The sequence below is a fragment of the Corynebacterium mucifaciens genome (assembly GCF_012396315.1).
Classification (GTDB): Bacteria; Actinomycetota; Actinomycetes; order Mycobacteriales; family Mycobacteriaceae; genus Corynebacterium; species Corynebacterium mucifaciens.
Window position 1 is genome coordinate 1 of sequence record NZ_JAAXPF010000010.1, and the last position, 57,671, is coordinate 57,671.

50 protein-coding genes and 1 tRNA gene (1 of these 51 running past the window's edge) are annotated in these 57,671 nt (G+C 63.0%); 27 read left to right on the forward strand and 24 right to left on the reverse strand.

The window, feature by feature from the left end; all coding sequences use genetic code 11:
• Positions 1-194: 194 nt before the first annotated feature.
• Positions 195-1,124 (reverse strand): DUF3515 domain-containing protein, encoded by a 930-nt coding sequence (locus HF989_RS08665; RefSeq protein ID WP_168685706.1) that lies wholly within the window; start codon positions 1,122-1,124, stop codon positions 195-197.
• Between the two features lie 33 nt (positions 1,125-1,157).
• Between HF989_RS08665 and HF989_RS08670 the strand changes: the two genes are divergently transcribed.
• From HF989_RS08670 to HF989_RS08700, 7 genes are read left to right on the forward strand one after another with little or no spacing between them, the layout of a single operon-like run.
• Positions 1,158-2,120, forward strand: a complete 963-nt coding sequence (locus HF989_RS08670) for a thiamine-phosphate kinase (protein WP_168685708.1) — start codon at positions 1,158-1,160, stop codon at positions 2,118-2,120.
• A complete protein-coding gene (locus tag HF989_RS08675) occupies positions 2,120-2,761 on the forward strand; it encodes a uracil-DNA glycosylase (protein WP_210729135.1) in 642 nt (213 codons plus the stop codon). The genes HF989_RS08670 and HF989_RS08675 overlap by 1 nt, the downstream gene beginning before the upstream one ends.
• Before the next feature lie 24 nt (positions 2,762-2,785).
• Positions 2,786-4,315, forward strand: coding sequence for a DAK2 domain-containing protein (locus HF989_RS08680; protein WP_168685710.1), 1,530 nt, complete (start codon positions 2,786-2,788; stop codon positions 4,313-4,315).
• Position 4,316: 1 nt separating this feature from the next.
• Positions 4,317-6,419: an ATP-dependent DNA helicase RecG gene (locus HF989_RS08685; RefSeq protein WP_168685711.1), complete on the forward strand. Its 2,103-nt coding sequence runs from the start codon at positions 4,317-4,319 to the stop codon at positions 6,417-6,419.
• Between the two features lie 18 nt (positions 6,420-6,437).
• Entirely contained in the window at positions 6,438-7,034 is a 597-nt protein-coding gene (gene rsmD / locus HF989_RS08690) for a 16S rRNA (guanine(966)-N(2))-methyltransferase RsmD (RefSeq protein ID WP_168685713.1), read from the forward strand.
• Positions 7,035-7,511 (forward strand): pantetheine-phosphate adenylyltransferase, encoded by a 477-nt coding sequence (gene coaD / locus HF989_RS08695; protein ID WP_168685715.1) that lies wholly within the window; start codon positions 7,035-7,037, stop codon positions 7,509-7,511.
• Complete coding sequence (locus HF989_RS08700) at positions 7,511-8,248, forward strand: sulfite exporter TauE/SafE family protein (RefSeq protein ID WP_210729136.1); 738 nt, start codon at positions 7,511-7,513, stop codon at positions 8,246-8,248. The genes coaD and HF989_RS08700 overlap by 1 nt, the downstream gene beginning before the upstream one ends.
• A gap of 13 nt (positions 8,249-8,261) precedes the next feature.
• On the opposite strand, the gene HF989_RS08705 is transcribed toward HF989_RS08700, so the two are convergent.
• The 12 genes from HF989_RS08705 to HF989_RS08760 all read right to left on the reverse strand — a co-directional run bounded on the left by HF989_RS08705 (position 8,262) and on the right by HF989_RS08760 (position 19,928).
• A complete protein-coding gene (locus HF989_RS08705) occupies positions 8,262-9,035 on the reverse strand; it encodes an amino acid ABC transporter ATP-binding protein (protein WP_281351357.1) in 774 nt (257 codons plus the stop codon).
• Complete coding sequence (locus HF989_RS08710; RefSeq protein WP_168685717.1) at positions 9,032-10,006, reverse strand: amino acid ABC transporter permease; 975 nt, start codon at positions 10,004-10,006, stop codon at positions 9,032-9,034. Before HF989_RS08710 ends, HF989_RS08705 begins: the two co-directional genes overlap by 4 nt.
• Before the next feature lie 2 nt (positions 10,007-10,008).
• On the reverse strand, positions 10,009-10,908 hold the full coding sequence (locus HF989_RS08715) for an ABC transporter substrate-binding protein (protein WP_168685719.1): 900 nt from the start codon (positions 10,906-10,908) through the stop codon (positions 10,009-10,011).
• 91 nt (positions 10,909-10,999) lie between these two features.
• A complete protein-coding gene (locus HF989_RS08720; protein WP_168685721.1) occupies positions 11,000-11,329 on the reverse strand; it encodes a hypothetical protein in 330 nt (109 codons plus the stop codon).
• 275 nt (positions 11,330-11,604) lie between these two features.
• Positions 11,605-12,774: an MFS transporter gene (locus HF989_RS08725; protein ID WP_210729137.1), complete on the reverse strand. Its 1,170-nt coding sequence runs from the start codon at positions 12,772-12,774 to the stop codon at positions 11,605-11,607.
• Positions 12,775-12,812: 38 nt separating this feature from the next.
• Positions 12,813-13,268: a MarR family winged helix-turn-helix transcriptional regulator gene (locus HF989_RS08730; protein WP_168685723.1), complete on the reverse strand. Its 456-nt coding sequence runs from the start codon at positions 13,266-13,268 to the stop codon at positions 12,813-12,815.
• An 85-nt stretch (positions 13,269-13,353) separates the two neighbouring features.
• Complete coding sequence (locus HF989_RS08735) at positions 13,354-13,596, reverse strand: hypothetical protein (RefSeq protein ID WP_168685725.1); 243 nt, start codon at positions 13,594-13,596, stop codon at positions 13,354-13,356.
• Between the two features lie 54 nt (positions 13,597-13,650).
• Positions 13,651-13,827, reverse strand: a complete 177-nt coding sequence (locus tag HF989_RS08740; RefSeq protein ID WP_168685727.1) for a hypothetical protein — start codon at positions 13,825-13,827, stop codon at positions 13,651-13,653.
• Positions 13,827-14,036, reverse strand: coding sequence for a helix-turn-helix transcriptional regulator (locus HF989_RS08745; RefSeq protein WP_168685728.1), 210 nt, complete (start codon positions 14,034-14,036; stop codon positions 13,827-13,829). The genes HF989_RS08740 and HF989_RS08745 overlap by 1 nt, the downstream gene beginning before the upstream one ends.
• Before the next feature lie 3,105 nt (positions 14,037-17,141).
• Positions 17,142-18,155 carry a hypothetical protein gene (locus HF989_RS08750; protein WP_168685730.1) on the reverse strand — a complete coding sequence of 338 codons (1,014 nt, stop codon included), beginning with the start codon at positions 18,153-18,155 and terminating at the stop codon, positions 17,142-17,144.
• Positions 18,156-18,243: 88 nt separating this feature from the next.
• Entirely contained in the window at positions 18,244-18,819 is a 576-nt protein-coding gene (locus tag HF989_RS08755; RefSeq protein WP_168685732.1) for a hypothetical protein, read from the reverse strand.
• A gap of 392 nt (positions 18,820-19,211) precedes the next feature.
• Positions 19,212-19,928 (reverse strand): DUF4145 domain-containing protein, encoded by a 717-nt coding sequence (locus HF989_RS08760; RefSeq protein ID WP_168685734.1) that lies wholly within the window; start codon positions 19,926-19,928, stop codon positions 19,212-19,214.
• A 190-nt stretch (positions 19,929-20,118) separates the two neighbouring features.
• Between HF989_RS08760 and HF989_RS08765 the strand changes: the two genes are divergently transcribed.
• Positions 20,119-22,305 carry a site-specific DNA-methyltransferase gene (locus HF989_RS08765; RefSeq protein WP_168685736.1) on the forward strand — a complete coding sequence of 729 codons (2,187 nt, stop codon included), beginning with the start codon at positions 20,119-20,121 and terminating at the stop codon, positions 22,303-22,305.
• A gap of 2 nt (positions 22,306-22,307) precedes the next feature.
• Positions 22,308-24,896, forward strand: a complete 2,589-nt coding sequence (locus HF989_RS08770; protein WP_168685738.1) for a DEAD/DEAH box helicase — start codon at positions 22,308-22,310, stop codon at positions 24,894-24,896.
• A gap of 43 nt (positions 24,897-24,939) precedes the next feature.
• Here the strand turns inward: HF989_RS08770 and HF989_RS08775 are convergent, their stop codons facing one another.
• The 3 genes from HF989_RS08775 to HF989_RS08785 all read right to left on the reverse strand — a co-directional run bounded on the left by HF989_RS08775 (position 24,940) and on the right by HF989_RS08785 (position 26,259).
• Complete coding sequence (locus HF989_RS08775; protein ID WP_168685740.1) at positions 24,940-25,299, reverse strand: VOC family protein; 360 nt, start codon at positions 25,297-25,299, stop codon at positions 24,940-24,942.
• 288 nt (positions 25,300-25,587) lie between these two features.
• On the reverse strand, positions 25,588-25,884 hold the full coding sequence (locus HF989_RS08780) for a helix-turn-helix domain-containing protein (RefSeq protein WP_168685742.1): 297 nt from the start codon (positions 25,882-25,884) through the stop codon (positions 25,588-25,590).
• Positions 25,885-25,920: 36 nt separating this feature from the next.
• Positions 25,921-26,259, reverse strand: a complete 339-nt coding sequence (locus HF989_RS08785; RefSeq protein ID WP_168685744.1) for a helix-turn-helix domain-containing protein — start codon at positions 26,257-26,259, stop codon at positions 25,921-25,923.
• 188 nt (positions 26,260-26,447) lie between these two features.
• Here HF989_RS08785 and HF989_RS08790 point away from each other — a divergent pair, with 188 nt between their 5' ends.
• The 3 genes from HF989_RS08790 (at position 26,448) to HF989_RS08800 (ending at position 30,710) form a co-directional block, all read left to right on the forward strand.
• The gene (locus tag HF989_RS08790; protein ID WP_168685746.1) at positions 26,448-27,470 is read left to right on the forward strand and encodes a hypothetical protein; all 1,023 of its coding nucleotides are present in this window, start codon (positions 26,448-26,450) and stop codon (positions 27,468-27,470) included.
• 194 nt (positions 27,471-27,664) lie between these two features.
• Entirely contained in the window at positions 27,665-28,639 is a 975-nt protein-coding gene (locus HF989_RS08795; protein ID WP_168685748.1) for a site-specific integrase, read from the forward strand.
• A 100-nt stretch (positions 28,640-28,739) separates the two neighbouring features.
• On the forward strand, positions 28,740-30,710 hold the full coding sequence (locus HF989_RS08800) for a hypothetical protein (RefSeq protein ID WP_168685750.1): 1,971 nt from the start codon (positions 28,740-28,742) through the stop codon (positions 30,708-30,710).
• 243 nt (positions 30,711-30,953) lie between these two features.
• Here the strand turns inward: HF989_RS08800 and HF989_RS08805 are convergent.
• A tRNA-Leu gene (locus HF989_RS08805) sits at positions 30,954-31,027 on the reverse strand.
• Positions 31,028-31,179: 152 nt separating this feature from the next.
• On the opposite strand from HF989_RS08805, the gene polA reads away from it, so the two are divergent.
• Positions 31,180-33,783, forward strand: coding sequence for a DNA polymerase I (gene polA, locus HF989_RS08810; RefSeq protein ID WP_246233912.1), 2,604 nt, complete (start codon positions 31,180-31,182; stop codon positions 33,781-33,783).
• A gap of 429 nt (positions 33,784-34,212) precedes the next feature.
• On the opposite strand, the gene HF989_RS08815 is transcribed toward polA, so the two are convergent.
• Entirely contained in the window at positions 34,213-35,445 is a 1,233-nt protein-coding gene (locus HF989_RS08815; protein ID WP_168685753.1) for a YkvI family membrane protein, read from the reverse strand.
• Positions 35,446-35,749: 304 nt separating this feature from the next.
• Here HF989_RS08815 and rpsA point away from each other — a divergent pair, with 304 nt between their 5' ends.
• The 6 genes from rpsA (at position 35,750) to HF989_RS08845 (ending at position 41,443) form a co-directional block, all read left to right on the forward strand.
• Positions 35,750-37,210 (forward strand): 30S ribosomal protein S1, encoded by a 1,461-nt coding sequence (gene rpsA, locus HF989_RS08820; protein ID WP_038611352.1) that lies wholly within the window; start codon positions 35,750-35,752, stop codon positions 37,208-37,210.
• A 109-nt stretch (positions 37,211-37,319) separates the two neighbouring features.
• On the forward strand, positions 37,320-37,916 hold the full coding sequence (coaE, locus tag HF989_RS08825) for a dephospho-CoA kinase (protein ID WP_168685755.1): 597 nt from the start codon (positions 37,320-37,322) through the stop codon (positions 37,914-37,916).
• A gap of 66 nt (positions 37,917-37,982) precedes the next feature.
• Complete coding sequence (locus HF989_RS08830; RefSeq protein WP_168685757.1) at positions 37,983-38,336, forward strand: DUF4259 domain-containing protein; 354 nt, start codon at positions 37,983-37,985, stop codon at positions 38,334-38,336.
• Positions 38,337-38,368: 32 nt separating this feature from the next.
• A complete protein-coding gene (gene uvrB, locus HF989_RS08835; RefSeq protein ID WP_168685759.1) occupies positions 38,369-40,468 on the forward strand; it encodes an excinuclease ABC subunit UvrB in 2,100 nt (699 codons plus the stop codon).
• A gap of 16 nt (positions 40,469-40,484) precedes the next feature.
• Positions 40,485-40,943: a universal stress protein gene (locus HF989_RS08840; protein ID WP_168685761.1), complete on the forward strand. Its 459-nt coding sequence runs from the start codon at positions 40,485-40,487 to the stop codon at positions 40,941-40,943.
• A gap of 53 nt (positions 40,944-40,996) precedes the next feature.
• Complete coding sequence (locus tag HF989_RS08845; RefSeq protein ID WP_168685763.1) at positions 40,997-41,443, forward strand: universal stress protein; 447 nt, start codon at positions 40,997-40,999, stop codon at positions 41,441-41,443.
• Here HF989_RS08845 and HF989_RS08850 read toward each other — a convergent pair whose 3' ends face one another.
• The 3 genes from HF989_RS08850 to HF989_RS08860 form a co-directional block, all read right to left on the reverse strand.
• Positions 41,444-43,606, reverse strand: coding sequence for a HelD family protein (locus HF989_RS08850; protein WP_168685765.1), 2,163 nt, complete (start codon positions 43,604-43,606; stop codon positions 41,444-41,446).
• Positions 43,607-43,670: 64 nt separating this feature from the next.
• Entirely contained in the window at positions 43,671-44,699 is a 1,029-nt protein-coding gene (locus HF989_RS08855; protein WP_168685767.1) for a DoxX family protein, read from the reverse strand.
• A 103-nt stretch (positions 44,700-44,802) separates the two neighbouring features.
• Positions 44,803-45,396, reverse strand: a complete 594-nt coding sequence (locus tag HF989_RS08860; protein WP_425482999.1) for an MBL fold metallo-hydrolase — start codon at positions 45,394-45,396, stop codon at positions 44,803-44,805.
• Between the two features lie 85 nt (positions 45,397-45,481).
• Between HF989_RS08860 and uvrA the strand changes: the two genes are divergently transcribed.
• The 4 genes from uvrA to rplT all read left to right on the forward strand — a co-directional run bounded on the left by uvrA (position 45,482) and on the right by rplT (position 49,824).
• Positions 45,482-48,340 (forward strand): excinuclease ABC subunit UvrA, encoded by a 2,859-nt coding sequence (gene uvrA, locus HF989_RS08865; protein WP_168685769.1) that lies wholly within the window; start codon positions 45,482-45,484, stop codon positions 48,338-48,340.
• A gap of 271 nt (positions 48,341-48,611) precedes the next feature.
• A complete protein-coding gene (gene infC, locus HF989_RS08870) occupies positions 48,612-49,160 on the forward strand; it encodes a translation initiation factor IF-3 (protein ID WP_084768197.1) in 549 nt (182 codons plus the stop codon).
• A gap of 33 nt (positions 49,161-49,193) precedes the next feature.
• Positions 49,194-49,388, forward strand: coding sequence for a 50S ribosomal protein L35 (gene rpmI, locus HF989_RS08875; protein WP_038611384.1), 195 nt, complete (start codon positions 49,194-49,196; stop codon positions 49,386-49,388).
• A gap of 52 nt (positions 49,389-49,440) precedes the next feature.
• The gene (rplT, locus tag HF989_RS08880) at positions 49,441-49,824 is read left to right on the forward strand and encodes a 50S ribosomal protein L20 (protein ID WP_038611386.1); all 384 of its coding nucleotides are present in this window, start codon (positions 49,441-49,443) and stop codon (positions 49,822-49,824) included.
• An 84-nt stretch (positions 49,825-49,908) separates the two neighbouring features.
• On the opposite strand, the gene HF989_RS08885 is transcribed toward rplT, so the two are convergent.
• The 3 genes from HF989_RS08885 to HF989_RS08895 all read right to left on the reverse strand — a co-directional run bounded on the left by HF989_RS08885 (position 49,909) and on the right by HF989_RS08895 (position 51,842).
• Positions 49,909-50,565 (reverse strand): response regulator, encoded by a 657-nt coding sequence (locus tag HF989_RS08885; protein WP_168685773.1) that lies wholly within the window; start codon positions 50,563-50,565, stop codon positions 49,909-49,911.
• A 16-nt stretch (positions 50,566-50,581) separates the two neighbouring features.
• The gene (locus HF989_RS08890) at positions 50,582-50,764 is read right to left on the reverse strand and encodes a hypothetical protein (RefSeq protein ID WP_168685775.1); all 183 of its coding nucleotides are present in this window, start codon (positions 50,762-50,764) and stop codon (positions 50,582-50,584) included.
• Positions 50,765-50,879: 115 nt separating this feature from the next.
• The gene (locus HF989_RS08895; RefSeq protein WP_168685776.1) at positions 50,880-51,842 is read right to left on the reverse strand and encodes a sensor histidine kinase; all 963 of its coding nucleotides are present in this window, start codon (positions 51,840-51,842) and stop codon (positions 50,880-50,882) included.
• A gap of 206 nt (positions 51,843-52,048) precedes the next feature.
• Between HF989_RS08895 and HF989_RS08900 the strand changes: the two genes are divergently transcribed.
• From HF989_RS08900 to argC, 4 genes are all read left to right on the forward strand, one after another.
• Positions 52,049-52,861, forward strand: a complete 813-nt coding sequence (locus HF989_RS08900) for a TrmH family RNA methyltransferase (protein ID WP_168685777.1) — start codon at positions 52,049-52,051, stop codon at positions 52,859-52,861.
• A gap of 287 nt (positions 52,862-53,148) precedes the next feature.
• Positions 53,149-54,219 carry a phenylalanine--tRNA ligase subunit alpha gene (gene pheS, locus HF989_RS08905; RefSeq protein ID WP_343033586.1) on the forward strand — a complete coding sequence of 357 codons (1,071 nt, stop codon included), beginning with the start codon at positions 53,149-53,151 and terminating at the stop codon, positions 54,217-54,219.
• Between the two features lie 12 nt (positions 54,220-54,231).
• Complete coding sequence (pheT, locus tag HF989_RS08910; RefSeq protein ID WP_168685778.1) at positions 54,232-56,739, forward strand: phenylalanine--tRNA ligase subunit beta; 2,508 nt, start codon at positions 54,232-54,234, stop codon at positions 56,737-56,739.
• 65 nt (positions 56,740-56,804) lie between these two features.
• On the forward strand, positions 56,805-57,671 hold the 5' portion of the coding sequence (argC, locus tag HF989_RS08915) for an N-acetyl-gamma-glutamyl-phosphate reductase (protein ID WP_168685779.1). Its footprint extends 189 nt past the window's final position; the window shows 867 of its 1,056 coding nt (coding positions 1-867); the start codon lies at positions 56,805-56,807; its stop codon lies beyond the right edge, outside the window.

Below are 57,671 nucleotides of genomic sequence, written 5' to 3' on the forward strand. Positions count from 1 at the left end.
CACCGTCGGTTGAAGTCGACACTCGGCAAAGGGTGCACCACCATCGCCGAGCACCGGCAAGCATTAAGTGCGTAACAACGAGACAACGTCCCCCAAAACGCACTCCAACTTTTTGTCCGCACCCCCCTCCTGGGCGCGAATAGCTGGATCCTTGTAGCTGGATCCGCGCCAACAGAGGGGCTGGGGCCGGGCGGTCACCGCTCCGTGGTGTGCTCAGCAATGAGGTTGGTCAGGTTTGTGATCGCCTCGTTGCTCTCCGCTTGAGGCAAGGAAGCGGCGACTTGGACGTCGCGGCCCATGGCATACCAGGTGGAGGCGGTTGTGCCGTTGGCAAGTTTCACGTCCTCGAACCAGGGGATCCCGTTGACCTGATCAAGGCGCGCGCCCGGCCCATAATTCTCCGGTTCCGTGACGCCGCAGCGGAGCACAATCGCATCGCGTCCCGGCGCCGACCACGCCACGGTGTGCGAGCTAGCGGCGTCGACGCGGGTGTAGCCGTCGGCAATTGTCTCCGGCGCGGCGGCGAGCAGGTCGTCGCACCTACCGGTGTCGCCGGCCCCGGCGAGGTTCGACAGCGGGGCGGTGCGCTGCTCCGGGGCGGGCCCGGTCAGCGCGCCGGTGGGCAGGGACATCACTGGGGGCTGGCCGTCGCGCAGCTGCTGCAGATCGGCGGTGACGGCCAAGATTGGTGAACGGTCCACGGTGTACCAGGTGGCGAGCGTGGAGCCGGGGGTGAGATCGTCCACGCGCAGCCAGCGGGCGCCCCCCAGGTCCTCCGTGGCGGCATAGGGGGTGTACTGCGCCGGCGCGTCCACACCGCAACGCAGCGTGATGCGTTCGGTGGAGGAGGCTTGCCACGCGGCGGCCCCGTCGGGCGCGGGCTGAGCCAACTCGGCGCGCTTGAGGCCGGCGAGGGTGTCTGGGAGGTCGTCGACAAGGGCGGCGCACTCGGGAGAATCTGCTTCAGGCGCGGGCAGTTCCGTCATCGCCACAGGCTGAAGTGCGACACGCTGGAAGTACACCCGCGCACCAACTAGGACGCCGAGCACCAGCAGTACCGCTAGCCCAAGGCTGATGTAGATGGTCGTGCGGTTAATCTGTGGGTCGTGCGCCGTCGAGCTCATGGCGGCAACTGTAGTGAAAGGGCTGGCGAGGACGTGATTGAGACAGGCTTTCCCACCGGCGGGCCGACCTTGCGCGAGCTTGGAGAGCGCGAGGTGATCAACCGCATCCGCGCGCAGGCCCCGTCCACGGTCAACGGCGACGACGCCGCGGTGCTGGCCCCCGCTGCCCCGAATTCGCGGGTTGTCGCCGCTACCGACATGTCCGTGGAGGGCATCCACTTCAGTGCTGACACCACGACTCCCTACTGTGTGGGCCGCAAAGTGGCGCTGCAAAACTTCGCCGACATCGAGGCCATGGGCGCGCGCCCTATCGCGGCCCTCATGGCCGTTTCAGCCCACCCCGACACACCAGTGCGGGTAATGGAGGACATCGCCCGCGGGGCAGGGGACATGGCCGCGCAGTACGCCTGCGAGCTCGTCGGCGGGGACGTGACGAGCGGCGAGCGCCTGGTGGTGTCGGTGTCAGCCATCGGCGCGCTCGGCGGCAGCCGCCCGCCGCTGACGCTGAGCGCCGCGCGCCCCGGCCACCGCGTGATCGCCCACGGGCAGTTCGGCTACTCCGCTGCCGGGCTCGCGCTGCTGCAAGCCGGGGTGGGGATTCCGGAGGAGCTCGAGCCGCTGGTAGCCGCGCACCAGGTGCCGCAGTTGACGCCGGGCCGCGGGGTGGTTGCGCGCGCCGCAGGTGCGTGCGCGATGACGGACAATTCGGACGGCCTCATTCGCGACATTTCGCAGATAGCGGACGCCTCGGACGTGGGTATCGAGCTGGCGTCCAACGCGCTGGCCCCCGATGCGCTCCTCGTGCAGGCCGGCACCCTGCTCGGGGTGGACCCGTGGGAATGGGTGCTCGGCGGCGGGGAGGACCACACGCTCATCGGCACCATCGAGGGTTCCGCGCCCGTTGGTTTCCGCTCCATTGGTACCGTTTCTAAAAAGCCGGGCGTGCGTATCGACGGCTCCGCGCCCTCCACCGACGCAGGGTGGGAGAGCTTCTGATGCTTCCGGTTCATGAATCCTGGCAGGCGCCGCTGGCCCCAGTAGAAGACCAGATCCACGCGATGGGGGACTTCTTACGCGCTGAAGGCAAGTACCTCCCGAAAGGCCACGACATCTTGCGCGCCTTTGCCGACCCGTTCGACGACGTGCGGGTGCTCATCCTCGGCCAAGACCCGTACCCCACGCCGGGCCACCCGATGGGGCTCGCCTTTTCCACGCAGCCTGGGGTGGCCGCGCCGCGTTCTCTGGTGAACATCTACAAGGAGCTCCAGGATGACCTGGGTATTCCGCCCCGCGCGGACGGGGACCTCAGCTCCTGGTCCAAACAGGGCATCCTGTTGCTTAACCGGGTGCTCACCGTGCGCCCCGGTAAACCCGCATCCCACCGCGGGAAAGGGTGGGAGGCCGTCACCCAGGCCGCCATCGAGGCGTTGGTGCAACGCGATGCGCCGTTGGTGGCGGTGCTGTGGGGGCGCGACGCGCAATCCGCCGCTAGGTTTCTCGGCGACACCCCGCGCATTGAATCGCCGCACCCCTCGCCCCTGTCCGCGTCCCGGGGATTTTTCGGCTCCCGTCCGTTTTCGCGCGCCAACGAAGCGCTCGAGGCGATGGGTGCCCAACCGGTGGACTGGGCGCTCTAACCGGACACTGTAAACTCTCCCAGCATGTCCGCATCTCCACTTACCGACGGCACGCGTCTGCTCGCATGGGCCCGCCGAGCCGCCGGCGAGCTGGAGCGCAAACGCGCCGAAATCAACGAGCTCAACGTCTTCCCGGTGCCCGACGCGGATACCGGCTCGAACATGGCGCACACCATGGCCGCCGCGGTGCAGGAGGCGTCGCAGTTGCCTGAGGGTGCATCCCTCACCGAGGTGGCAGAGGCCCTCTCCGTGGGTGCGGTGCGAGGGGCGCGCGGCAACTCTGGCGTTGTCCTTTCCCAGGTCATGCGGGGGCTGGCGCAGGCGTCGCGGCGCGACATCGAAGAAGGGGAGATGCTGGCGGATGCGTTGAACAGCGCTGTTGGGTTTGTCGACCGTGCGATTGCCGAGCCGGTTGAGGGCACCATCATCACCGTGCTGCGCTCCGCCGCCGAGGCGGCCCAGACAAGCGAGGGGCGTTCGCTCGGCGACGTGGCAACCGCGGCGACCGCAGGCGCCCGCAACGCGTTGGCGTTGACCCAGACCCAGCTGCCCCAACTGCGCGAGGCGGGCGTGGTCGACGCCGGCGGGGCGGGTCTCGTGGCGGTGCTGGAGACGCTCGCTCAGCCGCTGGGCGAGCCGGAGGACGTCGTGAAGCAGCAGCCTGCGGACGCTGGCCACGGTATGGCAGCCGAGCTGGAAGTGATGTTCAACTTCCGGGGTGACCTCGACGCGCTCCAGGAGCAGCTTGCCGGGATGGGCGAAAGCCTGGTCATCGCACGGCTTGACGAGCAGGACGGCAGGGTGCACATCCACTCCCGCGAGGCGGGCGCGGTCATCGAGACGGCGTTCGCGGCCGGCGAGGTCAGCGAGCTGCGGCTGGAAGTGCTCCCAGGCGAAGCGCCCCGCGGGGCACCCGCGCGTCTCGTCATCGCAGTGACGCCGCCGGGTTCCGTCGCGTCACTGTACGGGGCATCCGGTGCGGTGACAGTCGCGCCGGGCCCTGACGTGGCTAAGGCCATGTTGAACGCGATCACGCGCTCGGGCAGCGAGGAGGTCATCGTGCTGCCCAACGGCCAGCTCAGCAACAGTGAGCTCGCGGAGGTCGAGCACGCGGCGCGCGCCGTGGAGCAAACCATCACCATCCTGCCCACCGTGCGTCTCATCTCCGGCATCGCGGCATTGTCCGTGCACGACCCCGCGCAACCGCTTGCCACTGCCGCGTTCACCATGTCAGAGGCGGCCGGGGAGATGCGCACAGCCTTGGCCGTTCGTGCCGAGAGGGGGGCGCTCACCGTGTCGGGGGCGGTGGCCAAAGGCGACGTGGTTGTCACCACACGCGGCGAGCACATGCTCATCGCGGACGAGCCGTTGGAGGCGGTTGAGCGCGCGTGCCGGCGGTTGCTGGAACACGGCGGCGAGCAGGTGAGCATCCTTTTCGACCCGGATGAATTGCACGCGGAGGCGCTGGAGCGGCTGGGGCAGAGCCTTGGCGTCGACGTGATGGTTTATCCTGCAGACGGTCTGCAAGCCTGCGCGGAGATCGGGGTGGAGTGACATGCTGGGGTTCGAGGACACACGCCCGTTGAACCTGGTCATTCCGTTGAAACAGGCCAAGGCGATGGGCAAGCACCTCGACATCCACACATGCGGGGAGCTGCTGCGCCACTATCCGCGCCGCTACCTGCATTACGGCACTGGGGCCGACCTTGCCGGGGTAGAGCCGGGCGATACGCTCACCGTGATAGGCAAAGTTACCGCCACCGAGCAGTTCACCACCAACAAGCAGCCGAAACGGCCGATTTACAAGGTGCACGTCAACGACGGCCGCCAGGTATTTTTGGCCACGTTTTTCGGGTCCCACTACGCGCAGCGCGTGCTCAAAGAGGGCCGGCGTGTCATGCTCACCGGCAAGTACAACGTCTTCCGCAACCAGCCGCAGCTGTCGCATCCGGATTTCGTGCTTCTGGACGGCCCGACGGAGGCCACCGGATCGCTCAAGCAGCTGGGGCATTTCGGCAACATCGAGGACATGCTGCGCGGGCGCGAGTGGCTGCCCATCTACCCGGCGGTGAAAAACGTCAGCACCTGGACCATCATGGGTGCCATACACGCGGTGCTGCAGTCGCTGCCGCCTATCGACGAGCCCCTCGGTTTCACCCCCATCGGCTTTGTGCCCCTGAACTCGGCGGTGCGCCAGATCCACGAACCGGGGCCCGACGGCCCGTCGCGGGCGCTGCAGCGGCTGAAGTACGACGAGGCGCTCTCGGTCGCGCTCGCCATGGGTGTGCGGCGGGCGGATGCGCAGGCCCGCACCGCGCTTGCACTGCCGCGCGTCACTGGCCGGGACCAAGACCTCCTGGTAGAACGGCTGCCCTTCCCACTCACGGCCGGCCAGGACGAGGTTGTTGCGGAGATCTCCCGCGACATGGCGGACACCGTGCCGATGAGCAGGTTGCTGCAGGGCGAGGTGGGCTCCGGTAAGACCATCGTGGCGTTGATCGCGATGCTCCAAGCCGTGGACAACGGCGCGCAGTGCGCATTCCTGGCGCCCACCGAGGTGTTGGTGATGCAGCACGCCCGCTCGATGACCCAGGTGCTCATGAACGCGGGCGTGCCCACCAGGGTGGTGGCGCTGACCGGATCGATGTCCGCGGCCCAGAAGCAGGACGCGCTGCTGAAGATCGTCTCCGGCGAGGCGGACATCGTGGTCGGGACCCATGCGCTCATCCAGGACGGTGTGGATTTCTTCCAGTTAGGCTTGGTGGTGGTGGATGAGCAACACCGCTTCGGGGTGGAGCAACGGGACGCTCTTCGTGCCAAGGCGGGGGAGACAACACCTCACCTGCTGGTGATGACGGCAACGCCGATCCCGCGCACGATCGCTATGACCGTCTTCGGGGACCTGGCAGTCTCCACCCTGCGCGAGCTGCCCGGGGGGCGAAAGCCCATCCAGTCCGCGGTGGTGCCGGAGTTCAAGCCGCGCTGGGTCGCGCGGGCGTGGGAAAAGATCCGGGAGGAAGTCGCCGGCGGGCACCAGGCCTATGTCGTGTGCCCGCGCATTGAGGGCGAGGGCGGGGTGCTCGAAATGTTCGCCGAGCTTGCTTCTACCGAGTTCGCGGGGCTGAGCGTCGCCTTCCTCCACGGCCGAATGAGCGGCGAGGAAAAAGATGCCGTGATGGCGGATTTCGCTGCCGGTGGAGTGGATGTCTTGGTCGCCACCACCGTCATCGAGGTCGGCGTGGATGTGCCCAACGCGACGGTGATGATGGTGCGCGAATCGGAACACTTTGGCGTGTCCCAACTGCACCAGCTGCGTGGGCGTGTGGGGCGTGGCGGTAACCAGTCCCTATGCCTGTTCCACACGCTCGCGGAAGAGCACACGCCGTCCTTTGAGCGGGTTGCCCAGGTCGCCAGCACGTCCGACGGGTTCGCCCTGGCGGAACTCGACCTTCTGAACCGCCGCGAGGGCGACGTGCTGGGCAAGCAGCAATCTGGCAAACACCGCACGCTGCGGCTTCTCCACTTGGCGGAGGACTTTGAGGTGGTCCGCCGCGCCTACGACGACGCCGCGCGCCTGGTGGCCGACAACCTCGAATTCACCCGAGCCGCCACGGCGGACTTCGCGGCAGAAGACTTTGAGTATTTGGACAAAAGCTAGCGCGTTAGAGTTGTGGCCATGAACCGCATCATTTCCGGCGAGGCCCGCGGCCGAAAAATCAAGGTGCCGCCAGAGGGCACGCGCCCCACTTCTGACCGCGCGCGGGAGGGACTGTTCTCCTCCCTGCAGGTCCGTTTCGGCTTCGTGGACATGCACGTGCTCGACCTTTTTGCCGGCTCCGGTGCACTTGGGCTCGAGGCCGCCTCCCGGGGCGCTGCAGAGGTGGTGCTGGTGGAAAACAACCCCGAGGCCGTGCGCGTCATCGAATTCAATGCCGGTGTGGTGGGCCACCCGAACACCGTTGTCGAGCCAGTCAAAGCGTCCACGTACTTGGCCCGCGCTCCGCGCAACCACTTCGACATGGTGCTCGCGGATCCGCCGTACGAGCTGGCGGATGAAGCGGTCGCCGAGATGGTGGAGGCGCTCAAGCCAGTGCTTCGAGACGGCGCCGTGGTGGTAGTTGAGCGCCACCGGGAAAGCCCGGAAACAGCGTGGCCGGAGGAGTTCACACCCACCGGCCAGAAGCTGAAAAAACGGCTCTACGGTATTGCGCGGATGGACATGGCTGTTTACGCGGACCCGGACGCTGAGACGGTCGCGGAAGGGGAGGGATAGATGACTACCGCGGCGTGCCCTGGCTCGTTCGATCCGATCACCAACGGGCACTTAGATATCGTCACCCGCGCCTCCCGTCATTTCGACGAGGTGGTGGTGCTGGTGACAGGAAACCCGACAAAGACCTCGGGCCTGTTCACTATCGACGAGCGCGTGGAGCTCATCCGCGAGGCCACGGCGCACCTCAATGGAGTGCGCGTGGACAGCTGGGGAGGGCTGCTGGTGGACTACACCTCCGCCCACCACATTACGGCGTTGGTGAAAGGGCTTCGCTCCTCCCTTGACTACGAGTACGAGCTACCCATGGCCCAGATGAACCGCCGCCTCACCGGTGTGGACACGTACTTCCTGCTCACGGACGAGAAATACGGCTACATCTCGTCCTCGTTGACCAAAGAAGTGGCCAAGTACGGCGGCGATGTCACGGGACTTGTGCCTGATACCGTCCGCGAGGCAATGTCGAAGAAGTTCCGTTAATGTTGCAGGTTCTCGGGGTCGGGATTGCCGTCGCCGTCGGCGCTGCCATGCAGCGTATTTCCGGCATGGGCGTGGGGTTGATTGCGGCCCCGGTGCTCTCGTTGCTGCTCGGGCCTGTCGACGGCGTGCTCCTGGTCAACCTGCTCGCAGTCATCAACGCCGCCACCAATACCTGGGGTATGCGCGCAGACGTGGACTGGCAGAAATTCGCCCCCATCGCGCTGGCAATGGTCCTCGGCGTGGTGCCAGGAGCCTGGGTAGTGGCGAGCGCGCCGACGGACGTGCTGCTTATCCTCGTCGGCGCGTTGTTGCTCCTCGCACTGTCCATTGTCACGCTGGGCAAGCGCTATGTGCCGCAGGTGGAAGGCGCCCTGCCCGCCGCCGTGTCCGGAGCCATTGGCGGGTTCATGAACACGCTCGCTGGCGTGGCGGGCCCCGCGATCACCGTGTACGCGGAGGCCGCGCGCTGGCCGCAGAAGGTGTACGCCGCGACGCTGCAGCCGATCTTTCTGGTCGGCGGCTCGCTGTCGTTCACGGTGAAAGTGCTCTCGGGTGCAGCGGATATCACCGCCATCGAGCCCGCGCTGTGGGCCGCTACGCTGACAGCCCTCGTGGCGGGTATTGCAGCGGGCACCAAGTTGGCGCCGCGCGTGCCGTCCACAATCGCGCACCGCATCGCGCTCGGACTCGCCTTCCTGGGCGGGGCGACGGCGCTGGTGCGCGGCCTGTTCCTCTAACGCGCTGGTCGTACTAGAACAGGGTGGAGACGAACGCCTTGGTGCGTTCGTGCTGCGGGTTGTCCAGCACCTCCTCCGGGGTGCCGTATTCGATGATCTGGCCGCCGTCCATGAACGCGACCTTGTCCGCCACTTCGCGCGCGAATGCCAGCTCATGGGTGACTACCAGCATCGTCATGCCCTGCTCAGCCAGGTCGCGCATCACGCGCAGAACCTCGCCGACGAGTTCGGGGTCCAGGGCGGACGTGGGCTCGTCGAAAAGCATGAGCTTCGGATCCATCGCCACCGCTCGCGCGATGGCGACGCGCTGCTGCTGGCCGCCTGAGAGCTGGATCGGGTAGGCGTCCGCCTTGCTGCCCAGACCGACCATCTCCAGCAGCTCCATCGCGCGAGTTTTCGCCTGCTCCACCGGCTGGCCCTTGACGTGCACCGGCGCCTCAATGATGTTGTCGAGCACGGTGCGGTGCCCGAAAAGGTTGAAGTTTTGGAACACCATGCCGATGTCCCGGCGTTGCCTCGCGGCGTCCTTCTCGCTCATCTCGTGGAGCACACCGTTTCGGTCGTGGTAGCCAATGAGTTCGCCGTCCACGTACAACCGGCCGGCGCTAATCTTTTCCAAGTGGTTCACGCAGCGGAGCAAGGTGGACTTGCCGGAACCCGAGGGCCCGATCAAGCACGCCACTTCACCGGCAGCCACCTCGAGATCGATGCCCTTGAGCACGTCTAGGTTGCCGAAGGATTTCCACACGTCCACGGCCTGAATCATCGGCGTCTGCTTGATGGTCATGAGCGGGGGCCCTTCTTCTGCGGTTGGTCAACAATCTGGACGTTGTTCGGGATCGTGCCCTCGGCATCGGCGAGGCTGGCGAGCTGTCGCGCGGTGAGCTGCCGTGTGGCGCCACGGTCGAAGTAGCGCTCGAGGTAGTGCTGCGCCACCATGAGCACAGACGTGATCACTAGGTACCAGGTGGCGGCCACCAGCAGCAGCGGCACCGGCTCAAAGAGCGCGGCCGCGATGTCCATGGAGCGGCCGTAGAGCTCGAGGGAATACGGCACCGCCACAACGAGCGACGACGTCTTGAGCAAAGAAATGAACTCGTTGCCCGTGGGCGGGATGATGATGCGCATGGCCTGGGGCAACACCGTGCGGCGCATGGTCTGGCCCCAGCTCATGCCGAGCGCCTTGGACGCCTCCACCTGGCCCTCCGGGACCGCGGACACGCCCGAGCGAACGATCTCGGCCATGTAGGCGGCCTCGTTCAAGCCCAGGCCGACAACAGCGAGCGCGAACGCCGAGGAGGTGAAGGGCTCAAGCGGGATCTCCGCGAAACCGACGTTGATGGAGTCATAGATGGCACCCACCAACCCCCAGAACATCAACTGCACGTACACCGGGGTGCCGCGGAAGATCCACAGAAATACCCACGCCACGGTTTTGAACACCGGGTTCGGGCTCATGCGCATGACGGCGAGTAGCACACCGCCAACAACACCGATGAGCATGGACAGCACCGTGATCGCGATGGTGTGCAGCGCCGCGGTGGCAATGCGGGTGTCCAGGAGGTACGTGAAGTAGGTGTCCCACCCGTAGGCGTCGTTACGCGCGGCGCCGATGACAAACCACACGACCAAGAGGACGAGCAGCGCCGCCAGCACCCACCGGCCGGGGTGGCGCAGTGGTTTCGCTTCAATGCGCTCGGGACGGGTGCGCGATCCCCGCGTCCTCTGGGCGGCGTATTTCGAATAGGGGGTGCTCATGCTCACTGTCCTCCCGCGGGTTGTTCGTTGATCAGGGCCTGATCCAGAAGGCCGGTGTCGATGTTCCATTGATTGAGAATCCGGGCGTAGTCGCCGGTGTCAATGAGATGCTGCATGGCTGCGGCCATTGCGTCGGCAAGTGGCGAGCCCTTCGGCACAGCGAAACCGTAGGGGGCTGCGTCGAACATCTCGCCGACTATCTCCAATTCGCCGTCTGAGCGCTCGACGGCCCAGGCAGTGACAGGGGAGTCAGCGCTGTACGCGTCAGCTCGTCCGACCAGCGCCGCCAGCGCGGCATTGTCGGCGGTATCGAAGGCCAACACGGTGAGGGGTTCTTTGCCCGCCGCCTCGCAGGCCTCGGACTTGGGACGTACGTCGTCAGTCTCGGATACGGTGGTGCGCTGCACCGATACGGTCAGGCCGCAGGGGTCAGAGGGATCTACGTCCGAGCCGGGCTGCGCAGCCCACTGCACGCCGGCGTAAAGAAAGTCCACAAAATCAAAGGACTCTCGACGTTCTGCGTTGTCGGTGAAGCCGGAGGTGCCTGCGTCAAGGCTGCCAGCGGTCACCGCCGGGAGAATGAGTGCGAAGTCCATCTCGTCGACGCGAAAATCCATGCCCATAACGCCGGCGACCGCGCGAGCGAGGTCCATTTCGACACCGACGATGTCGCCACGCGAATTCTTGAACTCGAATGGGGCGAACGGCGGGTTCGCGGCGACGTTGAGCACACCGTCGGCTGCGACCTCGGGCGGCACCATCGCGGCGATTTCCGGGACCTCACCGGGCACGATGGGTTCCCAGCCGTCAGGTGTGCCGTCTTCCTCGTTGGTCACGCAACCGGCGAGCAGCGAGGTAGCGACGAGGCAGGCCGCTATTCGCGCGGAGGTGGGGTAGTGCATTCCGGCTCCAAGTACACGATGAATAATTACAAAGCATCGTATATTACACCGGTTTGCAAGCGGGTATCGGCTGGCTGACGACTACTCGCCTCTACCGCTGGTTGGCCATGCGCAAACCGCGCATGACTAGTTCGACAACCGATCCGATCGCGATGGTGCCGAGGAACACTGGGACGAGTACGCTAGCGGCCTGCCTGAATCCCGCGGCGAATTCTCCGGCGTCTGCGTTCACTAGACCCGAGGACATCTGGACGTAGCCGCCGACTTCCTTTTTGAGCAACTCGACCGGTTTCACCGAATCGGACGCTGAAGACTGGGTCACATACTGCCGTTCAGACGATTGTGCCGTGGCAACCGGGGCCTGGAGGCTTGCGAGGACGAGTATTCCGGCGGTTGCGCCGGCGACGAGGGAATTGCGCATGGGGCGTATCTTAACCCTTTCGTTAACATCCGCGACCCCTGCACGCAGTTGTTCCCGCTGCGCCGGTTGTGGTGGGGGTTCAGACCGGGGCGGCAGTAACGTCGCCGTGAGCAGTACGGCTGCACTCGGTGTGTAGCTGTTGACGGACTGTTGTGTTTAGGCAAAAGACCGCTAACTGCCAGATGATCTTGGTGCCCTATATCGTAGCGCGCTCGCTTGCCGGCGAAATTAAACGCGACGAGTTGAATACTCAGGAGTAACCGCTCAGCCAGGTGTTAGAGAATGCGGTGCAGTGTCTTTCGGCCTACAAAGAGAATCGCCAGCGACACTACAAGCGAGCCGGCGCCGAACCAATACGGCACGCCAGCGCCCAGCGCGGCTGCCAGAGGCCCTGAGGCGGCCGGCGCCACCGCACCGCCCAAAAAGCGCATGCCCGAATAGCTCGACGACGCCACGTTTCGTGGCATCTCCGTTGCCTCCATGACGGCTTCAGTGAGCGCGGTGTTGAATACCCCGATGAACACACCCGCCAGAATGACCAGTGCCACCACCACCTTCAGGTTGTGGACCCCAAAACCAAGTGCTGCAAGGTTGATGCCAAACCCGGTGAGGATAGTCACCAGCACGGGCATCAGGCCGAAGGTGCGGACGAGCCTGGGGGCGAGGAACACCGATGAGACAGCGAGGGCGAGGCCCCATCCGAAGAACACGTAGCCCAGTTCGGTCCCGCCGAAGGCGCGTCCGCTTTGCTCTGCGGCTTGGTCGATCGGGTAAGGGGAGTAGGCGAGAAGGGTGAAAAAGCCGTAGTTGTAGAACACCGCAACGAGACCGAGCGTGAGCAGCGCCGGGTCCTTCACAGCTGCTAGGCCCGCAGTGAACGCCACGGGTTCGGGCTTAGTCTTGGCCTTCTGTAACAGTGACGCGATGGCGATGAAGCCGGCGGCCATTAATGCGGCCGTGCCAAAGAACGGTGCGCGCCAGCTGATCTCGCCTAGGACGCCGCCGGCAAGCGGGCCGACGGCCATCCCGATGCCCATCGCAGCCTCGTAGAGAATGACCGCGTCACCGGAATTTCCGGCTGCGGCACCCACGATAGCGGCAAGTGCGGTCGAGATGAACAGCGCGTTTCCTAAACCCCAGCCGGCGCGGAACCCGATAATCGCGTCGACGGAACCCGCAGCGCCAGACAATGCAGCGAACACGACGATCAAGGCCAGACCGATCAAGAGTGTGGTCTTGACGCCGATGCGCGAAGAAATGAACGCGCTGAAGAACATCCCCAGTGCGGTGATGAGGAGGTAGCTGGTAAACAGCAGCATCGTTTGCGTCGGGGAGGCGTCAAGCTCCCGGCTAATCGCGGGCAGGATCGGATCAACCAACCCGATGCCCATGAACGACACCGCGCAGGCAAAGGCGAGCGCCCACACCGCTACCGGTTGTTTCAAAATGGAATGGTTTTCCGTGTGTACGTGCGGCGTGTCTGTCACGCGCGTCCTCCTGTTCGTTGTTTCAAATCGGCTGTCAGCTCTGGAAAAAGCTCCGCCGCGCGCTTGAGCGTTGCGACGTCCTCCGGCTTCAACGCGTCAAACACCGGGGCCACCGCCTCGGCTGCTGCTGCCCTGTAGCTGCGTAGAACCTTGCGGCCGGCGTCGGTGATGGTCAGCGCTGTTGCGCGGGCATCGTCGTCGGCGGTGTGTCTGGCGGCGTAGCCGTCGTCCACAAGCCGCTTCATGGCTTGGCTCATGGAGGGCTGGCGGATGCCTTCCCGTGCTGCAAGCTCTCCAATCCGGAGCCCCGGCTCGCGCTCGAGGGCGGCAAGCGCGCGCATGGAAACGTTTGAAAGCTCCATGCCCGACGCCTGGTACGCGGCGCGTGTGAAATGACTTCCGGCCGCGATGAGCTCCACTGCGAGCGCGGCGAGGTCCTCGTTGGAGTGCATAGGACGACTATATAGGTTGCCTATGTATGGCAAAACCCCGCAGACCAGCAAGGCGTGCGGGGTGTGCTCGTAGTGGGGAGAGGTGCTAGTCCTCGGCCTCTGCGTCGAGGCGAGTCTGGTCGCGCTGGCGGCGCTTCTTGCTGATGGTTCCGGCCATCACTACGCCCGCAATGGCGCCGACGATTGCGCCGGTGGCGCCAGCGCTGTCGAAGCCGCCGGTGACGATGACACCTGCCAGCCAGACTGCGCACAATGCCCAGTAGGTGACAATGATGCTGCGTGGGGTGTTGCGAAGCCGGAAGATCGGCGACGCGACGTAGTTGCGCATCCACTGCGAGCTCGCCTCACTGCTGATCAGTGGGATTAGCAGGACGATTGCCGATCACAGGGACTGGCGGCCTGGCAGCACCCACGCGAGGATCGCGCCGACGAGCGCCATGCCGATCAGTGAGGTGTAGAAGCCCACCGAGTTTGCTTTGTGATACGTCGCGGCCTCGAACTCGTCGGTGGCGGTGCCGTCGACGTAATTGACGATGGAGTCTCCGAGATTCTTGAACATCATTCCTCCTTGGTTTGGCCAAAGATTTCTTCAACTGACTTTTCAAACTGACGGCAGATGTCGAGCGCCAAGTAGACGGAAGGCGAGTAGTTGCCCCGCTCGATGTTGGCGATGGTCTGCCGGGAAACACCAACGCGGTCGGCGAGCTCCTGTTGCGACAACTCGTGCCAGCGCCGCCATTTGCGAACTGTGTTGGTGTGGTCGCACATATGACCTCCTTCCATTTACAAAATGTAAAAAGAACGACACGCAGTGTCAAGAGTGCTGTACATTTTGGCGACGGGCTGGGGTTATGAAGGGATAAGTAAAAGAGGCACCGCGCCCGACGGTGCCTCGAGAAAAAGTGTGCCCCAGGTGATGTCTGGTTCGGTGACGTCGTTCCGCTCCTCGTCCGCAACGGCCTCGAGCGGCAACGGAGCGCTCGTCGATAAGCTAAGGCTTCTGCCTGCGCTTTCCTGGGGCCGCAACGCGGCTCCAAAACTGACCCATACCGCGTCAACCCACCCCTGAAGCAACCCCGAAGCGTCCGGGGCAATCTGTTGCCCGCTGAAACCGACCGGGATGTAGCGCTGAAAAACTCTCAGAACCCTACAAGTCACCCCATCTCGGGGCACACGAAAAAGAAAAAACTCGGGACTCCGTAGGAACGATGTCTCGAGACAACAACACAGCGTGCCCCAGGTGAGACTCGAACTCACACTGGACGGGTGCGAGAAATCGACCGATTTTTGACTCACCGCGTCATGCGCGGTGGCCAGCGCAGGCAACGAACAATCGAACGCCTGTGTGCATGGCCAACGCCCGTAATGAGGGTCATAGAAGTGGGCCGGCATGCAACGACGCGCCCCTTAAAGGGTGGATACGGAGGTGCCGGAAATTGATATTGGTCTGAGAGAGTGTTGCGTCGAAACTAGTGCCCATCAAGTACTTTGTTACATCCTCTCATCACCGGAAAGGCTCTAAATCATGCGAAAACCTACTCGCAAACTTGCAAAAACGGCACGCGCCGCGGCTTCGGCGATGATGGCCACTGGTCTCATGTTCTCAATGACGCTTGGCACCGCCCATGCGGCCGACTCACAGGTATCGGAGCAGACAGTCCTGCTCGACGTACAACCGAATGCTTTGGACCAGCTCACAATGGACATCTCAGCATCTAACGGGACCTTTGAAATCGATGGGTCGCAACCACGGCTTATAGATGCCAACGGACAAGTAAGTCGCGTGTTCAAGACTGGAATAGTAACACTCCCCGATGGCCAAGAAGCTGAGGTAGCCTACACCTTGGCCTCAGACATGAAATTGGAGGCGCACGTTCGCCCAACCCGCGGATTGGATAGGGATTGTTTCGGGGATGCCCTAATCCTTGGGGGTACGGTCGCAGGTAGCCTGATCGCAGCACCGGAAACTTTGGGTGCGTCTCTCGCGGCGGGTGCGGTTGTTGCAGGGTAAGAGTGGAATGCCCTTAACTCATGCTTCGGAAAGTAGGATGAAAGATGAACGTAAAGGCGCTGCGTAAATCCGCGCTAGTTGTAATCATGTTCTTGATCCTCGGCGTTTTGGCGTACGAAGTATTCACTGGGTCACTGACTGTTAGTACGACCGTCGTTGCAGTGGGTGCTTTGGCATTTATGGCCTGGGGGTATTGGAAGGTTTCCCACGAGCGGCCGAGCACGGTCACAAACGGCTAGTAAGAAGCTAAGGCGGGTGCTTTCGGTATCAGATTTTTTCCAAAGCACCAGCAAACGGCGCACGTCCCCATACCGGTTTCTAGGAACACTTCGGTAGCCCCTAAGTGAGCGTAAAACGGCATCAACAAGCTCGATGAATGGGTGCGCAGGTTGCCCATTAAACGTCCCAATCGCAACAGGGGCGTGATAAAGTGGCCGTCGACTCGGCGCCCCACCTCGCCGCCCTACTTTCTCCTGGGAGGGCGGTTCTTCTATGCGGGGCCGTCGCGGTCATCGGCGTGCGGCGCGGTGTACGGCGAATCCCATCACCGCGGTGTGACATCCGCAGGGCGACGGCGGTGGAGCCAGGCATGCGGTGAGTGATCCTCTGGCTCGACCCAGCCCTCGCTGTGGAGGCGGTCGAGCGCGGTGACCGGCGGCGTGGTGCAGCCGCGGGTCGACGGCGCAGCACAACTGGCTCGGGGTCAGCGCCGCGTTGTGGGTCTCGACCGCGCGGTAGGCCCCTGCGTGTGCTGCGGCGAGGATCATGGTCTTGGGCGGGGTGAGGTCGAATTCGCAGCGGTAGCGCCACGCCCGCAGCTCGCGGAGCTCTCGGCCAGCGTCGGGATCGCGCGCGGTTTCCCACGCCGCGTGGCGGATGGCCTGGGCGTCGCCCGCGTTGACCTCATGAAGGCGGAGTCGAGGTCGAGGCCGTAGTCCTCGGCGACCGTGGAGAGCAGCTCGGCCAGCTCCTCACGTGTTGTCGACGAACCGCTGGGCCTCATCGTCTCCCACATGTACGCGCCTTCGGGTCGCGCAACCGTGTTTCGCTGCTCCAAAGCAGGGACGTGACAATGCCTCCCCGCCGACTTCAGACTGCGGAGCCGACGCTCACGCCGACCCCCGCGGAGGCGTCAACCACCTTTACACCGCCACCGCGCACACCTCGATCACTGCGTGGAACTCACCTCGCCCTGACCAGGGCTTTTATGTTTCAGCGAAATCAAACGGGGAATAGCGGTGTAGCGGCAGTTACGAAAACTTCCTGACCTGCCGCTTCGGTGCCTCAGGTGAAGTCTGGTTCGACAACATCGTTCCGCATGTCTCATGAAACCGTTCCGGTTCAGCCTGCGGGGATATCTCACCACATCGTTCAGGTGGACACACCCCTTGCGGGAAGTGCCCCGCCAGCGTGAAAAACCATCTCTCGGGACATCGTTCCGCCATGCGTCTGGTAGTGGACTTGAGCGGCAACGGAACACTCGTCGATAGGCAGTAGCCCCTGCCTCTGCATCTCGAGCCGCCGAACGCGGCGATCCCTACGCTGCTTCCGTATCAGCCCACCTGGAGCTACCCCCACCGCGCCTCGGGGCAATCCTCCCTCCGCTTCAGCTGACCCAGCTCCGGCGCTACAACGCCCTCAATACCCCACTAATCACCCAACCCCAGCCCACACCGAAAAAGAAAAATCTCGAGACACCGTAGGAACGATGTTTCGAGACAACAACGGGGGTTTCGGAAAACTCCCTGACCACCACCAACGCGGCGCAATCCCAGCCTTAGTTCCACGGCCTTCGGCATTTGGTTCCAACGCGTGTCCGCTACCAGGAGATTCGCTCCTCCCCAGATGCCAGTTGTGCGGCCTTACTGCTCCTGCTCGTGGAAGATCAATTCGTCCTCCAGCGCGTCGCCGAACTCGGTGAAAATCTCGGCGTAGGCCGTGACGATGCCGAGGGAAATGATCTGCTCTTCGAAAAGGTCGTCGAGAGCGTTTTCGTCGCCGTCTTTCCAACCAGAGGCAAGAGTTTCAATCTGATCCCTGTCCAAGAGCTTGCGCTTTCTCACGCGACTGTCGCCTAGCGCACGACCAACGAGAGCCTGCCGTGCCTTTTCTTCCTCGCTGGCAATGTCAGCGCCGGCCTCCCAGCTCCCATGCACGAAGGTGTTCCTCATGTCGATTGGTTCTTCGAGGTCTTCCGCTATGCCGCGGCAGGTTGCGCAAGGCGCTTCGTTTGCGAGAGCTTTACGTAGCCCTTTGGCCATCTTCTGTGCTCGGTGCGTGGCTCCCCGCAGCTCTCCTTCACCGAAGTGGTGCTGGCATAGGTCGGCCATCAGGTTTTCAACTCGGGCCGCGGCGAGTACGAGACAGGCGTAGACGGCGAGGAACTCGTCGTTGAAGCTCTGGAGATACGGCAGGGGTTCCCGCCGGGCGAAGGGAAGCAATCCTGCGTACTGCTCCGAAAGCTCTCTCGCGCTTTGAAGTACGGCTTCCACGCCTGGCAAGACGGCGACGCTTTCAGAGATGCCCTTGTACGCCTGGTCGAGGGTCTTTTGCAGTTCGTCCGAAATGGGCGGCAGCTCGATCTTCGGAGCGTAAGCCGAGAGGTCAATCTTAGGCACCATGTCCCTGAACGCGCTGGTGTAGTCGATCCTCGGAATGTTGGCTCGGCTTATGGATTTGAGGAACTCAGCGTCTATTGGGGCGTATGCCTTCCGAGCTGTTTCGGCGATTTCTGCCATCAGGTTTGGGTAGTGCTTGTGAAGAAGACTGTTGAGCTCGTCATCAGTGAAGTCTGAAATTGGCCGGTCGAGGGGGTCGGTGTTGTCCTGGTCATCGCTCTCGTGAGCGTCGAAGTCAGGCTGAGAGTCATTGGTCATGGTCTCAGTGTGCCTTGGGTTGCGGGCGAGCAATCGTGTTTGGGGGTGAAGGGTTCGCTTGGCTGGGACAGAATCACCGCGCTGACTTCTACTCACCAGTCGGCACAAACCACCGTCGCGTCTGGCACACCACGGCCGGCAGGCCTTCTTTTCGGCAGTTCTCCGCGATCTTCCGGGCAAGCGGGAGTTTGTTCGTGCGGCCGAGAAACTCGGTGCCGCACTCTGTCCAGACCTCGTAGGTCTGCTTGCCGAAGCGAGGGTCGATCAACTCGCGTGGTGCGTCCTCGTAGACACCAGTGTCGGCAACAAGGGTGTCTTTCTCCATGTGCGTTTCGGCGAGAAGCCGCGAGCGCTCCCACATCGACAAGTTCCGTGGGTCCGCGTCGGCCTCAAGAGTTAAGAGTCCGGTGGTGCGGTCGCAGTTCTTCACGAGCAGAGTGAGGAACTTCTTCGCTTCGGCTACGTCGAACTCGACGTGCTCACCGTCAGGATCGAGCAGGCGAACGGTTTCGGCGTTGCGGCCGAGGAACACGTTCATGTGGGACATTTCGTCGCGGTCGAGGAACAGGTCGAGATGGAGAAGCACTGACTCGGGACGCCGCCGTTTCGGAATCGGTACGGAAAGGAACTCGATGTCTGATTCTTCAAAGTGGTGGTGGCTCATACGCCAGCAGCCTGCCTAGAGCCCTGGGTGGCGAACAACCGCAGGGGTGCAAGGTTCAGTCAAGGCTAGGACGTCTCTTTGAGCAAAGGGTCCGTTTCGGCTTCGATCCGGTCCCACCGCGCGAGGTACACAGCAGCCTTCTCGCCACGGGCTAACCTCTCTCCGGTCTCTCCGAGTGCTGCGGCCGCAGACCAGTGAACGGAGAGCAGGTTGAAGTTCTCGTCTCGGACTTCGATCCGAGACCCCGTTGCGGGGTACGGGGCGTTTCCACCTGGTGTCAATGCGTAGAAGCTGTCTGGTGCTGCCTCGGTGGCCCAAGAGTCGCTGTGGTGTGAGGTCATACTTTGAGCATGTCGTCGTAGCCACGTTGTCGCTAGATCGGGGGTACTTGGCTAGTAGGAAACGTTGCCTGACGTTCGCGGGACATTGAATTGCCGCTGAGGTTGCTCATCTTCACTGCCGGCTTGAGCGTCGTGCGTGAACTGGAAGGACATGGCGAGGAGCTGTTGGGTGAAATCCAGCGCGTTTGTCGCAGTTCTATCGGTTATCGCTTCGATTTCGTGGGTGGCATCGTTGCCCCACTCCCGGATACTGTCTGCCCAATCGTTTTTCATGCGACGCGTGAGGTAATCGTTCTCAACCAGGTAATCCACGCAGGCGAGGAAACTCGGAGCCCGGTTGTTGTCCGCCTTGGGTGCCAATCCGAACTCTACAGCGGTAGCAAACACGATCTTCCTACACATCAGAACAGAGCTGGTGTAGGCGCCCACGGAGTGCGTGAGCACGGCCTCGCGCCACATCTCGTCTATGTGGTTCGGCAAATTTCGTATCGGCCGGTCGCCAGCAGCAGGAGGGAAAACAGTCCATTCAGACCGGCCGTCGGACATCGCGATAGACGCTCCGAGGCACTCGGTGCAAACCATCCACCGGAAATGCTTCCTCTCGGTGCTGCCCGTCGGGTAGGACTTAGCGATATTCACCGTTCGGCCGCGGCCGCAGTTCGGGCATTCAATCGAACCCTTGTTGGCTGTCGAGTCTTCGAAACGAAACACGGTATGCCCGTCATTGGGGTGCAGAAAAAGTAGGCTGAACTCTTTTCTCCCGAGCATGAAACTCCTTTTATCGAGGGGGCGGTCAGGTCAATCGTAACTACCGACAACGACACTCCTCGTTTTCTTTCGAACACGCCGACGACTAGGGCAGGCTGGTCATCAAACGCTGTTCGCCGCTCGCTTCGAGTCACGGACCGAAATCTCGTTCCGGTTCGTTAACCTTGAAACAGCATTAGAGAGGACACCCATGTCACGACTGACTGACCTGCTTGCCCAGGCCCGGGCCTATGACCCCCGCATGGCTCAGGAGCTAGAACGCGAGATTCGCCACGCCACCAACCAGCGATCCTTCGGCCTTGTCTTTGAGCGCCACCTGCCCGACGGTGTCGAGCTGCCAACCCGGCCTGTTCGCCGCGGCGACATGGTCCATATTCTTCCTCCCCGTGGCACAGTGGCACCCACAGACCCAACACTGTGGAAGGTCGTGACGATTGACCGCAAGACCGATGGCGGAGCTACCGCAACGGTCATCGAAGCGGAACCCGGACAGGGCAACGAGCCGGAGGTTCGAGACGGGGTTGCAGTAGACGACCTTGTCGTAGTGGCTCAGCACGACGACACGATCTACCCCGGGCTCGTCCAGACCGGTGAGGTCGTGAACTCGTCTGACCCCCAGGCGCCGTTCCACACGGTCATTAACGCCGAGAACCTCCACGCTTTGAACCTTCTGACGTACACCCACCGCCACAAGGTGGACTGCATTTACATCGACCCGCCGTACAACACCCGCGACAAGGACTGGAAATACAACAACGACTACGTTGACGGCGACGACCAGTACAAACACTCCAAGTGGTTGTCGATGATGGAGAAGCGTCTTGAGCTCGCCAAGGAGCTGCTCAACCCCGAGGATTCGGTGCTCATTGTCACCATTGACGAAAAAGAGTACCTGCGGTTGGGAATGTTGCTAGAGCAGACGTTCCCGGAGGCCACGATTCAGATGGTGAGCAGCGTAATTAACCCGGGCGGAGCCTCAAGAGTCGAGCAATTCACTCGTGTGGACGAGTATTTGTTTTTTGTTCAAATAGGTAGTGCGAGGCCCAGAAAGTCTCGAATTGAGACGCTTCCAATCCCGGACCCAAACTCCGCTAAAGGTAAGCCGGTCTCCAATCGCTCCCCTATTTGGCGAGGGCTACTGCGGGGAGGGTCAGGGCCACTGCGAACTGATTCGCCCAGCAAGTTCTACCCGGTCCTCGTTGACTCATCAGATGGACGGATCGTCGGCCCAGGGCCCGTTATCCCACTCGGGCAGTCACGCCATGACTATGAAGCTCCTCCGGGCCAAGAAGCGGTTTGGCCACTGAAGAAGAATGATGTTGAGGGCAGGTGGGAAGTTAATCGCGACACGTTCAAGTTCAGACAAGAACTCGGATACATTCGCGCAGGAGAACCGAATAAAACCACTTCACGAAGGACAATCTATTACCTGCGCAACGCCGAAATGGAAAGAATCGAAAACGGCGAACTCATCTCCGATGGCATGAACGAGCTCGGCTATCTCGAACTGCGCTATAACGAAGACCTAGAGCGGTCTGCGCCTGGTAAAACGGTGTGGAACATCCGGGCACACAACGCCACGGAGTATGGAAGCAACCTGGTTAAGAAGTTCCTTCCAAAGCGGAAATTTCCTTTTCCTAAATCTCTTTATGCAGTCGAAGACACAATCCGCTTTTACCTGTCCGACAAGCCCAACGCCACGGTCCTCGACTTCTTCTCCGGTTCGGGAACGACCGCTCACGCTGCCATCCGACTGAACAAGCAGGACGGCGGCCGGCGGCATTCAATCTCGGTGACTAACAACGAGGTGAGTTTCGAAGAGGCTAAGAAACTTACCAAGGACGGCTTCCGTCCCGGCGACCCGGAATGGGAACGTCTTGGAATCTGCGACTACGTGACGAAGCCGCGAATCGAGGCTGCGATCACAGGCAAGACCCCGGCCGGCGAGCCGATCAAGGGTGACTACAAGTTCACCGACGAGTTCCCAATGGCCGACGGCTTCGAGGCGAACGCAAGGTTTTTTACACTCACCTACGAGCCGCCGACAATGGTGCGCCACGGCCTGGCCTACAAGCAGATCGCACCGCTGCTGTGGATGCGTGCAGGCCAGTTCGGTCGGGTCATTGAGTCCATTTCTGACCGAGGCTGGGACGTGGCCGAGTCGCACGCAGTCATCACAAACTTGGCGGCGGTCGAGTCGTTCGCCGACTCGATCCGCGAGACGGGAAGCGTTACGACTGCGTACATCGTCACCGACGATGACCTGGCGTTCCAGTCAACAGTGAGCCGCCTTGACGACCTCGAAGTTGAGTGCGTGCAGCTTTACAGCACTTACCTCACCAATTTTGCCTTCACCCAGTCCGGAGGTGCGATCTAGCCATGAAGTACACGCTCAAGCCCTACCAAGAAACCGCTTCGCGCGAGATTCTTGAACGCCTAGATGAAGCCAACCAGGTTCGTGCGATTGGCAAGCAGGCCGCGTTCGCGCTTTCTGCACCCACCGGTGCCGGTAAGACCGTGATCGCCACTGACGTGTTTGAGAAGCTCCTTCTGCCATCAGATGACCGTGTTCCGGACGAAAAGGCTGTCATTATCTGGTTCTCCGACAACCCGGACTTGAACCGCCAGTCCCGCCACCGTATCGAGGGTGCGTCAAGTAGTTTGCACGGTCGTACTGTCGAAATCGACAACTCGTTCATTAGGAACGAGTTTGAGCCGGGCAAAATCTACTTCCTCAATACCCAGAAGCTGTCCAAGGGCACAGTGTTGACGGGTGGACGAAAGAAAAGCGACTCGAACTTTGAGCTGTTCGACAATGCACCCGATTTGACGCAGGTGACAATTTGGGACACGCTTCGAAACACCCTTGAATCGCCCGACCACAACGTGTACTTCGTTGTGGACGAGGCACACCGCGGCTCCGGGAAGCAAACCGACCGTGAGACGATCCTCCACCGGCTCATTGCCGGCCACACCCCGGACGGCGCTACTGCGCCGGTTCCGCCGATGCCAGTGGTCTTGGGAATCTCCGCCACACCGGGCAAGTTCAAGAAAATGCTCAATGACATGCCTGGTGCCCGCATGGTGTTAGAGGACGTGGACGTCCCGACCGACGAGGTGCAAGAGTCAGGCCTGCTCAAAGACATTGTCGAGCTCCAGATTCCCGGTGAAGAAGGTGCAGCGTTCGAGAATGTATTCGTCCGCCAGTCGGCCCGTCTGCTCGCTGAGTCCACGCAGCGCTGGAGCGAGTACCACATTGAGCAAGGAGGAGATGACAAGCGAGTCGTACCTCTCATGGTTGTGCAGATGCAGGACTTAGCGACCCCGGAGGACATGTACCGAGTCATCACGGCTTTGCGCGAGGGTTGGCCAGAGCTGCCACACGATTGCTTTGCCCATGTTTTCGGCGAACATGCTGCGATACAAGCAGGCGACACGGTGATCCCGTACATCGAGCCGCAGCACATCGAAGACCGCGAGTGGATTCGCGTTCTGTTCGCCAAGACGGCTATCTCCACCGGCTGGGACTGTCCGCGTGCCGAGGTGATGGTGTCCTACCGCCCAGCCAATGACGAGGACTTCATTACCCAGGTCATTGGACGCATGGTGCGCTCTCCGCTGGCGCGTCGAATCCCAGGCGACGACCTTCTCAACTCCGTGCTGTGCCTGCTGCCGAGGTTCAACCGCGCGGCCGCTGAACGGGTCGTAATGAGCATCAACAAGCCAGGCGAGATTGACCCGCCGCCGATCATCAACCCCGTGGTGAAACCGGAAACGCTCAAGCCTATCGAGAACGAGGAGCTGTGGGCAGCGTTCACTGCTCTTCCGACAGAGGTTGCCCCGAAACGGTCCGGCAAACCCATTTCACGCCTCATCAACACCGGCATTGAGCTGGAAGTAGACGGGCTCATGCCGGACGGCGAATCGAGGGCCAAGAAGGAACTCGTTTCGATAGTCAACGCACTGCTCGTTCGCTACGCCGACGAAGTTGAGACCAAGAAGAAAGACATTCTGAAAGTTGAGACGCAGCGACTGACGTACCGGTACTCGGACCGGGGGCTGAAAGGCGAAGACTCCATCGAACTTGTCGCCGACGACCGGGTCATCACCGAATCGTTTGAGTTGGCGACTCCCGTGTTCAGTCGGGCACTCGCCAACCTGTGGGTCAACGACTACCTCGTCGCAGGGTTGGACAACGGTGAAGCCGACGAAGACCTCATTATCGAAGCCCACCTAACGCTGGGCGCTCTGGCGAAAGTCGAAGGAGCCAAAGACTCTCTGTGGCGTGAAGCCGATCAGACGGCGAAGTCCTGGCTTGACCAGCACCGGGCTGACATCTCCGCGCTGCCGGACAGCCGGCAGGCGAAGTACACGGTGCTGCGTGAGATGGCCGAGGCACCGAGCACCGTGTTTTTGGAAAAGCCCAGAAACCGCATGGAGTCCCCGGGTGTGTGGAACTCGGAGAAGAAGGAGCTCGACCCGTACCCCCGCTACGGCAATCGGGCACTCGTCGCGGAAGACGGTTCAGCGCCAGCGAACCTGAATGACTGGGAGGCAAAGGTCGTCGCGACCGAAATGGCGCGACTTGGTGCGGTTTCCTGGTACCGCAACCCGTCGCGTCCAGGCCGAGACGCGCTTTCTGCGGTCTACTACGACGAGGCCACCGGTCGCTGGAGGAGTGTACAGCCGGACTTCATCTTCTTCCTCCGCGACCGCGAGGGCACGATGCGAGCGTCCATCGTTGACCCGCACGGTGCCTACCTCGGCGACGCGCTCGGGAAGCTGCGCGGCCTTGCTCGCTACGCGGAGCAGTACGGAGAGCTCTTTGTCCGCATCGAGTCGGTCTCCGGAGCGGACGCCGAGTCGCTTCGAGTTCTCGACTTGAAGTCCGAAGCGGTTCGCGCCGCGGTGGCCGAAGCTGCGAGTGCCGAAGCTGTGTACGAGAAATACGGGTACGACTACAAATAGTGGTCCATCCTTGAACCGTTAAGGTCGCGCAGCCTTCGGATTTCTAGTCGATTGGCGCGACCCGAATCCGATTCCCGTCCGGGTCAGCGACTACGAAAGTTGTGCCAAAAACGTCCTCGTGCGGCTCCTCGACAATACGAACGCCTTTGTCCACCCAGGCGTCGTAAGTCTCCTGCACCTGTTCTGCCCTGACGTTCAGGCAAACTTCTGATGTCCGAACCGGTTCGTTTTCCAGAGCCGATGACTCCCCAGTCCACAGGGCTAGAGCAACGCCTTCCGCTAACCCGAAAGTGACGTAACGCGGTGTTTCAAACGTCGTTTCAATGTCAAGTAAGTCCCTGTAGAAGTCAACCGACTTCTGTATGTCGCTGACGTAGACGATGAAAACCAATTCACGGTTCATTTTCTTCCTCCAGATTCAAGATTGCTCTGGCCACGTTACCTGGGTCGTCGGTGGACCCAAAGGAATCCAAGTATCGGAACCAATACAGGTCGTGAACGGTCAATCAGTTTCATTGACGCCGGGCTGAGCACACTAGCGCCCAATGAAGGCTCAGCAACGGCAGACCGAATTATTCCGGCAAAGTACTCTATGACGACTTGTCGTCTATGTACGGTCTACCAAAATGCCCTACAGGTTTCTGAATGGTTTTGTCTCCGCCCGCGACACCGTAGGGGTATGCAAGTTGAATTAGGTATTCGACGGGGCGGGATTCGCCCCCGGCCACAGACGCACTTCGAGTCCGACTTCGAGCCGGGCCATGGTCTCCAGGGACGGCCAAGTGTTGCCGTTGAGGATGTCCGAGATAGTCGAGGCGGCGACGCCAGACTTCTCCGCGACCCCCTTGACGCTTCGGTAGCGGTTCCGCTCGCGCCGGAGGTTAATCACCATGGCCTGGATCATCTGGTGCTCGGGCGCGCTCACGTCGAGACTGTCAGGCCAGCCCGGGTAGAGGCTCGCGGGGCTACCTGGCTTGGGTCGTACCATGCCCCCACCGTAGCGGCAGGGACAAGAAGTTTGCTGCTAGGGGTAGTCGTAGCCGCCCTTGGAACGCAGGTGGGGCTTTCGCGAGACCTGGTGCGGCCAGAGCGACGTTTCGAGCACCGCTTCGGCCGCCGCGACGGTGTGGACGGCGGGCCACCTTTCACCGGAGAGCCAACGACGGAGCACGGTCTCTCCAATGCCAGCCCTCTTTGCGAAGTCCTGCTGGGAACTAGCCCAGCCGCGCTCGATGTACCGCTCGATCTCGCGCACGAGTGCCTGTCGCATGCCGAGCGCCTTTGCGTAGACGGGTGGCAGCGTCTTGGCGGCAACGTTTGGCCACTCCGGGTAGGCCTCGCGCGGCGGCGGGAAAGTGGACATGGTCTTCACCGTACCGGGGTTCGAAGCGGGTTCCGCAGCGGTGGCCGTTCCGGGGGTACGACACTTGCTCGTGAAGGGGGCTTGTCGTGGGGCTAACTGTGCAAGAGCGTGAGTACGTCGAACGGCGCGTCGCTGGTTACACACCCCAGTTTGTCAGTGGCACCACTTGGTCAACAGTCGCACCAGTAGTGCAACAGATTGCTCTGGAAGCATTCGAAAAGGGCGGTGCCGAGCACTTCCACCTTCGGCAAAACCGCCACAGCGAGGTCTCAAAATATATGCGCGCGCTTACTCACGTCGCCGCGTATTGTCACCGCGTCGGCCGGCCAGTGACCCGCGAGACGGTGCTCGACGTGGACGTTTGCCATGCGGCACTGAACGGCCTCGCACAAACACGCCGGAACACGGCCACGGTCCGCACGTATCTCAACAAAATCACCACGACGCTCACCGGCACGTCGATAAGCCTTCTACCGCGCGAGCCGAAAGAGCAGGCGAAGCCGTACACAAGGAGCGACTTCGACGCGCTCCGCCATTGGGTGCAGTCGCAGTCCACGCAACTCACACGAGAGCAGGCGTACACCGTGCTGGCGCTTGGACTCGGAGCGGGTATCTGCGACGGAATGGAGACCGTCCTCGCCGACGACGTGAGCGTTCGCGACGGGGTGACGTGGGTGCGTGTGGAGAGACTGCGTGGTGCGGGGCACGCCACCGCGGTGCCAGTCGCTGCGGTCTTCGGACCGGGTCTCGCTGCGGTAGCCGAGGCGAAAGACCCAGGCGTACCGCTTTTGCCGTACGGGGACATCAATGACCTGGTCAAGAAGGAGCTAAACCGAGGAAGGAAGTTCAAAATCTCGCTGCGCCGCCTCCGTGCGACGTGGGCGGTGCAGGTAATCCGCGCGGTCCCGCGAGAAGTTGCGGTTGCCGCTATTGGAACGACGCACTTGTACGAGTTTGAACGTCTCGCGAGGGTGAACCCCGAGCGCCCAGACACTGTGGAAGACCACGTCGAGGTGCTTACTGATCCGTACACGGACTGGCCTGGTCTGACAGCGAGCGCTGGCGGTGTCGGACATTGGGCAGGTATCGGCTCAAGAGCCGGCACCGAGGTGACGGAGCAAGGCGTAGGCCAGGGAGCCTACCCCCAGACGGGTGAACCAAATAGTATGCATAGTGCATCTCTGCGCGTTGTTGAAGGAGGCTTAAAATGAGTGAAACGTGCAGTACAAAGCGTGATCCGATGCCAGCTTGCTGCGATTGCCGTAAACACTTTGACCGGCGCATGAGCCGTTTCTGGACCTTGACGACCTCTCGGTGTCGACCCAGGCTGGTGCTATCTCACTCCACCACAGAGATAGCCCACGCACCCACCACCTACGGCGTGGGCGGACAAGGACAATTCGACATGCCCACCACACCACATGAGGTCATCGCCGGATACACCCCGACGGTCCTGCCGAGGGCTCGCTGGGACGCGGTTCGCACCTTCGTCACGGACGCCGTTTCGACTGCCGTGACGGATGACTGGAGCGCGGACAAGACCCGCGCCACGCTTCGTACCGTTGCTCGACTCGCGGACTACGTTTCGATGTCCGGACGGGAAGTCTCGGTCGAGTCCGTGTTTACCGAAGCCACAGTCAATGCTTTTGTAGACCAGTCTGGGTACAGCACCCACGTCCAAGGCACGACCAGGTCATTGCTTCGCGTTGTCGGCCAGGCCGCTCACCGGCACTACGACACGCCGAGGCAGCGCCCTCAGTACGGAACCGACAAGAAGAGCGCCCCGTACACACAGGACGAGATGACTCGCCTACGCCATTGGGCGGACGGTGAGGCCACTGTCCAGCGCCGTCAGCAGGCCACCCTGCTCCTGGCGTTGACCCTCGGCGCGGGCCTTCGCTCCGGAGAGGTCGCGACGCTTACCGCTGCGGATGTCGAAACGGACGAGACCGGGACGGTGGTGTACCCGTCGGGCTACCGCGGGGCGGGACGTCGTTTTGTACCCGTAGACCACGAATGGGTGCAGCCGATTCGAGAAGCCGTCGAGCGAGCCAAAGACCTGGACTCGTGGCTGTTCCGCCCGGAACGGACAACCTCGTCGGCCGGTACGGTGGCGCTTTTCACGAAGCGCTCGCACCGTCCGTCGCTGGCCGTGGACATGAGTCGCGCCCGTACGACCTGGATTGTCACCCAAGTCCGCCGGGGCGTTCCAGAGTCCGCAGTGATTGAGGCCGCGGGCTTGAGCGACTTGCAGCACTACCGGAAATTCCTGGTCAACGCGGAACAAATCACGGCGCGAGAAGCGAGGTCGCTGTTGCACGGAGGTCCGAGCCGGGAAGCGGGACGGGCTTCCCTCACCGTGATTCGAGGCGGGGCGTAAGCGCCCCAGAACTAACCAAGCCATAGCCGCAAAACCCCTGGTGAGCACCCGGGGCGAGTCCTTTATTGCCGAAAACACCCGCGAGAGGAGGTGAACCACGATGTCCCAACACATTGACAGCGACTGGTACGAGCAGGTGCGTCAGCTCTTAGCGAAAGACGGGGCAGTCAAGCCGTCGAAGAAGCGGAAGAAGGCTTGGGACGAGGCGCTAGTTGCCTCGTCCGAGACGGAGCTCGAAGTACGCGAAGAGAAGACCGCAGACCGCGACTGGCTGTATATCGAGCAGCGGCGCGAAGTTTACTCCACAGTGAAGTTGGCCTGGGACATTGTGGAACGCTCCGGGGTCGTCGGCCTTGTGGAGCAATGGCGCGTCGAGGACGGCCTCATTACGAACAAGGGTGGGCGGCCCAGGAAAGTGAGTATCCACGCTGCGCTTACGCTCTGGATTCTGCTCGCCATCCAACGACAAGCGCAGCACTTCCAGGACATGGGCCGCACTATCGCATTCGGTCTTACGCCTGCAATCTGGTCCTTACTCGGCCTGGAAGAAGAGGGGTTCGACGTCAAAGACAAGCGTCAGCGTCGCAAGATTCGCAAGCGCTGGGCTGACCGTGTCTGGTACACGATCTGGGTGACCCGCGAGACCATGGAGCCCTACCCGGAGATTCGACTGCGAGAGCGGTACACCGTCGGCGAGTGGCTCGACTTGGTCCCCGGCGGCCAACTCGATGTCAACGACGACGAGGAGACTGCGGCTTTCCGCGAGAAGCGACGCAATCGCGGAACGGAGTTCTCGAACCGGCTTATATGGGCCTCAGTCGAACTGATGAATCCCGAGGCTTTCGCTTCGTGGGACGGCACGGTCGCCGTTGACGGTACCTCGCTCCAGGTGTCTAAGCGCGGCACGCCGGCACGCAAGCGGATGCGCCAGGGGTCTGTGCCAGACGACGCTTTAGTGGCGTCGACCCCTGTGGCTGGTTGGCACCACAAGGAGACCACCAACCATGACGGGGAGAATCCGGAGGTTAAGGGTGGAACCTACGTATGGGGTTTCGAGGCGACCATCGCCGCGATGACCGGCGACGGGTTTGCGAAACGGGGTGGTAACCCGGGGCTCATTTTGGGCATGGGCTTCCACCGTCCGGGTGTGAACCCCACCGAGCGTCTCTGGGAGGCACTCCAAAACGTCACCGAGCGTCCCGAACTTCCTCGCGGCTACATGCTGTTCGACCGCCTCTACCCAGCGCAGAAGCCGGAGAGAATGCACATTCCGCTGCGAGAAGAGGGGTATGACCTCGTCTTCGACTACAAGGACAAAAACCGGGGTTACCAGACAACCCTGCCGTCCGGCGCGGTGGTCATTGACGGCGGACTCTACTCGCCGGGAATCCAGTCTTTCCCTGGTCTCATAGACCCGCACTCCGAGTACGAGGCTGGCGACATTGACCACGAGACGTACATGAGCCGACTGGAGGGGCGGAAGCGGTTCGCGCTTGCCACAAAAGGCACCAAAAGCAGTGCCGGTGACCGCCGCTTCCGGTGCCCAGTCAAGGCTCCGGGTTCGGCACTAGCTTGTGCTTTAGTGCCACGAGGGGACGAGAAGCCTACGGCTAAACAGCGCTTGGAGTTGACCGTAAAGGACGTGTCCAGCTTCTCTGCTGCGCCACCCGCGATTTGCCGTCAGGCCTCGGTGACCATCAAGAACAACGTCGAGGACGGTGCCCGGTGGCTCCAGCAGGGTCCCGCGTACGGGACGCCGGAATGGCAGGAGGTGTACGGTCAGCGCAACATGATTGAAAGTCGCAACGACAAGCTCAAGAACGCTCGCGGCGTCGGTATTGGCGACTCAACTATGCGCCTCATGCGGGGGTGGGCCGGCCAGCTGATTGCGACCGCGATTTCCTGCGTCGCCGTTAACGTGCTGTTGCTGACCTCTGATTCGGCCTGGTTTGACGAGAGCGGTGATGACAATGATCCGTCCCCGCGTGGCTATCGCGACGACCTTGACCGTAAACGCAGCGAGCGAGCGCTAGCCGGCACGTTCCCGAACGCTCCGCCAGTTGCCGCGTAAACGCAGGCCGCACGCCTCCAGAAAAGTGTTCTGGTGGGCAGCGGCCTAGAAGTCGTGTTCGAATAGTGGAAAACGCCCAGAAATTGGCATTAACGTGCCGACTTCCGGGCGTTTGGCGTTCAGAGAAGTGCTTCTTACCAGTAGGTTGACGCACTTCTTTCTGAAAATGAGTTTGGCGGGGGTCTTGGTAGAAGTTTTCCGAACTCTTTCGAAAAGTTCTCCGAAACCCCCAACAACACAGCGTGCCCCAGGTGAGACTCGAACTCACACTGGACGGGTTTTGAATCCGTTGCCTCTGCCAATTGGGCTACTGGGGCATCGCGGGAAAGTGTATCCCAGTGCAGCCTGAGGGAGGAAATCGCCCCGCAGGCGCTCCAACCGGGCCATGTCGGGCTGCCCGCTAAACTGGCCAACCGTGAGCACTACACCGGAGAACACGAAGCGACTGCTGCTTATCGACGGCCACTCGATGGCCTTCCGCGCTTTCTATGCCTTGCCCGCGGAGAACTTCTCCACGTCGGGCGGCCAACACACGAATGCGGTGTACGGGTTCTTATCCATGTTCGCCAACATTCTCGCGGAGGAGAAGCCGACACACGCCGCGGTCGCATTCGATGTGGGACGTAAAACGTTCCGCACGGAGCGCTTTCCGGAGTACAAGGCGCAGCGCGAGTCTGCTCCGCCGGAGTTCAAGGGCCAGGTGCCCATCATCGAGGACGTGCTGGGCGACCTCGGAATCACCACGCTGAGCAAGGAAGACTATGAGGCGGACGACGTCGTCGCCACCCTCGTCAACCAAGCTCGCGCCGACGGCGACTTCGAAATTGTGCTGGTCAGCGGCGACCGCGACTACATCCAGCTCGTCGACGGTGCCACCACACTGCTGTACCCAACTCGTGGTGTCTCCACGATGACCCGTTTCACGCCGGATGAGGTGGAGAAAAAGTACGGGCTCACGCCCTCGCAGTACCCCGACTTCGCGGCGCTGCGCGGAGACCCGTCGGACAACCTGCCCAGCGTGCCCAAGGTGGGGGAGAAGACCGCCACGAAGTGGATCTCCCAGTACGGGACCCTCGACGGCCTCATCGAGCACGCCGACGAGCTCAAAGGCATGGCGGCGAACAACTTCCGTGAACGCATCGAGCAGGTCAAGCTCAACCGGGAGCTGACGCAGATGGTCACTGACGTGGAGCTGCCGGTCGGGCCCAGCGACCTGGAGCTCAAGCCCGCGGATGTGACGGAGGTGGCCTCCCGCTTCGACGACCTCGAGTTCGGGGTGAACCTCCGCGAGCGCGTCCTCGCTGCCGTGCCTACCGACGGCTCCGCCCCCGAAACCGAGGTCATCGAGCTCGAGGATATCGTGCTTGACGACGAGCCTCTGGACACCTGGCTCGAAGAGCGGTCAGCCGACGGCCTGGCGGTATACCTCACCGGCAACGACGCGCCGGGACAGGGTGACGTGGTCGCGCTGGCGGTCGTCGATAAGCAACGGCATGCGGTGAGCAAGCTCGCGGCGGACTTGAGCGCCGAGGAAGACGCGGCGTTGAAGCAGTGGCTCGAATCGGACGCGCCGAAGTTCATGCACGAAGCCAAAGCGGCGTACCACATGCTCCGAGGCCGTGGAATCGAGCTTGCCGGTGTTGCGCACGACACCGCGATCGCGGCCTACCTGCTGCGGCCAGGTCAGCGCACCTACGCGCTGGAGGATATCTACCAGCGCCACCTGCAGCGACAGCTCAATGTCGGGTCAGACCAAATGAGTTTGCTCGGCGACACCGCAGACACCGATGCGGCGGCCGCGATCCTGGAGTTGTCCGCCGAGCTTGCCAAAGAACTGCGCGAGATCAATTCCTACGAGCTCTACGCGGACCTTGAGCTTCCACTGGTTACCGTGCTCGCTGAAATGGAACACATCGGCATCGCGGTGGACTTGGACGTACTTGAAAATCAGCGCAAAGACTTCGCTCACAAGGTTGAGCAAATCGAGGAGGAGGCGCGGGTGCTTGTGGGCGAGCCGTCGCTGAACCTCTCCAGCCCAAAGCAGCTTTCCTCGGTCCTTTTTGACAAGCTCGAGTTGCCGAAGACGAAAAAGACCAAGACGGGGTACTCAACTGCCGCGGGCGAGATTGAGGCGCTGGCAGAGAAGCATCCGCACCCGTTCCTGGACCACCTGCTTGCGCACCGCGAGATGCAGAAACTGAAGTCCACCATCGAGGGCCTGATCAAGACGGTGCAGCCGGACGGGCGCATCCACACCACCTTTAACCAGACGGTAGCCTCGACAGGCCGGTTGAGCTCGGCGGAACCGAACTTGCAGAACATTCCCGTGCGCACCGAGGCTGGCCGCACCATCCGCTCCGCATTCGTGGTGGGCGACGGGCATGAATGTCTGCTCACCGCTGACTACTCCCAGATTGAAATGCGCGTCATGGCACACTTGAGCCAAGACGAGGGCTTGATCGAGGCGTACCGGGCAGGGGAGGACCTGCATAACTTCGTGGGTTCGCGTGTCTTCGACGTGCCGATTGATCAGGTGACGCCGGAGCTGCGCCGACGCGTGAAGGCCATGTCCTACGGGCTTGTGTACGGTCTTTCCGCTTACGGGTTGTCCAACCAGCTGTCCATCTCCGCAGGGGAAGCGAAGAACATCATGGAGAGCTACTTCGAGCGCTTTGGCGGGGTGAAGCGCTACTTGAATGAAGTGGTGGAGCAAGCGCGCCGCGACGGCTACACCTCTACGGTCTTCGGCCGCCGCCGGTACCTGCCGGAGCTCAACAGCGATAACCGTGTGGCGCGGGAGAACGCGGAACGTGCAGCACTCAACGCGCCGATCCAGGGCACGGCGGCCGACATTATCAAGGTGGCCATGCTCAGGGTCGATGCGGCTCTGGAGGGCAAGCAGTCACGCGTGCTCCTGCAGGTGCATGACGAACTGGTGGTGGAAGTGGCCCCCGGGGAATTGGATGAGGTGCGGGGGATCGTCGAGCGGGAGATGGATGGTGCGATCGAGCTGCTCGTGCCGCTGGAGGTCTCGGCGGGCACTGGCGCGAACTGGGACGAGGCGGCGCACTAAACCTTTTCGGGCCCCATGGCCGCCTGCAGGGCGAAGGCGGGTAGGAACGCGGTGGTTCCTACCCGCCTCGCTCCACGGCATCTTCCCCGGTTGCCGTGAACCACCCCCCACGGGAGCCTCCCCCCACGCGGCTCCGAACGGTATTCAATTGTGTTCCTCCCCTCGAGGGGAGGGGCCGCCGGGGTGGGCCCTTGACCGGGCTGGGGCTTAAATTTCACCCCTGGCCAGGTCGTCCCCCGAAAGCCAGGTGCTACCTTACCGCTGTATAAAAGCAGGCTCCACGGTAAGTGGGTGCGAGCTGGACAATCCACCTTACGTTCACCCGCCGAGCGAAGGCGCACTCATCTGGCCAGGATAAAAAAGGGCCGGCAACTGGCGGTTTGCCCGCAGTTCACCGGCCGTTTCACCCCCGTGAAATACCCCTGGCGTTTAGAGCAAGTCGTTGAGGGAGCGCTTGCTGTTGTCTTCCTCGCCGGCGTCGATCTCGTCTTGAAGTGCCTCCCTGAAATCGTCGTCGTCCAGGTTCGAGTCGCTCGCGAGGTCGTCCACATCAGCGTCGCCTTCACCCTCGACGGCGTCGCTGCGGCGCTGACCCTCCTCCTTAAGCTCGCTGCGGTGGCGCAGGTACACCACCGTCATCACTGCCATGACGAAGAGGCCGAGGTAGCCCAAAATTGGGTACAGGCTGCTCACCAACGGTTGGAAACCAGCGAAGGAGAGGCCGAAGCCCACCACACAAGCAATCGCGTAAACGGGGTAGAACCGCTCAGGCTTTTTACGTGTGAGACGTTTTGCCAGCGCGTAGAACATGCCGAGGCAGGTGTTAAACACCATGATGAAGATGACCCACGTCATGATGAAGCCAAGAACCGGGTCCACGTTGTCGATGACGGCGAGCAGCGGCATGTCTGCGCCGTTGACGGACTGCACCTGGATAAGTAGAGAAGCAACCAGCAGCGCGAGCATCACTGCGTAGATCACCCCGCCGAGGATGCCGCCAAGGCGGGAGCTTTTGGTGTCGAACTCGTCGCCCGCCATGACGATGGCCATGGACACACCGCACAACGCGTTGAGCCCGGTGTGGTTGAGTGCGCCCAGCCACCAGTACGGCGTGCCGTCCGCCCGGGTCACTTCATTTTGCGCGTACTCACTGATCTCGCTCCAGCTCGGGTCCATCTGGGTAAAGGAGTAGATGGAGCCGATCAGCACGAACACCACCAGAAGGGGAGTAGCCCAGCCGATAACAGAAGAGACCTTGTCCACGTCGAAGCGTCCGACAATCAACATGAGGACGAGCATCGCTACCGCGCCAACCCAGATCTGCCAACCAAACGCCTGGTTAAGGTTCGAGCCGGCGCCGGCGAACATGACGAAGCCGACGGAGAACATGCACGCCACCGCAGACCAGTCCATGACGAATGCCGCCGGTTTCCAGGTGACGTTGTAGAAGACCTCGTTATGTTCGTTGGCCAGGAAATACGAGCCGAAGGACATGAAGGCGGTCGCGGCCAGCAGCATGGTCACGCTGGCCAGGATCACGCCGTAGAAACCGTGGGTGCCGTAAGACACGAAATACTGTAGGGCTTCCATGCCCGAGGCGAAGCCGGCACCAACGACGATGCCGACAAAAGAGGCAGCGACTGCAAGGCTGCGTTTCCACATTGTTTTGCTCCTGAGGACAAACTGGTAATACGGTAAAAACCGTGACAATGGTAGCGCGCGTCTGCCCGCTGCCCTGTAGCTGACGCGCCCCTGCGGTTTATTTGCTCTAGCTGGGAAAAGTAGGTACGCTTCTCGGAGCGTGTCTATGCGCGAGGGTGGCGACCACCGTAATAGGAGGGTGGGGCGACTGGCTCGGCGCGAGATCGGCAGACACAATCCCCGCCCGAACGGAAAGGGTGTGCGCTGCTGAAAGAGACGCTTCTGTCCATTTACGACCTCCTATTTTTCGGAGCACATACTACTTATGCGCACTTCCAACGCACCCCAGGTTGCCATCAACGACATCGGTGGCCCTGAGGAATTTCTTGCCGCTGTCGACGCCTCCATCAAGTACTTCAACGATGGCGACATTGTCACCGGCACCGTGGTCAAGGTTGACCACGACGAGGTTCTGCTCGACATCGGTTACAAAACCGAGGGCGTCATCCTCACCCGCGAGCTTTCCATCAAGCACGACGTCGACCCGGAAGATGTGGTCGAGGTCGGCGATGAGATCGACGCGCTTGTCCTGACCAAGGAGGACAAGGAAGGCCGCCTGATGCTGTCCAAGAAGCGTGCGCAGTACGAGCGCGCTTGGGGCACCATCGAGGAGCTGCAGGCCAACGACCAGCCGGTTACCGGTACGGTCATCGAGGTCGTCAAGGGCGGCCTCATCCTCGACATCGGACTGCGCGGCTTCCTGCCGGCGTCCCTCGTCGAGATGCGTCGCGTCCGCGACCTGGATCCGTACATCGGCCAGGAACTCGAGGCGAAGATCATCGAGCTGGACAAGCACCGCAACAACGTTGTGCTGTCCCGCCGCGCCTACCTGGAGGAGACCCAGTCCGCTGTGCGCTCCGACTTCCTGCACCAGCTGCAGAAGGGCCAGGTCCGCAAGGGTGTCGTGTCCTCCATCGTCAACTTCGGTGCGTTCGTCGACCTCGGCGGCGTTGACGGCCTGGTGCACGTCTCCGAGCTGTCCTGGAAGCACATCGACCACCCGTCCGAGGTTGTCGCAGTGGGCGACGAGGTCACCGTCGAGGTGCTCGACGTCGATCTCGACCGCGAGCGCGTTTCCCTGTCGCTGAAGGCGACCCAGGAGGATCCGTGGCGCGTCTTCGCCCGCACCCACGCTGTGGGCCAGATCGTCCCGGGCAAGGTCACCAAGCTCGTTCCGTTCGGCGCGTTCGTCCGCGTCGAAGAGGGCATCGAGGGCCTCGTGCACATCTCTGAGCTGGCTCAGCGCCACGTGGAGGTTCCGGACCAGGTTGTCAACGTCGGCGAAGAGGTCATGGTCAAGGTCATCGACATCGACCTCGACCGTCGCCGCATCTCCCTGTCCCTCAAGCAGGCGGACGAGGACTTCGTGGAGGAGTTCGACCCGTCCCGCTACGGCATGGCGGATTCCTACGACGAGCAGGGCAACTACATCTTCCCGGAGGGCTTCGACCCGGAGACCAACGAGTGGATGGAAGGCTACGATGAGGCTCGCCAGGAGTGGGAGGCTCGCTACGCCGAGGCGGAGCGCCGCCACGCAGCCCACGCCGCACAGATCGAGCGTCACCGCGCCGCTGCCGCCGAGGCTGCGGAGCAGGCCAGCGACCAGGCCAACTACTCCTCCGAGTCTGCTGCGGCTCCGGCAGCTGACCAGGCCGAGGAGAGCATCGGTTCCCTGGCTTCCGACGAGCAGCTCGCAGCCCTGCGCGACAAGCTCGCTGGCAACTAGTCGCTTACAAGTTCGCGACTAGGAGACGCGAGTAAGCGCTCTGCTTAGCGACGACGTCCCGTCCCCGGCCCTACCGGTCGAGGGCGGGACGTTTGCTATCTTCGGGCCCATGAAGAAAGTGGGCCTGACAGGCGGTATCGGCAGCGGTAAATCGACGGTGGCGGGGATGCTCGCCCGCCGCGGTTTTATCGTCGTCGACGCCGACGAGATTGCCCGCGGGATCATGGAACCTGGTTCCCCGGTGCTCGACGAGGTGGCCCGCGAGTTTGGCGCCGACCTGATCGACGCGGACGGGGCACTGAACCGCGGTGAGCTTGCCCGCCGAGCTTTTGCGTCGGATGCTGCCACTGCGCGGCTCAACGCAATCACCCACCCGGCCATCCGGGCGGAATCCGAGCGACGTTTCGCCGCGGCGGAAGCAGCGGGGGAGCGAGCCGTCATGTACGACATGCCCCTGTTAGTGGATTTGGGGCTGGACAAAGCGATGGACCTAACCGTTGTCGTAGATGTGGACGTCGACGAGAGGGTCCGAAGGCTCGTCGATGCGCGGGGCCTCGACGAGGCCGACGCACGCGCGCGGATTGCCCAGCAAGTGGACGACGCTGCGCGCCTTGCCGCGGCCGACGTTGTCATCGACAACAACGGGCCCTTGGAGGCGCTTGAGCCGCAAGCGGATGAACTGGTTGGGCGTATCAACGATTTGTGACCTGTACCGAGGAAATTCACCGGTGCGACACATCCCATTTACCTTGCTGGTCTACGTTCTCATGCCATGGGTACGTGGAACACGGGGCCGTTTGACAACGACTCTGCAACCGATGCCGTGGCCGCGCTGGTCGACGGCACGTTCCGCATGGACCAGTTCCGTTTCGAATGCGGCCTGGGCACGCTGAGCACTGACGAGGCGGAGTCCGTCATTGCGCTCGCCGCGGTGCTGAACGGCCATCTTCCCGACGAGTTCGCCGGGGAAGTGGTGGAATATCCCTTCACCTTGGACGACAGGCGGTGGATCCGCCGCCGAGCCCAGGCGGCGCTGCGCCCCGGGGTATCTGCGCTGTACTCGATGTGGGAGGAGGCCGGCGAGTTGGACGAGTGGCTCGCTGCCTCGCGCCGGTACGCGGGCTAGGCGGTGTCGGCGCGGCGCGTAGACTGTTCGCTATGGCCTTCGCTGCTGAACACCCCGTCCTCGCGCAGTCCGAATTCCGCCCAGTGGGCGAGATCGAGCGGCGCGAGAAGCCGTTCGAAGTTGTCTCGGAATACAAGCCGTCGGGCGACCAGCCGCATGCGATCGCTGAGCTCGACGAGCGGCTGAACCGCGGTGAACGCGATGTCGTGCTCATGGGTGCGACAGGCACCGGCAAGTCCGCGACAGCGGCCTGGCTGATTGAGAAGCAGCAGCGCCCCACGCTCGTGATGGCGCCGAACAAGACGCTGGCGGCCCAGCTCGCAAACGAGTTGCGGCAGCTGCTGCCAAACAACGCGGTGGAGTACTTCGTGTCCTACTACGACTATTACCAACCTGAGGCGTACATCGCGCAGACGGACACGTACATCGAGAAGGATTCCTCCATCAACGACGATGTGGAGCGGTTGCGCCACTCCGCCACGTCGGCGCTGCTGTCGCGCCGCGACGTTGTCGTGGTGTCCTCGGTCTCGTGCATCTACGGCCTTGGTACCCCGCAGTCGTACCTGGACCGATCCATCGTGCTGCGCGTGGGCGAAGAAGTGGAGCGCGACCGCTTCCTGCGCTTGCTAGTAGATGTGCAGTACGAGCGCAACGACATCGACTTCAAGCGCGGCACCTTCCGCGTCAAGGGCGACACGGTGGACATCATCCCCGCGTACGAGGAGGTGGCCGTGCGCGTCGAGTTCTTCGGTGACGAGGTGGACGCGCTGTACTACATCCACCCGCTGACCGGCGACGTGATCAGCCAGGAGGACGAGGTCCGTATCTTCCCGGCGACCCACTACGTGGCAACGGACGAGCGCATGGAAAAAGCCATCGAGGAGATCAAGCTCGAGCTGGCGGACCGGTTGGAGGAGCTGGAGAGCAAGGGCAAGCTCCTCGAAGCCCAACGCCTGCGGATGCGCACGGAGTACGACCTGGAGATGATTCAACAGGTCGGTTTCTGCTCCGGCATCGAGAACTACTCGCGCCACATGGACGGCCGCCCCACAGGTTCGGCCCCGGCGACGCTGATCGACTACTTCCCGGAAGACTTTCTCACCATCATCGACGAGTCCCACGTCACCGTGCCCCAGATCGGCGGCATGTTCGAAGGCGACATGTCGCGCAAGCGCAACTTGGTCGAGTTCGGGTTCCGCCTGCCCTCCGCCGTGGACAACCGCCCGCTCACGTTCGACGAGTTTGAGGCCCGCGTGGGCCAAACCGTCTATATGTCCGCAACTCCGGGCGACTACGAACTGGCCGCCTCGGAGGGCGAGTTCGTCGAGCAGGTCATCCGTCCGACCGGCCTGGTGGACCCCAAGGTCACAGTGAAGCCGACGAAGGGGCAGATCGACGACCTCATCGACGAGATCCGCACACGCACCGCGAAGGACGAGCGCGTGCTGGTGACCACGCTGACCAAGCGCATGGCTGAAGATCTCACCGACTACCTGTTGGACAACGGTATTAAAGTTCGCTACCTGCACTCCGACATCGACACGCTGCAGCGAGTGGAGCTGCTGCGGCAGCTGCGCCTCGGCGAGTACGACGTGCTCGTGGGTATTAACCTCCTGCGCGAGGGCTTGGACCTGCCAGAGGTGTCTTTGGTGGCCATCTTGGACGCTGATAAAGAGGGGTTCTTGCGCTCCACGAAGTCGCTCATCCAGACCATCGGCCGTGCCGCGCGTAACGTCTCGGGCGAGGTCATCATGTACGCAGACCAAGTCACCGAGTCCATGCAGGACGCAATGGACGAGACCGAGCGCCGCCGCGAGAAGCAAATCGCGTACAACAAGGAGCACGGCATTGACCCGCAGCCGCTGCGCAAGGCCATTGCCGACATCTTGGACCAGGTGTACGAGAACGCGGACGCCGACGCGTCTGCTAGCCTAAGCTCCGACGCCGCAGTTGCAGACCGCCCCGACGTATCCAACATGGCGTCCGATGACGTGCAGAAGCTTATCGACGACCTGACGGTCCAAATGCGCGACGCCGCCGGCGAGCTGAAATTCGAGCTGGCGGGCCGGCTGCGTGACGAAATCGCAGATTTGAAGCGCGAGCTGCGTGGTATTAAAGACACAGGCAACTAGCGAAAGGACTTCTGTCTTGCACACCTACCATTCGATCGCTGTCGGCACTGACGGATCCGCCACTTCCATGGTGGCCGTGCGCGCTGCCGCCAGCCTGGCACGCGCCTACGGTGCCGAGCTGACGATTATTTGCGCCCACTACACCGCATCCGGCTCCATGTTGAACTCCACGAACGCTGAACTGTCCCGCGTGGACATTGTGACGGCGACCAACGCGCGCGACATCCTGAGCAAAGCGGAAGAGATTGCCCGGGAGGAGGAAGCCGGCAAGGTCAACCTGGTGTCCAAGGGCGGCCAGCCGGCGAATGTGTTGGTGGAAGCCGTAAGCGAATACGGCGTGGACTTGTTGGTGGTGGGCAACAAGGGCATGCGCTCGATGGCGGGCCGAATTTTCGGCAACATCCCCGGCAACGTGGCAAAGAAGGCCCCGGTTGACGTCATGCTCGTGGATACCAGGGCAGAGGGACACGACTAGGTTGGCCGAGGGGTAGACTTGCCGTGTCCCGCAAGTTGTGAAAGGTGACCATTATGGCCGATACCCTGTACAAGACCATCGTCGTCGGCTCCGACGGCTCGAAGTCCTCGTTGCTGGCCGTTGAGCGCGCAGCGAAACTCGCCGCCGCCTTCGGCTCTACCCTCGTCATCGGCACCGCCTACTACGAGAACGAGGAAGACGCCGCGAAGACCCTGCGCCAGGATTCGGTGACCATCCTGGGCGACCAGAAGGCGCTGGAGAATCTCCAGGGCGCGGCCGACCACGCGCGTGCCGCAGGCGCACCCGAGGTGCAGACCGCGGCTCGCCCGGGCACCCCAGTGCAGGCGCTCATGGCCATCGTCAATGACAACAACGCGGACCTGCTGGTGGTGGGCAACCGCGGCATTAACTCCCTGACGGGCCGTCTGCTCGGCTCCGTGCCGGCGGACGTCGCACGCCAGTCCGACTGCGACGTCATGATCGTTCACACCGTGAACTAATTATTCGCCAACCACCGTCAGCGTCTGTGTGGCGCGGGTGACCGTGACGTAGAGGTCTTGCCACCCCTGTGGCGAGGCCTCGATTATTCTGCCCGGCTCCACCACGACAACGTGGTCGAACTCGAGCCCCTTCATGTCGCCGACGTTCTCCGCGTCGATAACTGCGGTGAGGCCCTCCCGCGCTGCCCGGTGCTCCAATGCTTCTAGGTCGGGCACGAATTGCACCGGTACGCCCGATGCACGTATCGCTTGCGGGACAACCGCCTGGGGGTCGATGTGGGCGAGGATCTCCGCAGCGTAGTCGGCGATCTCCTTCGGCGTGCGGTAATTCACCGTCAACTCGTGCAGCCGGAAACGCTCGCCGACAAACGGATCCAGCGCTGCGGTCCAGTCGTCCACACCGGCGGGTGAGGACGTTTGGGCCGTGTCGCCCACCAGTGTCATCCATCGTGAAGGGCACCGGCGGAATACCATCCGCCACTCCATCGGGGAGAGCTCTTGCGCCTCGTCCACAATGACGTGCCCGTACGCCCAGGTCTGGTCTGCCCGGGCTCGCTGGGCGGTCGAGCGAGTGTCCGTCTCCCGCTGGCGGCTTGCAAGCGTCTCCGCGTCGATCACGTCCGCCGCGGAGAGGATCTCCGCCTCGAACTGGTCGTCGTCGTTATCCGTGGATTCTGACGAAGCCAGCACATCGAGCGCCCCCTCAGCTTCTGCGACGAGCTCGCGCCACTCTTCCTCCTCCTTGCGCCGCTGCTCCTCGGGGTCGACGGTCCCGATGAGGACCGCGAGCTCATCCACGAGGGCGGTGTCGGCGTGGCTGAAGGGTGAGCCGGGCGCACGGTACAGAGCCGCGCGCGTGTAGTCGTCATAGTCGCCCGCGACCTCCGCGATAGCGTCTTTGCTGGTCAGCAGCGCGTCGAGCACCTCCACGGGCTCAAGCTCCGGGAAGTGGGCGTCGATAAGCCGCTGCACCTGCGGGTCATCCGCGAGGTCGTCGTGGAGCTGATCTACATCTGCATCCGAGAGCAGATTCGTCCCGCCCAGCGGATCTTCTCCGATGCGCCGGGCCAAGGCCTCGGCCAGCAGCTGGGTGAGGTGCTCGGCGAAGTGCGCCCGCGCCTGGTTATGGGGGCGCCGGGAGCGGCGGGCGCGCGTGCGGGCCGCCTTCACCATCTGCGGAGTTGCGTCGACCGGGACACCGTCGAACGTCAACCGCACCGGGGCATCGGGCACCGTCTCGTAGGCTTGGACAGCGCGTTTGAGGATGGTCATCATCTCTATCGAGCCCTTCACCTCGCGCCCCGCGGTGGAGTCGCTGCCGCCGGGAGTGAATCCAGGCACCAGCTGATCGACGGTAGAGAGCACCACACCGGTTTCGCCGAGCTCCGGGAGCACGCGCGAGATGTACTCGAGGAACGTGGCGTTCGGTCCAACAACCAGTACACCGGTGCGCGTGAGCTGCTCCCGCCAGGTGTAGAGCAGATAGGCGATGCGGTGCAGCGCCACAGCAGTCTTGCCCGTCCCGGGGCCGCCGTGTACCACCATCACACCGCGGGTTGGGTCTCGGATGATCTCGTCCTGCTCGCGTTGGATCGTCTCCACGATGGAGCGCATATGCCCGGTTCGTGCTTCGTTCATCGCCCGCCGCAGCGCGGCTTCGGAACCGACGCCGGCGGAGGTGGATTCCGCGCTGTCGCCGGAGAGCACTTCGTCGTCGACGGCCGTGACAGTGCGCCCGCGCATGCGGATGTTGCGGCGGGTCTCCACGCCCTCGGGGTGGGCCGTTGTGGCCAAGTAGAAGGGGCGCGCGAGGGGAGCGCGCCAGTCGAGCAGGAGCGTGCGGTAATTGTCCTCGCGGTCGTCGATACCCATGCGGCCGATGTACCGGCGTTCCAAATCTGAGCGTCCAGGCACCGGATTTTCTGGGTCGTCCTCGGCCACGTCGATACGGCCAAACACCAGACCCGTCTCCGCGACGTTGAGCGCGTCCAGTTTGGCATTTAACCCGTGATATTCGGTCTCACGGCGCACCAGAGCGTCGGAGTCCGGATTGTCTGGGTCGACGTCGCGCTGCACTTCCTCTAACCGCGCTTGGGCGCGTGCGACTTCCGCGTCGAGGTGTGCGAAAAGAGTGTCCACGTACGCTTGCTCTGTCTCTTGCATCCCCACAACAAACGGCCCCGCGGCGGGAATTATTCCCAGCCGCGGGGCCGTGTGCGCTACGCGTTTACGCGAACTTCTTCTGCGCCTTCTTCACCAGCTTCTGCGCCTTCTTCTCGGCCTTCTTGGCCTTGCGCTTCCACTTGAGCTTGGTAAGCAGGGACGGGTTCGCATCCAGCTTGTCCCATGCCTTCTGCAGGGAATCCACTGCATCCTGAGCCTTGTTCTGAGCCTTGGTGGAAGCCTTGTTCACCTTGCGCTTGGCCGCGAACTTATCCAGCGCGGACGGCTGCAGGTCGTCCAACTGGCCCTGCAGTTCGCTCACGACGCCGTTGATCTTGCGCTTGGCCGCGAACTTCTGCACAGCCGACGGCTTCAGGTCCCCGTAGGAGTCCTGAGCCTTGTCCGCGGCGTCGTCGAGCCACTCGCTGGCGTCCGACAGCAGGTGAGAGGCCTGCTTCTTCGCATCGCCGAACCAGTCGTTTGCTGCGTCACCGGCCTTGACCGCAGCCTTCTTCCAGTCACCCTTGTTGTCGTCGACGTAGCCGGTGACCTGGTCGGTGGTGTCAGAGAACCAGCCGGAGGCCTTGTCCCACGCCTTCTCGGTCTCGGACTTGGTGGGCAGGGCCTGCTTGACGTTCTTCTGCGCTGCCTGGGCTGCGTGCTGGGCGCGCCACTTCAGGTCCGGCTTGCCGTTGTTGTCAACGGTGGCCAGCAGCACACCGCCGGCGAGGCCGAGGTCCGTCAGTGCACCAGTGCGGCGGCGGGCCTTTTCGTCAGCGTCGTCCGCCTCCCAGAATGCGTGGCGGCCAACGATGGACGGCAGCGCGGTTGCGGCCAGCAGGGTCGCGGAAAGGCGCGGGAACTTGCCGATGGCGAAGGAGGCGCCAGCGCCGGCCTTGGTTGCGCCGACGAGCTGCGCGGCGGTCTCCGGGCTCTTCGGCAAGAAGCCGCGGTACTCGCGCGGGGTCAGCGCGCGAACCTTCTTCAACACGCTATCCGCGGCCTCCTTGTGGCCGGCCGGGTTTAGCAGGGTCTCGACACCGTCGATCACGTAGACCGAAGCCAGCATCGGGCGTGCGATTTTCCGGATCATATCTCTACCCAATCCTTACTTTTGTAGCTGAATGTGCTCTCGCCGAGTGTAGCGATTTTGCGCCTTCCGGGTGGCCGGATTTCACTAACGGCGGGGTTTGCGCCTACCAGCGCCGATCCCACCATTCGTCGAGGTGCGGCCGCTCCTCGCCGAGCGTGGTGGGTTTGCCGTGGCCCGGCCGGACGATGGCTTCATCCGGGTAGACATCGAAGATCTTCTCTTTCACGTCGTTGAAGAGGCGGACGAAATCGCCCTCGGACTGGGTCCTGCCCAGGCCACCGGGGAACAGGGAGTCGCCGACGAACAAGTTCGGGGTGCCCTCAATGTCCGCCACCACGCACGCGCCGCCCGGGGTATGGCCGCGCAGGATAATCACCGGTAGCGAGTGCCCCGCGAACTCAATCGTGTCGCCATCGCGCAGTTCCACATCCGCCGGCGCCGGGATGGCCGGCGCGTCCAGGAACGGCGCGTAGTGCGTGGCGCCGGTGGCCTCGAGCACCTCGACGAGGGCGCGGGTGTGGTCGTAGTGGCGGTGCGTGGTCAACACGCCGGTGATCTCCACACCGGCTTCGTCGGCCAAGGCGTGGAGGTCGGAGGCTTGCGAAGCTGCGTCGATAAGCAGCCCCTGCCCACCGTCGCAGAGGAGATAGCAGTTGTTGTCCATGTCGGAGACTGAAATTTGGCGCAGTTGGATCATGCGGCCCAGGCTAGTCAGGAATGCAAGACCCTGGGCCGGCGTTGGTAGCGTCTTGGGAGTACCGACAGACGAAAGCGAGAGTGACGTGGCCGAAAAGCTGACCGTGCGCGGCGCCAGGGAACACAACCTCAAAGGCGTGGACATTGAACTGCCCCGCGACAAAATGGCGGTGTTTACGGGCCTGTCTGGCTCCGGCAAGTCCTCGCTCGCATTCGACACCATCTTCGCCGAAGGCCAACGCCGCTACGTGGAGTCGTTGTCGTCGTATGCCCGCATGTTCCTGGGTCAAATGGACAAGCCCGATGTGGACTACATCGACGGGCTGAGCCCCGCAGTGTCCATCGACCAAAAGTCCACCAACCGCAACCCGCGCTCAACCGTGGGCACTATCACCGAGATCTACGACTACTTGCGTCTGCTGTACTCGCGCGCCGGCACGCCGCACTGCCCGGTGTGCGACGCGGTGATCGAGCGTCAAACGCCCCAGCAGATTGTGGACCGGGTGCTTGAGCTGGAGGAGCGCACGAAGTTTCAGGTGCTCGCGCCGATTGTGCGCAAGCGCAAGGGCGAGTTCCAAGACCTGTTCGCGGACCTGTCTGCGCAGGGCTACTCGCGCGTGAACGTGGACGGGCAAACCTACCAGCTCTCTGAGCCGCCGAAGCTGGAAAAACAGGTCAAGCACAACATCGACGTGGTGGTGGACCGCCTCACCGTCAAAGCCAGCCAGAAGCAGCGTTTGACGGACTCGGTCGAGACTGCGCTGAAACTCGCAGACGGCCTCGTCGGCTTCGACTTTGTGGACCTAGCGGAGGATGACCCGGAGCGCGTGCAGATCTTCTCCGAGAAGATGGCGTGCCCAAACGGCCACAAGCTCAACGTGGAGGAGTACGAGCCGCGCGCATTCTCCTTCAACTCGCCGTTCGGCGCCTGCCCTGCCTGCGACGGCCTTGGTGTGCGCAAAGAAATCGACGTGGACTTGGTCATCCCGGATCCCGACGCCCCGGCAGTGGACGCGTTCCAGCCGTGGAACTCGAGCCCGAACAAGAAGTACTTCACCAAGCTCATCGAGGCGCTGGCCAAGGAGGAGAAGTTCGACGCGAACGCCCCGCTGAGCTCACTGACCAAGACGCAGCAAAAGCACTTGATTCACGGCTCGTCCACCCAGGTCAACGTGCGCTACAAGAACCGTTACGGCCGTCAGCGCTCGTACACCGCGGCGTACGAGGGCATTGTGGGCTACCTGGAGCGCAAGCTGGAGCAAGCCGAATCCGACACGCAGAAGGAACGCCTGCTGGCGTACACCCGCGAGGTGCCGTGCCCCACGTGCAAAGGCGCGCGTCTGAAGCCGGAGATTCTGGCTGTGCGATTGGCGTCTACCACGCATGGGGAGAAGTCCATCGCGGGCCTGACGGAGCTGTCCATCGAGGAGGCGTCGCAGTACCTGGACAACTTGGTGCTGGGGTACCGCGAGGAAATGATCGCCGGCGCCGTGCTGCGCGAGATTCAAGCCCGCTTGCACTTCCTGCTGGACGTGGGGCTGAACTACCTCACGCTTGCGCGCTCCGCCGGCACGCTCTCCGGCGGCGAGGCGCAGCGCATCCGACTGGCCACCCAGATCGGCTCGGGCCTCGCGGGTGTGCTGTACGTGCTGGACGAGCCCTCGATAGGCCTGCACCAGCGCGATAACCAGCGCCTCATCACCACGCTGAAAAAGCTGCGGGACCTGGGTAACACCCTCGTGGTGGTGGAGCACGACGAGGACACCATCCGGGAAGCCGACTGGCTGATCGACATCGGGCCACGCGCCGGCGAGTACGGCGGGGAAGTGGTCTACCAGGGCAAGCCGGAAGGCATTTTGAAGGCCAAGGGCTCGCTTACGGGCGACTACTTGTCGGGCCGGAAGGTCATCGAGGTGCCGGAGCAGCGCCGGCCGGTGGAGAAGGACCGACAGCTCAGGGTTGTCGGCGCCCGTGAGAACAACCTGGACAACGTCAGCGTGAACATCCCGCTCGGTGTCTTGGTTGCGGTCACAGGTGTCTCGGGCTCCGGCAAGTCGACGCTGGTGAACCAGATTCTGGCGAAAACGCTGCAGAATCAGCTCAACGGTGCACGCCAGGTTCCCGGGCGGGTGAAGAAGGTCGAGGGGCTAGAGCACCTAGACAAGCTCGTGCAGGTGGACCAGAGTCCCATCGGGCGCACCCCGCGCTCCAACCCGGCCACGTACACCGGTGTGTTCGACAAAATCCGCAACCTCTTCGCGGAAACACAAGAGGCGAAGGTGCGCGGCTACAAGGCGGGCAGGTTTTCCTTCAACGTTAAGGGCGGGCGCTGCGAGGCCTGCCATGGCGACGGCACCATCAAGATCGAGATGAACTTCCTGCCGGACGTGTACGTGCCCTGCGAAGTCTGCCACGGCGCGCGGTACAACCGGGAAACCTTGGAGGTGCGCTACAAAGGCAAGAACATCGCCGAGGTGCTGGAGATGCCGATCTCCGAGGCGGCCGAATTCTTCGAGCCGATTACCTCCATTCACCGCTATCTGCAGACGCTTGTGGACGTTGGCCTCGGCTACGTCCGCCTCGGCCAAAGCGCGACCACCCTTTCCGGCGGTGAGGCGCAGCGCGTCAAACTCGCATCCGAGCTGCAGAAGCGCTCCAACGGGCGAACCATCTACATCCTCGACGAGCCGACGACCGGTCTCCACTTCGAGGACATCCGCAAACTGATGCTGGTGCTGAATGGTTTGGTGGAGAAGGGCAACACCGTGCTTGTCATCGAGCACAACCTAGACGTGATCAAGTCCGCCGACTGGATCATCGACATGGGGCCGGAAGGCGGCTCGGGCGGCGGCACGGTGGTGGCGCAGGGCACCCCGGAGGACGTGGCAAAGGTGGAGGGCTCGTTCACGGGCCAGTTCCTCGACGACATCCTCGCGAAAGCCTGAGCGACCACTGGCGGAGGGGATTTGGCCTCAGCGCGTGATGCGTGTATATTTTCTTGCACACCGCCCACCGCGCACGTGTCATGCGGGCGCGGGGCCGCAAGAGGAGTGAATCCCACCCCAAGCCGCTCGCCACAGTGAGTTGGATACGGGTCAAACGGTGCGCCGAGCAAGCAATTGTATCGGCGTGCTTTGGACGATCTCCCGCCACCCGTCTGGGTGAGCGGGATTTTCGTGTGGGATGGCTCCGGTTGTGGCTCGAGAGCGGCACACATTGTCCCTTACGTCTCTAGGAGTTCTCATCAGCGCTGAAGCTCGGATCAATGAACGTATCCGTGTCCCTGAAGTTCGCCTCGTCGGCCCCTCCGGCGAGCAGGTGGGCATTGTCCGCACGGACGACGCCCGCAAGTTGGCGTATGAGGCGGACCTCGACTTGGTTGAGGTAGCCCCGAACGCGAAGCCGCCCGTGGCCAAAATTATGGACTACGGCAAGTTCAAGTACGAGCAGGATCAGAAGGCCCGCGAGGCCCGCAAGAACCAGCAGCAGACCGTGGTCAAGGAACAGAAGTTCCGCCCCAAGATCGATGAGCACGACTACCAGACCAAGAAGGGCAATGTAGAGCGCTTCCTGGAGAAGGGCAACAAGGTCAAGGTCACCATCATGTTCCGCGGCCGCGAGCAGGCCCGCCCCGAGCTGGGCTACCGCCTGCTGGAGCGCCTCGCCGAGGACGTCGGGGATCTCGGCGTCGTCGAGTCCCGCCCGAAGCAGGACGGACGAAACATGACGATGGTCTTCGGACCGGCTCGCAAGGGCAAAAAGTAGTTCCAACAATCGACACTCTGAAGGGCTTTCACCATGAAGCAGAAGACCCACAAGGGCACCGCAAAGCGCATCAAGGTCAACGGCAAGGGCAAGCTGCGCCGCGAGCAGGCTGGTAAGCGCCACCTGAACGAGAAGCTCTCCTCGAAGCGCCGCCGCAAGCTGTCCGGCTCCACCGACGTCGCCCGGGCTGACGTCAAGCGCGCAAAGCGCCTCCTCGGCATGTCTTAAGCACTGCCCGTTCAACCAACCGACTACGAGATACGACAAGGAAGTTTGACTCATGGCACGTGTGAAGCGTTCAGTCAATGCTAAGAAGAAGCGCCGCGCAATTCTCAAGTCCGCAAAGGGCTACCGCGGCCAGCGCTCCCGCCTGTACCGCAAGGCCAAGGAGCAGTGGCTGCACTCACAGACCTACGCGTACCGCGATCGCCGCAAGCGCAAGGGTGAGTTCCGCAAGCTGTGGATCCAGCGCATCAACGCCGCTGCTCGCATGAACGACATCACCTACAACCGCCTCATCCACGGCCTGAAGCTGGCTGAGGTCGAGGTCGACCGCAAGATCCTTGCCGATCTGGCCGTCAACGACTTCGCTGCGTTCTCCGCGATCTGCGAGGTTGCAAAGAACGCTCTGCCGGAGGACGTCAACGCTCCGAAGGCCGCCTAAGCACGTACTGCTTAGCGACGAGCTAACGCGCCCGCCCCGTTGCTATCGGGGCGGGCGCGTTTCGTTGTTGCTGGGGTGGTGTCCCTACCGCCGGCCACCAAGGACGGTGACGACGAGGTCGAGCCGGGAGCTGACGCCAAACAGCGTGAGCAGATGGGAGACCTGTTTTTTCACCGTCGACTCGGAGTAGTTGAGGCGTTTGGCAATGTCCGCGTTGCTCAACCCTTCGCACAGGAGGTCCAGGACGGCTACCTCCGTCTCAGAAATCCCAGCCGGCAGCTCCGCGCGCGCTGGAGCGGGTTGCTCTTCCTGCGGCGCGATGTAGCGCACGAGGTTGTTCATCGCTGCGGGGGACACCACCGTCCCGCCCGTCACGGCTTGCCGTACAGATAGGATGATCTCCTCCGGCGGCTGGCTCTTCAGGATGTAGCCGCGGCCTCCGTGCGCGAGGACATCGAGCATTGCGCGATCGTTCTCCAAGGACGTGATGGCAAGGAACGCGGGAGTGCGCGGCCGCTGCGCAAGGTGACGCAGCAGCGTGGCGCCGTCCATCTCCGGCATGTGCACGTCGGAAAGCACGATGTCCACCGCGTCGACGTCAATCTTCTCAAGCGCCTCAGCGCCGTTCGATGCTGTGCCGACGACGTGGATGTCGCTGGTGGTGTGAAAATACCGGGTGAGCACATCGCGGACGAGCGGATCGTCGTCCACGAGGAACACCCGGATTGGGGCCGTGGTCATCGGGACAGGGAGCTGGTTATTTGCACCAGAGCTTGCCCAGGGAACCACCGCATAGGTACATGTCTCCGACCACGCCCGCGGCGTACGGGGTGGCTGCGATGCTGCTAGTGGGCTGCTCCGCTGCCGAGGCGAGCGGCGCACCGGTCAGGACTGCAACGAGGGTGAGGGCACCGGCGGCGGTGCGTGCGAGCGTCTTCATATAAAGCCTCCGATCCAAAAAACGGTAACGCACCTATTATCCGCATTCTGCCGGGCGCTTCCAAGCGGAATCCTAAAGTGGGCCGAAAGAAGGAACGAAAGTTCCCTTTCGCTGGTCAGGGGAGGGTGAGTTCGTAGCGCCAGGTGCCGCCTTCTGTGTTCCACGTCAGCGTTCCGCCTTGGGACGCGACGAGGTCCCGTGCTTCCCTGAGCCCGATGCCAGTAGTCATGTGCGTGTCGCGTTGGCGGGCGGCGATGGTGTTTTGCACCGCCACCGTGACCCCGTGGTCGCCCCGCAGGGCCGCCACGATGATCGGGCAGGCGGGGTCACCGTACTTGAGGATGTTGGTGGCGAGCTCGCGGCACACCCGACGTACCGGTTCTAACTCGGCGTTCTTGAGCACCTCGCTGCTCAAGCCGGACTCCACGACGGTGAATCCGTGGCCTCGGAGGTCCTCTGCGAGCGCGGTGAACGCGTCTAAGACAGACACCTTGGGCGTGGGATCCTGCGTCTGCGGTGAATCATCGCCCCGCATGAACCGGATAAGGTCTCGGACCTCCTGCATGGAGCGCCGGGCGTCTGTGGCGATCAGCTGCGCGGCTTGTGCCACCTTCTCGTCACCGGACATCGCGAGCGCCTCGCTGCGCAGCACGACGGATGTCAGCGATGCGGCGACCGAACCGTGGAGGGCTAACACAGCGCGCTCCCGCTCCTCCTCGATGCGGTGCTGTAACCGTTCGGATTCCGCATGTCGGCGCTGCGCGGAGCGTCGCAGCGCCCACCCGGCGGTCCCCGCCAGCAGCATTTGGACTCCAAAAAGGAGGGCAGTGACTGGATCATCAAGTGCCCAGACGCCGTCTCCGAGTTCGGTTTGCGCCAGGTACCACAAGATGAGCCCCAGTAAACCCGCCTGCCAGTTGGGCAGGCGGGAGGCCAGCACCGCGGTAAGGGCGAGCAGCGCCAGGATGATAAACGGGCTGGAAAATTCCGGGTAGGACGCGGCGAACTGGGTCAGTACTGCGGCGGATACCGTTGCCGTCAGCGGCGTGATTCTTGCCGCCGCCGCAAACAGGAACATGGCCACCGCTACGCCGATACTGCCTGTCTCTGCTCCAGCCCCGGCAAGGCAGACGCCTACAACTCCCAATACCGCTAATACGCAGGCGGCGACTACCCAGTATCTGCGCCTGCCCCTGTGGATACGAGGGGGCGAAGACGCACGATCAGCTTCGAGGCGGGAAGACACGGCAATAGCGTAGCCACAACTGCACGTACGCTGTAGACATGCCATTGGATTTCCAACAACCGTTTACAGAGCGCACCCCTCGCGTGGTGAACGCCGGGAAGCTGAAGCGGGCGCAAGCTCGTCGTAAAGCACATGCATTCTTGGCGGAAGGGGAGAACGCAGTAGAGGCCGCAGTGGCTACGGGGGCCGCAACAGACCTCTTCGTTACAGAGGCGGCGGCGGAGCGGTTCGAAGAAATCGTGCGTGCCGCTGGTTACATGGATGTGTACACGCACGCGATCACGGACAAGGCGGCGGATGCGCTCGCGGACGCTGTGACCTCGACGGGCATTTTCGCGGTGTGCCGGCCGGTGTTGTGGACGGTGCCTAAGATTCTCAAGGGCCGTCCGCGTTTAGTGGCGGTGTGCGTGGAGACGAACGATCCGGGCAACGCTGGCACCATCATCCGCATCGCGGACGCACTTGGCGCCGATGCGGTAATTTTCGCCGGCGACACGGTTGACCCGGAGGCCCCAAAGGTGGTGCGGTCGACGGCGGGATCGCTCTTCCACATCCCCGTCGCTCGCGACCGCGACGCACGCCGCGTCATTGGGCAGCTCGAAGCCGCGGGGCTCTCCACGTTCGCCACCACCATGGACGGGGAGGTGAACCTGGCGCAGCCGGGGGAGGCGCTGCGTCAGCCCACCGCGTGGCTCTTTGGCAACGAGGCGCACGGGCTTGACAGCGACATCCTGGCGGTCGCGGACCACAGGGTATCTATCCCCATTCAGGGGAGCGCGGAATCTTTAAACTTGGCCACTGCTGCATCGATTTGCTTGTGGGAGTCCGCGAAGGCACTCGGGGAGGACTAGGCGACGGGCGAGGCGAGGCTGGTGTGGGGGGATACCGGCGCTGACGACGCTACGGGGTCAAGCTAGATCGCCTGGGAGCGCGCCCGCCGAGTCGGTTCGACCATCGCACCGAACATTCTGAACGATTTCTGGGTGTTTGCTGGGTGCGTCTGGCTTTGTCGTTGCCGCTTCACCGTTCCGCCCTCCCGCGGGCGCGGTCTGGCCGGGCAGGTAAACTAGTGCACGCTTTTGAACCGACACCGCTGCGTCCTTGACTTCGGCCGCAGCGCTCTTGTGGAAAGGTGCGGGTGAACACAAGCGTGGCCGATAACGCGAACCCAACTCCCGAAATTGAACTGACCGAGGACGCTCTCAACCGGGCAGCGGACGAGGCGATCGCCGCCTTCGAAGCCGCACCGGACCTCGCGGCGCTTGAAGACGCGCACCGCCTGCACCTGGGGGAAAAAGCCCCGATTCCGCAGGCGCGTCGCGCGCTCGGCTCCCTGCCGAAAGATCAGCGCAAGGATGCCGGCCGCCTGGTCAACATGGCCCGCGGCCGCGCCGAGAAGTCGTACGCCCAGCTTCGGGTGCAGCGCGAAGATGAGCACCGGGAGCAGCAGCTGCGCGAGGAGAAGGTGGATGTCACGCTGCCGACTGCTCGCGCGCAGGCAGGTGCGATGCACCCAATCACTACGCTGTCTGAAAACATTGCGGACATCTTCATCGGCATGGGGTGGGAGGTTGCCGAGGGCCCGGAGGTAGAGGCGGAGTACTTCAACTTCGACGCACTGAACTTCATCCCGGACCACCCCGCCCGCACGCTGCAAGACACGTTCTACGTAGGCGAAGAAGATTCCAAGCAGGTCATGCGCACGCACACGTCGCCGGTGCAGGTGCGCACGATGCTCGAGCGTGACGTGCCCATCTACATCGCCTGCCCGGGCCGGGTATTCCGCACGGACGAGCTGGATGCCACCCACACCCCGGTGTTCCACCAGGTGGAAGGCCTAGCCGTGGACAAGGGTTTGACCATGGCGCACCTCAAGGGCACGTTGGACCACCTTGCGCAGTCTCTTTTCGGCCCGGAGACCACAACGCGTATGCGCACCAACTACTTCCCCTTCACGGAGCCTTCCGCAGAGGTGGACGTGTGGTTCCCCAACAAGAAGGGAGGTGCCGGCTGGATCGAGTGGGGCGGCTGCGGAATGGTCAACCCCAACGTTCTTCGTGCCGTCGGCATCGACCCGGAGGTCTATTCCGGCTTCGCATTCGGCATGGGCCTAGAACGCACGCTGCAGTTCCGCAACGGTCTATCGGACATGCGCGACATGGTCGAAGGCGACGTCCGTTTCACCATCCCGTTCGGCGTGCAGGCATAAGGAGAACCAGCAATGCTCATTTCAAAGAATTGGATTGTCCGCCTGCTGCAGAATGCGGGTAACCAGGACTTCAACCCCACTGACGAGGAGTTGGACGCGGGTTTCGTGCGCGTCGGCTTCGAGACGGAGGGCTACGCACCATTACCCGAAGTTAAGGGCCCGCTCGTTGTTGGCCGCGTTATAGAGATCGAGGAGCTCACCGGGTTTAAGAAGCCCATCCGCTACTGCCAGGTGGATGTCGGCCACGCCAACGGGACCGGGGAGCCGCAGGGCATCATCTGCGGCGCCCGGAATTTCGCCGAGGGTGACCTTGTCATCGTCTCGCTCCCGGGCGCGGTGCTGCCCGGTGGCTTCGAGATCGCCGCGCGCAAGACGTACGACCACATCTCGAACGGCATGATGGCCTCCGCAGCAGAGCTCGGCCTGACCTCCAAGAGTGAAGGCATTATTACCCTCCACAGTGGCGCGGCGACGCCGGGTGACGACGCCCGAGAGATCCTCGGCTCGGACGACACCGTCTTCGACGTCAACGTGACCCCGGACCGTGGATACGCACTCTCGGCTCGTGGGCTGACCAGGGAGATCGCGTCCGCCTTCGACCTCAAGTTCACCGACGTCGCGGAGGACCCGTCCATCGCGGGCATCGACATCTCGAACGTCCCGGAGCCGCACGGGGAGACCATTCCGGTCACCGTTGACGAATCCACGAAGGCGCAGCGCTTTGGCGTGCGCACGGTCGAGGGCATCGACCCGAATGCCACCACGCCGTTCTGGATGCAGCGCGAACTCATGCTCTCTGGTGTGCGCTCCGTCAACGCCGCGACCGACGTGACGAACTACGTCATGCTGCTTACCGGCCAGCCCATGCACGCCTTCGACGCCGACACAATCGCCGGCGGCCTGCGCGTGCACAATGCGGAGGCCGGCCAGACATTCGAGACCCTCGACCACGTCGAGCGCACACTGACCGCCGAGGATGTGGTGATCAGCGACGACAACGGCATCCAGTCCCTCGCCGGTGTCATGGGCGGCACCACCTCCGAGATCTCCGACGAGACCGTCAACGTCCACTTTGAGGCCGCGACGTGGGACCCGCTGACGGTGGCACGCACCGCGCGCCGCCTCAAGCTGAGCTCTGAAGCTTCGCGGCGCTTCGAGCGTGGGGTGGACCCGCAGTTGGTGGAGATCGCGCTCGATATTGCCAGCTCACTGCTGATACAGATCGCAGGCGGCACCATCACAGCGGGCAGGACCCTCATCGGGGAAGCGGGCAAGCGCGAAGCCATCAGCATGCGCGCAACGAGGCCTGCCGAACTGATCGGTGTGGACTACTCGCGGGAGACCGTCGTTCGCCGTCTGCGAGAGATCGGCTGCGAGGTTACGGGCGACGGTGACGAGCTGCAGGTCACGCCGCCGACGTGGCGCACCGATATTTCGGTGCCGGTCGAGTTGGTTGAAGAGGTCGTGCGCCTGGAAGGGCTGGAAGCGATCCCGTCCATCTTGCCCACACCAAGCGGCGGACGCGGTTTGAGCCCGCTGCAGCGGCGTCGTCGAGCGGTCACCCACGCATTGGCCTACTCCGGTTACGCGGAGATCATTCCCACGCCCTTTATCGCGAACAACACGTTCGACACGTGGGGGTTGGAGGCGGATGACCCGCGCCGAAACACCGTGCAGGTGCGCAACCCGCTGGACGCGGACTACGGGATCCTTGGCACCACACTGCTGCCGTCGATGCTCGAGGCAGTGGGGCGAAACGTTGCCCGCGGACGTGGCGACCTGGCCATCTACTCGGTGGCGCAGACCTCGAAGAAGCGCGCGGACGTCTCCCCGTTGCCTGACGTCGCCCAGCGTCCCGCAGACGACGTCATCGCGGAACTCATCGAGTCCCTGCCCGAACAGCACCTGCACGCCGCGACCGTGGCGTGCGGAAACACGCAGCTCGCGGGCCCGTGGGGCGAGGGGCGCGCCTACGAGTGGTCCGACGCCATCGAGGCCGCCCAGGTAGTCGCCCGCGCGTGTGGCGTGGACCTGGAGGTGGAGGCGGCGGACTACCTGCCCTGGCACCCAGGCCGCTGCGCTGCGCTGACGGTTGATGGCGCTGTGGTTGGCCACGCGGGCGAGCTGCACCCGCAAGTTCTGGAAAAGCTCGGTCTGCCGGCGCGCACCTGCGCGATGGAGATCGATCTCACCGCTATCCCGCTCGCAGAGCGTCTGCCCGCACCGCGGTTGTCCGCCTTCCCACTTCTGAATCAGGACATCGCTCTCGTGGTTGACGAGACCGTGGGCGCGGAGGACGTGCGCTGCGCAGTGCAGGAGGGCGCGGGCGAGCTCGTCGAGGCAGTGACGCTTTTCGACGTCTACCGTTCCGCGTCCCTCGGGGAGGGGAAGAAATCGCTCGCCTTCGGCCTTGCTTTCCGCGCCCCGGACCGCACGCTGACGGAAGAGGAGGCGTCCAAGGCACGGCTGCATGCCGCGGAGTTGGCCAAGGAACGATTCGGCGCCGAAATGCGCGGATAAGGTTGCCGCAAAACTCACAGCATGAATAACTTCCAGAAGAGTGCATAACTGCTACACTCGCCGGTATGTCAGACGGCAAGGTAGTGAAGGTAGCAGTTGCGGGGGCCACCGGTTACGCGGGCGGCGAGATTCTCCGCCTGCTGCTGGGGCACCCGGCATACCTGGCCGGTCGGCTGCGCATCGGTGCGCTCACCGGGGCGTCCAACGCCGGCGAGACGGTAGGCGAGCTCATGCCACACCTGCCCGAACTAGCAGACCGCGTTATCGAGCCCACCTCCGTCGAAGTGCTTGAGGGCCACGACGTCGTTTTCCTGGGGCTGCCCCACGGGCACTCAGCCGAGATCGGCGCGGCGCTGGGCGAGGGGGTGACTGTCATCGACTGCGCCGCGGATTTCCGCTTGCGCGACGGTGAGGCGTGGCGGCGCTACTACGGTTCCGACCATGCCGGATCCTGGCCCTACGGGCTTCCTGAGCTGCCCGGTCACCGCGAAGACATCGCAGCGTCGAGCCGCATTGCCGTCCCGGGGTGCTTTCCCACCGGCGCGACGCTTGCGGCTTGGCCCGCGGTGCAAGCCGGCGTGGTTGTGCCTGATCTGACCGTTGTTGCCGTTACCGGGGTGTCTGGGGCTGGCAAGAAGGCCAAGGTGGACATGCTCGGGGCGGAAACAATGGGATCGCTGAAGGCCTACAGCGTTGCCGGCGCGCACCGGCATACGCCGGAGATCGCGCAAAACCTGCAAGAGGTCGCCCAGGCGCCGGTCGCGGTCACCTTCACGCCGATCTTGGCGCCGTTGCCGCGGGGCATCCTCACCACGGTAACCGCGCCGCTGGCGCCACATGCAGACCCTGCCGCGGTGCGGGAGGCCTACGAGGCCGCGTACGCGGAGGAGGCGTTCGTCCACCTGCTCCCGGCGGGGCAACAGCCACAGACA

Bases quoted from the DNA above. Each gene is read 5' to 3' on its own strand.
- HF989_RS08800 (WP_168685750.1), top strand. From the start codon at position 28,740: ATGTCCCAACACATTGACAGCGACTGGTACGAGCAGGTGCGTCAGCTC.
- HF989_RS08895 (WP_168685776.1), bottom strand. From the start codon at position 51,842: ATGTTCCTGTTTGCGGCGGCGGCAAGAATCACGCCGCTGACGGCAACG.
- HF989_RS08890 (WP_168685775.1), bottom strand. From the start codon at position 50,764: ATGAAGACGCTCGCACGCACCGCCGCCGGTGCCCTCACCCTCGTTGCA.
- HF989_RS08750 (WP_168685730.1), bottom strand. From the start codon at position 18,155: ATGACCAATGACTCTCAGCCTGACTTCGACGCTCACGAGAGCGATGAC.
- HF989_RS08685 (WP_168685711.1), top strand. From the start codon at position 4,317: ATGCTGGGGTTCGAGGACACACGCCCGTTGAACCTGGTCATTCCGTTG.
- HF989_RS08720 (WP_168685721.1), bottom strand. From the start codon at position 11,329: ATGCGCAATTCCCTCGTCGCCGGCGCAACCGCCGGAATACTCGTCCTC.
- uvrB (WP_168685759.1), top strand. From the start codon at position 38,369: ATGGCCTTCGCTGCTGAACACCCCGTCCTCGCGCAGTCCGAATTCCGC.
- HF989_RS08770 (WP_168685738.1), top strand. From the start codon at position 22,308: ATGAAGTACACGCTCAAGCCCTACCAAGAAACCGCTTCGCGCGAGATT.
- pheT (WP_168685778.1), top strand. From the start codon at position 54,232: ATGCTCATTTCAAAGAATTGGATTGTCCGCCTGCTGCAGAATGCGGGT.
- HF989_RS08780 (WP_168685742.1), bottom strand. From the start codon at position 25,884: ATGGTACGACCCAAGCCAGGTAGCCCCGCGAGCCTCTACCCGGGCTGG.
- rpsA (WP_038611352.1), top strand. From the start codon at position 35,750: ATGCGCACTTCCAACGCACCCCAGGTTGCCATCAACGACATCGGTGGC.
- HF989_RS08795 (WP_168685748.1), top strand. From the start codon at position 27,665: ATGCCCACCACACCACATGAGGTCATCGCCGGATACACCCCGACGGTC.
- HF989_RS08710 (WP_168685717.1), bottom strand. From the start codon at position 10,006: ATGAGCACCCCCTATTCGAAATACGCCGCCCAGAGGACGCGGGGATCG.
- HF989_RS08850 (WP_168685765.1), bottom strand. From the start codon at position 43,606: ATGCAAGAGACAGAGCAAGCGTACGTGGACACTCTTTTCGCACACCTC.
- HF989_RS08730 (WP_168685723.1), bottom strand. From the start codon at position 13,268: ATGCACTCCAACGAGGACCTCGCCGCGCTCGCAGTGGAGCTCATCGCG.
- rsmD (WP_168685713.1), top strand. From the start codon at position 6,438: ATGAACCGCATCATTTCCGGCGAGGCCCGCGGCCGAAAAATCAAGGTG.
- HF989_RS08765 (WP_168685736.1), top strand. From the start codon at position 20,119: ATGTCACGACTGACTGACCTGCTTGCCCAGGCCCGGGCCTATGACCCC.
- HF989_RS08715 (WP_168685719.1), bottom strand. From the start codon at position 10,908: ATGCACTACCCCACCTCCGCGCGAATAGCGGCCTGCCTCGTCGCTACC.
- HF989_RS08705 (WP_281351357.1), bottom strand. From the start codon at position 9,035: ATGACCATCAAGCAGACGCCGATGATTCAGGCCGTGGACGTGTGGAAA.
- HF989_RS08815 (WP_168685753.1), bottom strand. From the start codon at position 35,445: ATGTGGAAACGCAGCCTTGCAGTCGCTGCCTCTTTTGTCGGCATCGTC.
- HF989_RS08855 (WP_168685767.1), bottom strand. From the start codon at position 44,699: ATGATCCGGAAAATCGCACGCCCGATGCTGGCTTCGGTCTACGTGATC.
- HF989_RS08775 (WP_168685740.1), bottom strand. From the start codon at position 25,299: ATGAACCGTGAATTGGTTTTCATCGTCTACGTCAGCGACATACAGAAG.
- HF989_RS08860 (WP_425482999.1), bottom strand. From the start codon at position 45,396: ATGATCCAACTGCGCCAAATTTCAGTCTCCGACATGGACAACAACTGC.
- HF989_RS08760 (WP_168685734.1), bottom strand. From the start codon at position 19,928: ATGCTCGGGAGAAAAGAGTTCAGCCTACTTTTTCTGCACCCCAATGAC.
- polA (WP_246233912.1), top strand. From the start codon at position 31,180: ATGGCCTTCCGCGCTTTCTATGCCTTGCCCGCGGAGAACTTCTCCACG.
- HF989_RS08700 (WP_210729136.1), top strand. From the start codon at position 7,511: ATGTTGCAGGTTCTCGGGGTCGGGATTGCCGTCGCCGTCGGCGCTGCC.
- rplT (WP_038611386.1), top strand. From the start codon at position 49,441: ATGGCACGTGTGAAGCGTTCAGTCAATGCTAAGAAGAAGCGCCGCGCA.
- HF989_RS08885 (WP_168685773.1), bottom strand. From the start codon at position 50,565: ATGACCACGGCCCCAATCCGGGTGTTCCTCGTGGACGACGATCCGCTC.
- HF989_RS08745 (WP_168685728.1), bottom strand. From the start codon at position 14,036: ATGTGCGACCACACCAACACAGTTCGCAAATGGCGGCGCTGGCACGAG.
- HF989_RS08680 (WP_168685710.1), top strand. From the start codon at position 2,786: ATGTCCGCATCTCCACTTACCGACGGCACGCGTCTGCTCGCATGGGCC.
- HF989_RS08830 (WP_168685757.1), top strand. From the start codon at position 37,983: ATGGGTACGTGGAACACGGGGCCGTTTGACAACGACTCTGCAACCGAT.
- HF989_RS08900 (WP_168685777.1), top strand. From the start codon at position 52,049: ATGCCATTGGATTTCCAACAACCGTTTACAGAGCGCACCCCTCGCGTG.
- HF989_RS08675 (WP_210729135.1), top strand. From the start codon at position 2,120: ATGCTTCCGGTTCATGAATCCTGGCAGGCGCCGCTGGCCCCAGTAGAA.
- coaD (WP_168685715.1), top strand. From the start codon at position 7,035: ATGACTACCGCGGCGTGCCCTGGCTCGTTCGATCCGATCACCAACGGG.
- HF989_RS08785 (WP_168685744.1), bottom strand. From the start codon at position 26,259: ATGTCCACTTTCCCGCCGCCGCGCGAGGCCTACCCGGAGTGGCCAAAC.
- HF989_RS08665 (WP_168685706.1), bottom strand. From the start codon at position 1,124: ATGAGCTCGACGGCGCACGACCCACAGATTAACCGCACGACCATCTAC.
- HF989_RS08845 (WP_168685763.1), top strand. From the start codon at position 40,997: ATGGCCGATACCCTGTACAAGACCATCGTCGTCGGCTCCGACGGCTCG.
- HF989_RS08755 (WP_168685732.1), bottom strand. From the start codon at position 18,819: ATGAGCCACCACCACTTTGAAGAATCAGACATCGAGTTCCTTTCCGTA.
- coaE (WP_168685755.1), top strand. From the start codon at position 37,320: ATGAAGAAAGTGGGCCTGACAGGCGGTATCGGCAGCGGTAAATCGACG.
- HF989_RS08740 (WP_168685727.1), bottom strand. From the start codon at position 13,827: ATGTTCAAGAATCTCGGAGACTCCATCGTCAATTACGTCGACGGCACC.
- rpmI (WP_038611384.1), top strand. From the start codon at position 49,194: ATGAAGCAGAAGACCCACAAGGGCACCGCAAAGCGCATCAAGGTCAAC.
- HF989_RS08735 (WP_168685725.1), bottom strand. From the start codon at position 13,596: ATGCGCAACTACGTCGCGTCGCCGATCTTCCGGCTTCGCAACACCCCA.